Origin of the sequence: Streptomyces sp. LMG1-1-1.1, assembly GCF_040815545.1 — a bacterium.
Lineage (GTDB): Bacteria > Actinomycetota > Actinomycetes > Streptomycetales > Streptomycetaceae > Streptomyces.
The window spans coordinates 25,467-83,137 of the sequence record NZ_JBFPNH010000029.1; the positions used below are offsets into that span (position 1 = coordinate 25,467).

Annotated in this window: 45 protein-coding genes, 1 other RNA gene and 1 pseudogene (1 of these 47 only partly in view); 7 read left to right on the forward strand and 40 right to left on the reverse strand. The window is 72.7% G+C overall.

Going from position 1 to position 57,671, the window contains the following annotated elements:
* Positions 1 to 166: 166 nt before the first annotated feature.
* The 10 genes from MRBLMG1_RS17000 to MRBLMG1_RS17050 all read right to left on the reverse strand — a co-directional run bounded on the left by MRBLMG1_RS17000 (position 167) and on the right by MRBLMG1_RS17050 (position 12,340).
* Entirely contained in the window at positions 167 to 778 is a 612-nt protein-coding gene (locus MRBLMG1_RS17000; RefSeq protein ID WP_367824861.1) for a hypothetical protein, read from the reverse strand.
* Positions 779 to 834: 56 nt separating this feature from the next.
* Entirely contained in the window at positions 835 to 2,085 is a 1,251-nt protein-coding gene (gene mycP / locus MRBLMG1_RS17005; protein ID WP_367824862.1) for a type VII secretion-associated serine protease mycosin, read from the reverse strand.
* Positions 2,086 to 2,102: 17 nt separating this feature from the next.
* Complete coding sequence (locus MRBLMG1_RS17010; RefSeq protein WP_367824863.1) at positions 2,103 to 3,611, reverse strand: hypothetical protein; 1,509 nt, start codon at positions 3,609 to 3,611, stop codon at positions 2,103 to 2,105.
* A gap of 41 nt (positions 3,612 to 3,652) precedes the next feature.
* Positions 3,653 to 4,132 carry a hypothetical protein gene (locus tag MRBLMG1_RS17015; RefSeq protein ID WP_367824864.1) on the reverse strand — a complete coding sequence of 160 codons (480 nt, stop codon included), beginning with the start codon at positions 4,130 to 4,132 and terminating at the stop codon, positions 3,653 to 3,655.
* 120 nt (positions 4,133 to 4,252) lie between these two features.
* Positions 4,253 to 6,580, reverse strand: coding sequence for a xanthine dehydrogenase family protein molybdopterin-binding subunit (locus tag MRBLMG1_RS17020; protein ID WP_414721595.1), 2,328 nt, complete (start codon positions 6,578 to 6,580; stop codon positions 4,253 to 4,255).
* Positions 6,577 to 8,241 carry a (2Fe-2S)-binding protein gene (locus MRBLMG1_RS17025; RefSeq protein ID WP_367824865.1) on the reverse strand — a complete coding sequence of 555 codons (1,665 nt, stop codon included), beginning with the start codon at positions 8,239 to 8,241 and terminating at the stop codon, positions 6,577 to 6,579. The genes MRBLMG1_RS17020 and MRBLMG1_RS17025 overlap by 4 nt, the downstream gene beginning before the upstream one ends.
* Positions 8,238 to 9,113: an FAD binding domain-containing protein gene (locus tag MRBLMG1_RS17030; protein WP_367824866.1), complete on the reverse strand. Its 876-nt coding sequence runs from the start codon at positions 9,111 to 9,113 to the stop codon at positions 8,238 to 8,240. Before MRBLMG1_RS17030 ends, MRBLMG1_RS17025 begins: the two co-directional genes overlap by 4 nt.
* A gap of 294 nt (positions 9,114 to 9,407) precedes the next feature.
* The gene (locus MRBLMG1_RS17035; RefSeq protein WP_367824867.1) at positions 9,408 to 11,081 is read right to left on the reverse strand and encodes a beta-N-acetylhexosaminidase; all 1,674 of its coding nucleotides are present in this window, start codon (positions 11,079 to 11,081) and stop codon (positions 9,408 to 9,410) included.
* Positions 11,082 to 11,462: 381 nt separating this feature from the next.
* Entirely contained in the window at positions 11,463 to 11,750 is a 288-nt protein-coding gene (locus tag MRBLMG1_RS17045; protein WP_367824868.1) for a DUF3039 domain-containing protein, read from the reverse strand.
* A 29-nt stretch (positions 11,751 to 11,779) separates the two neighbouring features.
* Entirely contained in the window at positions 11,780 to 12,340 is a 561-nt protein-coding gene (locus tag MRBLMG1_RS17050) for a YqgE/AlgH family protein (RefSeq protein WP_367824869.1), read from the reverse strand.
* 290 nt (positions 12,341 to 12,630) lie between these two features.
* Here MRBLMG1_RS17050 and murA point away from each other — a divergent pair, with 290 nt between their 5' ends.
* Positions 12,631 to 13,971: a UDP-N-acetylglucosamine 1-carboxyvinyltransferase gene (gene murA, locus MRBLMG1_RS17055; RefSeq protein ID WP_367824870.1), complete on the forward strand. Its 1,341-nt coding sequence runs from the start codon at positions 12,631 to 12,633 to the stop codon at positions 13,969 to 13,971.
* A gap of 94 nt (positions 13,972 to 14,065) precedes the next feature.
* On the opposite strand, the gene MRBLMG1_RS17060 is transcribed toward murA, so the two are convergent.
* From MRBLMG1_RS17060 to MRBLMG1_RS17075, 4 genes are all read right to left on the reverse strand, one after another.
* Positions 14,066 to 14,347: an HU family DNA-binding protein gene (locus tag MRBLMG1_RS17060; RefSeq protein ID WP_017237029.1), complete on the reverse strand. Its 282-nt coding sequence runs from the start codon at positions 14,345 to 14,347 to the stop codon at positions 14,066 to 14,068.
* Positions 14,348 to 14,669: 322 nt separating this feature from the next.
* Entirely contained in the window at positions 14,670 to 16,100 is a 1,431-nt protein-coding gene (locus MRBLMG1_RS17065; RefSeq protein WP_367824871.1) for an NAD-dependent malic enzyme, read from the reverse strand.
* A gap of 404 nt (positions 16,101 to 16,504) precedes the next feature.
* Complete coding sequence (locus MRBLMG1_RS17070) at positions 16,505 to 18,835, reverse strand: HelD family protein (RefSeq protein ID WP_367824872.1); 2,331 nt, start codon at positions 18,833 to 18,835, stop codon at positions 16,505 to 16,507.
* 63 nt (positions 18,836 to 18,898) lie between these two features.
* Positions 18,899 to 19,456, reverse strand: coding sequence for a GNAT family N-acetyltransferase (locus tag MRBLMG1_RS17075; protein ID WP_367824873.1), 558 nt, complete (start codon positions 19,454 to 19,456; stop codon positions 18,899 to 18,901).
* Positions 19,457 to 19,627: 171 nt separating this feature from the next.
* On the opposite strand from MRBLMG1_RS17075, the gene MRBLMG1_RS17080 reads away from it, so the two are divergent.
* A complete protein-coding gene (locus tag MRBLMG1_RS17080; RefSeq protein WP_367824874.1) occupies positions 19,628 to 20,962 on the forward strand; it encodes a Rieske 2Fe-2S domain-containing protein in 1,335 nt (444 codons plus the stop codon).
* A gap of 159 nt (positions 20,963 to 21,121) precedes the next feature.
* Here MRBLMG1_RS17080 and MRBLMG1_RS17085 read toward each other — a convergent pair.
* From MRBLMG1_RS17085 to MRBLMG1_RS17150, 14 genes and pseudogenes are all read right to left on the reverse strand, one after another.
* A pseudogene (locus MRBLMG1_RS17085) lies at positions 21,122 to 22,411 on the reverse strand (BTAD domain-containing putative transcriptional regulator); the annotation flags it as partial.
* Positions 22,412 to 22,541: 130 nt separating this feature from the next.
* Positions 22,542 to 23,792 carry a cation:proton antiporter gene (locus MRBLMG1_RS17090; protein ID WP_367824875.1) on the reverse strand — a complete coding sequence of 417 codons (1,251 nt, stop codon included), beginning with the start codon at positions 23,790 to 23,792 and terminating at the stop codon, positions 22,542 to 22,544.
* Between the two features lie 81 nt (positions 23,793 to 23,873).
* Positions 23,874 to 24,650, reverse strand: coding sequence for a HalD/BesD family halogenase (locus MRBLMG1_RS17095; protein WP_367824876.1), 777 nt, complete (start codon positions 24,648 to 24,650; stop codon positions 23,874 to 23,876).
* A gap of 14 nt (positions 24,651 to 24,664) precedes the next feature.
* Positions 24,665 to 25,918: an MFS transporter gene (locus MRBLMG1_RS17100; protein ID WP_367824877.1), complete on the reverse strand. Its 1,254-nt coding sequence runs from the start codon at positions 25,916 to 25,918 to the stop codon at positions 24,665 to 24,667.
* Positions 25,905 to 27,155, reverse strand: a complete 1,251-nt coding sequence (locus MRBLMG1_RS17105) for an ATP-grasp domain-containing protein (RefSeq protein WP_367824878.1) — start codon at positions 27,153 to 27,155, stop codon at positions 25,905 to 25,907. Before MRBLMG1_RS17105 ends, MRBLMG1_RS17100 begins: the two co-directional genes overlap by 14 nt.
* Before the next feature lie 50 nt (positions 27,156 to 27,205).
* Positions 27,206 to 28,213 (reverse strand): isopenicillin N synthase family dioxygenase, encoded by a 1,008-nt coding sequence (locus tag MRBLMG1_RS17110; RefSeq protein WP_367824879.1) that lies wholly within the window; start codon positions 28,211 to 28,213, stop codon positions 27,206 to 27,208.
* A gap of 61 nt (positions 28,214 to 28,274) precedes the next feature.
* On the reverse strand, positions 28,275 to 29,582 hold the full coding sequence (locus MRBLMG1_RS17115; RefSeq protein WP_367824880.1) for a methylaspartate mutase: 1,308 nt from the start codon (positions 29,580 to 29,582) through the stop codon (positions 28,275 to 28,277).
* A complete protein-coding gene (locus tag MRBLMG1_RS17120; protein WP_367824881.1) occupies positions 29,579 to 30,052 on the reverse strand; it encodes a cobalamin B12-binding domain-containing protein in 474 nt (157 codons plus the stop codon). Before MRBLMG1_RS17120 ends, MRBLMG1_RS17115 begins: the two co-directional genes overlap by 4 nt.
* A gap of 61 nt (positions 30,053 to 30,113) precedes the next feature.
* Entirely contained in the window at positions 30,114 to 30,713 is a 600-nt protein-coding gene (folE, locus tag MRBLMG1_RS17125) for a GTP cyclohydrolase I (RefSeq protein WP_367824882.1), read from the reverse strand.
* A 1-nt stretch (position 30,714) separates the two neighbouring features.
* A complete protein-coding gene (locus MRBLMG1_RS17130) occupies positions 30,715 to 31,344 on the reverse strand; it encodes a 7-carboxy-7-deazaguanine synthase QueE (protein ID WP_367824925.1) in 630 nt (209 codons plus the stop codon).
* A 146-nt stretch (positions 31,345 to 31,490) separates the two neighbouring features.
* A complete protein-coding gene (locus MRBLMG1_RS17135; protein WP_367824883.1) occupies positions 31,491 to 31,853 on the reverse strand; it encodes a 6-pyruvoyl trahydropterin synthase family protein in 363 nt (120 codons plus the stop codon).
* Positions 31,850 to 32,530, reverse strand: a complete 681-nt coding sequence (locus MRBLMG1_RS17140) for a 7-cyano-7-deazaguanine synthase (RefSeq protein ID WP_367824884.1) — start codon at positions 32,528 to 32,530, stop codon at positions 31,850 to 31,852. Before MRBLMG1_RS17140 ends, MRBLMG1_RS17135 begins: the two co-directional genes overlap by 4 nt.
* A 79-nt stretch (positions 32,531 to 32,609) precedes the next feature.
* A complete protein-coding gene (locus tag MRBLMG1_RS17145) occupies positions 32,610 to 33,857 on the reverse strand; it encodes an ATP-grasp domain-containing protein (RefSeq protein ID WP_367824885.1) in 1,248 nt (415 codons plus the stop codon).
* Between the two features lie 63 nt (positions 33,858 to 33,920).
* Positions 33,921 to 35,153, reverse strand: coding sequence for an ATP-grasp domain-containing protein (locus MRBLMG1_RS17150; RefSeq protein WP_367824886.1), 1,233 nt, complete (start codon positions 35,151 to 35,153; stop codon positions 33,921 to 33,923).
* A 418-nt stretch (positions 35,154 to 35,571) separates the two neighbouring features.
* Here MRBLMG1_RS17150 and MRBLMG1_RS17155 point away from each other — a divergent pair, with 418 nt between their 5' ends.
* Entirely contained in the window at positions 35,572 to 36,924 is a 1,353-nt protein-coding gene (locus MRBLMG1_RS17155) for a helix-turn-helix domain-containing protein (protein ID WP_367824887.1), read from the forward strand.
* Positions 36,925 to 37,422: 498 nt separating this feature from the next.
* Here the strand turns inward: MRBLMG1_RS17155 and MRBLMG1_RS17160 are convergent, their stop codons facing one another.
* From MRBLMG1_RS17160 to MRBLMG1_RS17170, 3 genes are all read right to left on the reverse strand, one after another.
* Entirely contained in the window at positions 37,423 to 38,559 is a 1,137-nt protein-coding gene (locus MRBLMG1_RS17160) for a uroporphyrinogen-III synthase (RefSeq protein ID WP_367824888.1), read from the reverse strand.
* 84 nt (positions 38,560 to 38,643) lie between these two features.
* Complete coding sequence (locus tag MRBLMG1_RS17165; RefSeq protein ID WP_367824889.1) at positions 38,644 to 39,999, reverse strand: nitrate/nitrite transporter; 1,356 nt, start codon at positions 39,997 to 39,999, stop codon at positions 38,644 to 38,646.
* Positions 40,000 to 40,217: 218 nt separating this feature from the next.
* A complete protein-coding gene (locus tag MRBLMG1_RS17170) occupies positions 40,218 to 41,213 on the reverse strand; it encodes a LysR family transcriptional regulator (protein WP_367824890.1) in 996 nt (331 codons plus the stop codon).
* An 83-nt stretch (positions 41,214 to 41,296) separates the two neighbouring features.
* Here MRBLMG1_RS17170 and MRBLMG1_RS17175 point away from each other — a divergent pair, with 83 nt between their 5' ends.
* Entirely contained in the window at positions 41,297 to 42,544 is a 1,248-nt protein-coding gene (locus MRBLMG1_RS17175) for an MFS transporter (RefSeq protein ID WP_367824891.1), read from the forward strand.
* A gap of 83 nt (positions 42,545 to 42,627) precedes the next feature.
* Here MRBLMG1_RS17175 and ssrA read toward each other — a convergent pair.
* The 5 genes from ssrA to ftsE form a co-directional block, all read right to left on the reverse strand.
* Positions 42,628 to 43,022: a transfer-messenger RNA gene (ssrA, locus tag MRBLMG1_RS17180) on the reverse strand.
* Positions 43,023 to 43,111: 89 nt separating this feature from the next.
* Positions 43,112 to 43,651, reverse strand: a complete 540-nt coding sequence (gene smpB / locus MRBLMG1_RS17185; protein WP_367824892.1) for an SsrA-binding protein SmpB — start codon at positions 43,649 to 43,651, stop codon at positions 43,112 to 43,114.
* An 18-nt stretch (positions 43,652 to 43,669) separates the two neighbouring features.
* On the reverse strand, positions 43,670 to 44,863 hold the full coding sequence (locus tag MRBLMG1_RS17190; RefSeq protein ID WP_367824893.1) for a S41 family peptidase: 1,194 nt from the start codon (positions 44,861 to 44,863) through the stop codon (positions 43,670 to 43,672).
* Positions 44,864 to 44,943: 80 nt separating this feature from the next.
* The gene (gene ftsX, locus MRBLMG1_RS17195) at positions 44,944 to 45,861 is read right to left on the reverse strand and encodes a permease-like cell division protein FtsX (RefSeq protein ID WP_367824894.1); all 918 of its coding nucleotides are present in this window, start codon (positions 45,859 to 45,861) and stop codon (positions 44,944 to 44,946) included.
* 29 nt (positions 45,862 to 45,890) lie between these two features.
* On the reverse strand, positions 45,891 to 46,580 hold the full coding sequence (ftsE, locus tag MRBLMG1_RS17200; protein WP_030692056.1) for a cell division ATP-binding protein FtsE: 690 nt from the start codon (positions 46,578 to 46,580) through the stop codon (positions 45,891 to 45,893).
* 233 nt (positions 46,581 to 46,813) lie between these two features.
* Here ftsE and MRBLMG1_RS17205 point away from each other — a divergent pair, with 233 nt between their 5' ends.
* Positions 46,814 to 46,996 carry a hypothetical protein gene (locus tag MRBLMG1_RS17205; RefSeq protein WP_366304856.1) on the forward strand — a complete coding sequence of 61 codons (183 nt, stop codon included), beginning with the start codon at positions 46,814 to 46,816 and terminating at the stop codon, positions 46,994 to 46,996.
* A 94-nt stretch (positions 46,997 to 47,090) separates the two neighbouring features.
* On the opposite strand, the gene MRBLMG1_RS17210 is transcribed toward MRBLMG1_RS17205, so the two are convergent.
* From MRBLMG1_RS17210 to MRBLMG1_RS17225, 4 genes are all read right to left on the reverse strand, one after another.
* Positions 47,091 to 47,783 carry an LPXTG cell wall anchor domain-containing protein gene (locus MRBLMG1_RS17210; RefSeq protein ID WP_367824895.1) on the reverse strand — a complete coding sequence of 231 codons (693 nt, stop codon included), beginning with the start codon at positions 47,781 to 47,783 and terminating at the stop codon, positions 47,091 to 47,093.
* Between the two features lie 385 nt (positions 47,784 to 48,168).
* Positions 48,169 to 49,272: a peptide chain release factor 2 gene (gene prfB / locus MRBLMG1_RS17215; RefSeq protein ID WP_056558169.1), complete on the reverse strand. Its 1,104-nt coding sequence runs from the start codon at positions 49,270 to 49,272 to the stop codon at positions 48,169 to 48,171.
* Between the two features lie 36 nt (positions 49,273 to 49,308).
* Positions 49,309 to 50,547 (reverse strand): serine/threonine-protein kinase, encoded by a 1,239-nt coding sequence (locus tag MRBLMG1_RS17220; RefSeq protein ID WP_367824896.1) that lies wholly within the window; start codon positions 50,545 to 50,547, stop codon positions 49,309 to 49,311.
* Positions 50,548 to 50,653: 106 nt separating this feature from the next.
* Entirely contained in the window at positions 50,654 to 52,387 is a 1,734-nt protein-coding gene (locus MRBLMG1_RS17225; RefSeq protein ID WP_367824897.1) for a serine/threonine-protein kinase, read from the reverse strand.
* 498 nt (positions 52,388 to 52,885) lie between these two features.
* On the opposite strand from MRBLMG1_RS17225, the gene MRBLMG1_RS17230 reads away from it, so the two are divergent.
* Both MRBLMG1_RS17230 and MRBLMG1_RS17235 read left to right on the forward strand, forming a co-directional pair.
* The gene (locus MRBLMG1_RS17230) at positions 52,886 to 56,728 is read left to right on the forward strand and encodes an FHA domain-containing protein (protein WP_367824898.1); all 3,843 of its coding nucleotides are present in this window, start codon (positions 52,886 to 52,888) and stop codon (positions 56,726 to 56,728) included.
* Positions 56,729 to 56,851: 123 nt separating this feature from the next.
* On the forward strand, positions 56,852 to 57,671 hold the 5' portion of the coding sequence (locus tag MRBLMG1_RS17235; RefSeq protein WP_367824899.1) for an ABC transporter substrate-binding protein. It continues 545 nt past the right edge of the window; 820 of the gene's 1,365 nt are visible here — the first part of the coding sequence; it begins with the start codon at positions 56,852 to 56,854; its stop codon lies beyond the right edge, outside the window.

Here is a 57,671-nt window from a genome sequence, read left to right on the forward strand (position 1 = left end):
GCGATGCCCGTCGACGGGGTGCAGGTCACCGGCGATGCCCGTCGACGGGGTGCAGGTCACCGGCGATGCCCGTCGACGGGGTGCAGGTCACCGGCGATGCCCGTCGACGGGGTGCAGGTCACCGGCGATGCCCGTCGACGGGGTGCAGGTCACCGGCGCGGTCGCCTCACGGCCGCGCCTTCCCCGGCACACCGTCGACCAGCCCCGTGTCCGCACACCCCAGCCGCGCGGCGACATGCCGCGCCGCCGCGTTCGCCAGGGTGATCTGCTCGTCCCTGATCCCCGCGTGATCCGCCTCGTTCTCGTCCGCCCGCTCCAACTCGGCGTCGAGGACGATCTCGTGGGCCGGCGCCGCCAGTCGGCACCTGAAGTAGATCGACGCGAAGAGGTCGGACGAGGACGCCCGCCGGCCGGTGGAGTAGAACGTCGCGAGTTCCTTCACGCCCTCGTTCCCGGGGACGGCGAGGGCCTCCCGGACCGTGATGCTCAGGACGTTCCTCTCGTTCCCCGCCGTCTCCAGCACGCAGAACGGGACGCCCTTCATCCGCTGCTTCCCGCTCTGCGGCGTCCGCGCGGCCTTCCTCAGCTCGCTCACGACCCTGTCGGGCTCGGACCCGCCACTCGTCAGCCGGGCGTCCTTCCCCGCGATCGCGCCGAGCGCCGAAGCCTCGACGGGCTCCGCCGCGAATCCACCGCAGACCTCGGAGACCGACTGCCCGTGGGCCGCCTCCTCGTCACTCCCGGAGGAACACGCCGTCACGGTCAGGCCGAGCGCCACAAGCCCAGCCCAGACGCCCCGTGCGCGGATCGCCGCCCCGTGGCCATTCCGTCCGCTCATCCCCGCCGCGACCGCAGTACGGGCACCGCGACAGCGGCACCGATCAGTACGGCCGCACCGATACCGAGGCCGATCCACAGGCCGGTGTTCCCGCCTTCCTCACTCGCGACGGGGCCGGGCGCCGGCGCCGCGGACGACTCCGCCGGAGCCGGGTCCGCAGAAGGCAGGTCGCCGATCTCGGACGGCGTCGCCGTCGCGCTCGGCGCCGCCTCGGTCAGGTCGTCGATGGGCCGCACGTCGGCCGGGCCGGGGTCTCCGGGCGTCTTCAGCGTCCGGAGGGGGCGCAGCGCGCCGAAACCGACGTAGTCGCTGCGCTTCTCGCCGCCGGTGGGCGCGGCGATGGTGTTCAGCATGACCTTCAGGACCTGGTTGTTGGTCCACTCCGGGTGCTTCGACCAGAGCAGCGCGGCGGAGGCGGAGGCGAGTGCGGTGGCGTCACTGGTACCGCTGGACTTGCAGAGGCCGGTTCCGCCGCCGCAGGCGTGCACGGTGTCCTTGCCCGGGGCGACGACGTCCACCTGGTCGCCGTACTGGGACATGGGGATGCGCTTGCCCTTGTTGTCGACGGCGCCGACACCGACAGCGCCGGGGGTCGCGCCCGGGTACGCGGTCAGATTGCTCTTCTCGCCGCTGTTCCCGACGGCGGCGAAGACGAGAGAGCCCTTGCCCAGCGCGTACTTCACCGCGTCGGTGAGTGCCTGCGAGCCCGTGGTGGCTCCCAGGGAGAGGTTGATGACCTGAGCACCGGAGTCGGCCGCGTACCTGATCGCCTGGGGGACGACGCGGTTGAACTGCTCGTCGCTCTCCGCCATGTTGCCGTTGTCGTCGTCCCGGAGTCCGGGAACACGTACCGGAAGGATCTTGGCGCCCGGCGCCAGACCATAGGCGCCGTTCCCGCCGTCTCGCGCCCCGGTACCGGCGATCAGGCCGGCCATCCCCGTGCCGTGACCGTCGTAGTCGGTGAACTGGTCGCCCGAGACCTCCGGCGCGAAGTCCTTGCCCTGGAGCACCTGGCCCCGAAGGTCCGGATTGCTCTTCTCCACCCCGGTGTCGATGACCGCGACGGTGACACCCTTGCCCGTGCTGAGCTGCCAGATCTCCTCGGCACCGAAGGCGTCCAGGTGCCACTGCCGGTCCCGGATGCCCTCCGCGTGGGCGGGAACGGAAGCGATGCCCACCAGCAGCATCCCCAAGGCGGCCGAGGCGGTGACTCGGGCACGGCTCCGACGAATACTGCTGGTACGCATCTGCTTCCTCGCGCTGATCAGTCGATGACGGGCGGGGCCACGCGGCGGTTGCCCTGCTGCCAGGTCTCCTCGTCCTCGACCAGGTAGTCGGGACGTTCTCCGTTCTGCTCCTCGCGGTCGCCGGTCTGCGGGGTGGCGCCCCGCACGAGGCCGGAGCCGCCCTGGGTGAAGGGACGGGCGCCACCGGCACCACCGGCACGCTGTGCCTTGCCGCCGACGACGCCGCCGGTCTCGCCGGCGAGGCGGCGGCCGCCGCTGATGCCGTTCTGGCCGGCCGCGCCGCCCATGGGGCCGCCCATGCCGTGGCCGCCGCCCATGGGGCCGCGGCCCATGCCGGTTCCGTTGCGCCCGCCGGGCTCGTTGCCGATCACGGTGCCGCGCGGGATGCCGGTCGCCGGGCGGCCCGTGGTGTGGGGGACCTGACGGCCACCGCTGATGCCCTCGCGGGGCATGCCGAGGCCGGAGCGGAGGCCGCCGGTCGCCGGGTTGCGGGGGTTGCCGGTGCCTCCGGTGATGGGCGAGGTGGGACCCAACGGTCCGGGGCCGCCCCTCGGGGTGAGCGGAGGGATGCCCGTGGTCGTGACGAACGGCGGCGTGACCGCGTCCGGCTTGGCGATCGGCGGCTGACCGACCGGGTTCGGCGTCTGCGGTCCGGTCGTGGTCGGCGTCGGCAGGGTCTCCACGCTGTCGATGCCGAGGTCCACCGGGACGTCGGGGCGCACCTCCGGCCGGATGACATGCGTCGGCCCGGTCGAATCCCCGGTGGGCGTGACGACGTTCGAGTCGGGCGTGGTGCGCGTGTCCGGCTGCGACCGGGTGTTCTGCGTCGTGCCCGAGTCCGAGCCCGTGGAGCGGCTGTCGCTCTGGGGGTAGGAGCCGATGTACTCGGAATCGCCCCCGTAGCGGTTCTTGGCGTCCGGAACGAACGCCCCCGGCGGCGGCGGGAACGTCGGCGGCTGCATGCCGGACATCTGCGTGCTGGACCACTGGTACGTGGCGGAGAGGCGCTCCATCTCGGCCGCGGCGGCCTGCTGGTTGGCGCGCTGCTTGCCCTCGATGGTCGCGAGTTCCTCGCTGGCCGTCCTCGCCTCGCGGGCGATCGTCTGCGAGTCCGGATCGTTGTGGTACTTGATCGCGGCTTCCAGGTTGGCCTTGGCGCTCTCGTACGAGACGTACCGGGGGATGGCGCTGGCGGCGGCGGCGATGGCCGCGGCGTTGCCTTCCATCCAGTACGCGCCGTCGGTGCTGTACGTGCCGAGGTCGGAGGTGGACGTGGCCACCGAGAGGGTCCACTCGGAGAACGCCTTCTCCGCCTCACCCTCCCAGTCCATCTCCTTCATGCGCGTGACGAGTCGATCGGCGATCTCGGTGAGCCGCGTGCCGGTCGAGCGCAGCACGCCGGCCGCGTCGCCGACGTAGAAGGTGCTGGCCTCGTTCAGCCACTCCAGCATCTGCTGGTGGCTCATGTCGCGGAAATTGGTTCCGCCGACGCCTCCGCCGCCGTCACCGCCGTCTGCCGGAATCATCTTTCGCCTCTTCCCCGTGTCCCCGATGTGTCGGCCGCGCCTTACTGGAAGGTGCCGCCGCCTGACGTGCCCTCGCTGCCGTCGGCCGGCGGGTTGCCCTGGTTCGTCTTCTGCTGCTCGGACTTGTCGTGCGCGTCCTTGGTGCGGTCGTAGATGCCGCGCATCTTCAGCTTGATGTCCTCGTCCATCGTCTCGATGCCGTCCTGGGAGGCGACGACCGCGATGCCGAGCCCTTCCAGACAGTCCTTGAGGAGCTTGGACAGGTCCACGAGGCTCTGGCGCACCTTGGAGTACGAGGCGTAGGCGCTCTGCGCCTCGGCCCAGGCGGCGCCGCCACCACCGAACTTGCTCCGGTCGACCGCGGACACGGTGCCGTTCGGATCGGCCGTCACCTTCATCGTGTCGTCGAGCGAGTCGATGAGCTTGTCGACATCGATCTTGAACTCGTTGATCGAATCGGCGCTGTACTTGACGGCCTGCGTCCGCATCCCGGCCGCCAGACCATCCATCGGAGCTTGCATGCCCGCGTCCCTCCCCCGTGTGAACACCTGTGCCGTTACTGCCGAGTCTAGAAGTTCACTGTAGCCAGGAACGACGACAGTGCGCATCTCCCGGTTGCACAAGCAACGGATATCGGACGGTCACGAATTGGGCACGGCGACGGCGGCCTGGGGGCGGATGGGGAGGCGGTTGACGGGGCGGCCGGTTGCGGCGCGTACGGCTGAGGCGACTGCGGCGGGTGAGGTGACGACGGGGATGGCGCTGGCGGCTTTGGCGCCGAAGGGGGCGACGACGTCGCGTTCTTCGACGAGTTTCACGATGCGAATGTCCGGGGCGTCCAGGGATGTCGGGAGTGCGTAGCCGGTGAAGTCGGGGTGGCGGACGATGCCGCGGGCGGTGCGGAGGTTCTCGGTGAGGGCCGCGCCGACGCCCTGGGTGACGCCGGCTTCGATGCGTACGGCGAGCTGGGCGGGGTTGAGGATGCGGCCGACGTCCTGGGCGACGGCCATCTCCACGACGCGTACGGCGCCGAGTTCGATGTCGACGTCGACGACGGCGCGGATCGCGCAGAAGGCGAGGCCGACGAAGGCGTCGCCCTGGCCGGCGTCGTCGAGGGGCTCGGTGGGGTGGGGGCGGCACTGGGCGGTGGCCCAGAGTTCCTTGCCGTCCAGGGCCTCGGTGACGGTCGTCGAGAGGACGCCGTCGTAGGAGGTGATCTTGCCGTCGGTGATCTGGAGGAGCTCGGTCGACATGCCGAACTTGTGGGCCAGCGGCTGGAGGAGCTGGGTGCGGACCATCTTGGCGGCCCGCTCCACGGCGCCGCCGGAGACCCAGGTGTGGCGGCCGTGGGCGGCGGGGCCGGCCGGCGGCTGGTCGGTGTCGACAGGGGCGACGTGGACCTCGTCGATGCCGAGGGTCTCCTGGACGATCTGGCGGGCGAGGGTGGAGAAGCCCGAACCCGTGTCGACGGCCGAGCAGATGACGGTGGCGACCCCGTCCATGACGCGCACGGTCGCGGTGGAGACCTCGTCGGTGCCCTCCGCGCCCAGCATGTGCACCATGCCGAGGGCGTAGCCCACGCCCCGTCGCACCGCGCCGGGTTCACCCGCGCCCTCGGGGCCGCCGGGCAGCAGCCAGTCGCCCTCGGGGGTGTCCTTGGGCAGCGCGGGGAGCGGGAAGTCGCGTACGGCGGCGAGGAGTTCGGCCACGGGGGCCGGGCAGGTGACGGTCTGACCGGTGGGCAGGATGTCGCCGGTCGCGATGACGTTCCGCATGCGCAGCTCGGCCGGGTCCACGCCCAGTTTGGCCGCGAGTTTGTCCATCTGGGCCTCGTAGGCGGCGCACACCTGCATCGCGCCCTCGCCGCGGACGTGGCCGGACGGCGGGTTGTTGGTGCGGACCGCCCAGCCCTCGACGAAGGCGTGCGGGACGACGTACGGGCCGCAGGCGAAGGCGACGGCCGCCGCGAGCGACTCGGACGACGAGTCGGCGTACGCGCCCGCGTCGAGCAGGATCTGCGCCTCCACCTTCACCAGGCGTCCCTCGGCGTCCGCGTGGTGCCGGTAGCGCAGCAGGGTGGGGTGGCGGTGGGCGTGGCCGAGGAAGGACTCCTCGCGCGTGGCGGTGAGTTTGACCGGGCAGCCGGTTCGCAGGGCGAGCAGGCCCAGCGGGATCTGGAAGCCCGGGTCCTCGCGGTCGCCGGTGGCGCCGGGGACGCCGGTGACGACCAGCTTGACCTGCTCGGGCGGCAGCCCGAAGCAGGCGGCGGCCAGGTCGCGGTCGGTGTGCGGGTCGGTCGAGGCGGTGTAGAGCTCGACGCCTCCGTCGGGGCGGGGCACGGCGAGGCCGGCCTCGGCGCCGATCGGTGCCGGGTCCTGGCGTCCGATCCGGTACAGGCCCTCGACGACGACCTCGCCGGTGGCGTCGGGGTCGCCGAAGCGCAGCGGGATGTGCCGGATGAGGTTCCCGTCGGGGTGCAGCGCGTCCGCCGCGAACGCCTTCTCGGGGTCGGTCACCGGGTCGAGGACCTCGTACTCGACGCTGATCGCGGCGGCCGCGAGCCGGGCCGTGTCGGGGTGGTCGGCGGCGACGGCGGCGATGGCCTCGCCGTGGTGCCGGACGAGGTCGGAGGCGAAGACGGGCCGGTCGGCGACCCGCCGGCCGTAGGTCGCCGCGCCGGGCACGTCGGCGGCCGTGACGACGGCCCGTACGCCCGGCATGGCGGCGGCGGCCGTGGTGTCGACGGAGACGATCCGCGCGTGCGGGTGCGGGGACCGCAGGATCGCCGCCCAGAGCAGGCCTTCGGCCCACAGGTCGGAGGCGTACGGGAAGGTGCCCTCGGTCTTCGCGCGTGCCTCGGCCTGCGGGAGCGAGGTGCCGAGGCCGTGCGCGGCCGGCTCCTGGGCCGGGGCCCCGGGAGCGTCCAGGACCGGGAGCGTGGGGATCGCGGTGGTCCCGTCGCTGCTCACGCCATGCCTCCGTCGTGCGGGTGGGGGATCTGGTGCGGGACGCGGATCTCGTCCGAGGTGTCGGCCGCGGTGGCCGCGGCGCTCGCCTCGCGCTCGGCGACGACGTCCCGTACGGCTTCGAGCACGCCCCGGTAGCCGGAGCAGCGGCACAGGTTGCCGGCGAGGGCCTGGCGCGTCTCCAGCTCCGTGGGGGCGTGGTTGCCCTCCAGGAGGTCATGCACGGTCATGCACATGCCGGGGATGCAGAAGCCGCACTGGACCGTGCCGCACCGGGACATCGCGCGCTGCACGTCGGACGGCTCGCCGTCGACCGCGAGGCCTTCGACGGTCCGCACCTCGCTCCCGGCGGCGGTCGCCGCGGGCACCAGGCACGAGGCGACCAGCCGGCCGTCGACCTGCACGTTGCACGCGCCGCACTCGCCCTGCGAGCAGCCGTCCTTCGCCCCGGCCAGGCCGAGCCGCTCGCGCAGCACGTAGAGGAGGGACTCGCCGATCCACGACCCGGTGACGGGCCGGTCGGCGCCGTTGACCCGGAGGGTGTACGAGGTGTGGGGGTGCTCGTCGCTGTCCGTGGACGCGTAGGCGCTCGGAACGGGGACGGAAACGGGAGCGGGAGCGGAGGCCGGGGTGAATGCCGCGGCCGGGCCGCCACCGTGCTCGTCGGAGGCGGCGGACGCGCCGGATGCGCCGGATGCGTCAAGTGCGGCGGCCTCGTCGGGTACGTCGGCCCCGTCGGGTCCGGCCGTGCCGCCGGCCCCGTCCGGAGCGTCCGGGATACCCGGGGTGCCCGGGGCGTCGGAATCGCCGGCCTGAGCCTCGTCGCGGGCCTCGTCCTGAGGCGCCGACTCCGCGGCGGCCGTGCCCTCCGCGTCCTCGGTGCCGTCCTCGACCTCGGCCTCGGGCTCGTCGGCAGCGGTCGCCGCCGCCGGCTGCTCCGGAAGCGCCCAGGGCGCCGGGGCGCCGCCGGGAAGGGTCGCCGGTGCCTCGGCGTACGAAGCGGCCGAGGCGGCCCCGGTGTGCTCGGCCGCCGCAGCCGCCTCCGGCACGACGGGGATCTCCCACTGGCCCGTGGAGCCGGAGTCGGCGGCGGGCGCGCCGACCTCGCCGAAGCGCCACTCGGCCGTCGCGTGCGGGTCCTGGTCGGCGTACTCGGCGTACTCGGCGTGACCGATCTGCCCGCCGTGCCCGCCGTGCTCGCCCTGGCCGTCGTACCGGCCCTGGCCGCCGAACTCGCCCTGCCCGCCGTACTCGCCCTGGCCGCCGTACTCGGGCCGTCCGTCGTACTCGACCGACGCGGGGTACTCGACCGGCCCGGCGTACTGGTCGGGGCCCGCGTACTCCGGCTGCCCGTCGTAGCCCGGCCGTCCCGGGTACTCGGGCCGGTCGAAGTACTGGGTCTGCTCGGCCTCGGTCGGGAGGTGCACGTTCCAGGTGCCGGTGGCGGCCGGGTCGGTGGCGGCCGGGGTGAGCGGCTGGAGCGGGGTGATCATCGGCGGTACGTAGCCGTGGCCGGGCGCTTCCAGGGGGACGCCGTCGAGCATGAAGTCGGGGGGCAGTTGGACGAACGCGGTGGCGTCGCCGTCGTACCCCTCGCTCTGCGGGATCGGCTCCCAGCCGCCCGGGTAGCCGCCCTGGCCCGTGGTGTGGTCGTCGGTGCTCACGACAGTGCCCTCCCCAGAGCGCGTCGGGCCAGCGCGGCGACGGTGCGCCGCAGGTGCAGTACGCCGGGGGCCGGCTGTTCGTCGCCCGGCGGGTCAGGGATGCAGGCGGCGGCGACGTACTCGCCGAAGGCCGCCAGTGCCTCGGGGGCGAGGCCCCGGTCGTTGTCCCAGTCGACGAGGGAGGCGATCCAGCGTTCGGCCTCCAGCGGGCGCAGCGGCATCGGGGCGACGGCGCCGACCGCGCAGCGCACGCCGCGCCGGGCCGGGTCGAGGACGACGGCGACGGAGGCGGTGGCGCGGGCCGGGCCGGTGCGGCCGGTGGCCTTGACGAAGACCTGGGGTGCGTGGAGCAGGGGGACGCGGACGAAGGCGACGAGTTCGCCGGGGGCGAGGAGGTCGCGGCCCGCGAGCAGGTGGGAGACGGGGATCTCGCGGCTGCCGAGCGGCCCGAGGACGACGAGGTCGGCCTCCAGGGCGGCGAGGACGGGCAGCGAGTCGCCGGTGGGCGCGGCGGTGACGACGTTGCCGCCGAGGGTGCCCGCGTTGCGGATCTGGGGCGGTCCGGCGGCGCGGGAGGCGGCGGCGAGGGCCGGGATGAGGGCGGCGAAGTCGGGGCGGCCCATCCGGGCGTGGGTGAGGCCGGCGCCGAGGAGGGCGTGGCCGTCCTGGTACTGCCAGCCGCGGATCTCGTTGATGCGGCCGAGGCCGACGAGGCCGGCGGGGCGGAGCTGCCCCCGGTTCACGGCGGCCATCAGGTCGGTGCCACCGGCGACGGGCACGGCGGCCGGCATGGCCGTGAGCGCTGCCACGGCCTCGTCGAGCGAGGCGGGCAGCGTCACGGACTGCGCCGTCTGTGGTGCGTGCGTGGTCAACCCGCTGCCCCTTCCCGGTGTCCCGGTGGTCCCCGACTGTGCCCGGCCGTCGCGCCTGCTGTCACGTCTGCTGTCGCGCCTGCGTGTGGGCGTACCGTACGTGCTCACACGCCGGACGTGGCAACTCTGGCACATCTTCCGAGCCGTCCGGCGCGAGGGTCCGCGAAGGACTGTTCCGTCCCGGACGCCCCTGGAGCGACGGTAACTTCCGTTTCGCCGCTCTTGGGTGACGGGGGGACGTCGCGTCTCTCACACGTTCGACGTCAGGGCTCCCCGGCGTCGACGGCGGGGCCCTCACACGTTCGGGGGCGCCCCCTCGATCGGGCGGCCGAGGATGCCGGGGCGCTGCTGCCAGGGGCGGGGGCCGGCGGGCGGGCGGTAGTCGACGCCGAGGGCGTCGAGGCGCCGGTAGTGGGTGCTCATGCGGCGCTCGAAGCCGGCGTAGTCGCGTGCGTCCGGCGCGGGGAGCGCGGACCAGGCGACCTCGGCGAAGGCGGCGAGGCGGGGGAAGACCTGGTAGTCGACGCGGGCGCGGTTCTCCATCACCTCGGTCCAGACGTTGGCCTGGGTTCCCAGGATGTGGGCGGCGGCTTCCGGGGGCAGGCCGGGCGGGACGGGCTCGAACCGGTAGACGTCCTCCAGGGTGCGGACGAATCCGATGGGCACCGGTTCGTCCTCGCCGGGTGCCTGCCGGTGGTCGAGGTAGACCTGCTGTTCCGGGCACATGACGACGTCGTGGCCCGCGGTGGCGGCGGCGATGCCGCCGCCGTAGCCGCGCCAGGACGAGACGGCCGCGCCGGGCGCGAGGCCGCCCTCCAGGATCTCGTCCCAGCCGATGAGACGCCGTCCGCGGTCGGCGAGCCAGCGGTCGAAGTGGCGGATGAACCAGGACTGGAGCGCGTCCTCGTCGGCGAGGCCGAGTTCTCTGATGCGGGCCTGGGCGGCCGGGGAGGCCTTCCACTGGTCCTTGGGGCACTCGTCGCCGCCGACGTGGACGAAGGTGGACGGGAAGAGGTCGAGGACCTCCTCGAAGACGCCCTCGTAGAAGCGCAGGACGGTCTCGGTGGGGGCGAGGACGTTCGGGTTGACGCCCCAGGTGTCCCAGACGGTGAGGGCGGCGGTGTCGACGACGTCGGTGTTGCCGAGTTCGGGGTAGGCGGAGATCGCGGCCTGCGAGTGGCCGGGGAGGTCGATCTCGGGGATGACGGTGATGTGGCGTTCGGCGGCGTACGCGACGATCTCGCGTATGTCGTCCTGGGTGTAGAAGCCGCCGTACGGGGTCTCGGTCCACAGGGGTGAGGCCCGGTGTCCCCACTTGGTGCGGGAGCGCCAGGAACCGGCCTCGGTGAGCCGGGGGTGGCGCTTGATCTCGATGCGCCAGCCCTGGTCGTCGGTGAGGTGGAAGTGGAGGACGTTGAGCTTGTGGGCGGCGAGCAGGTCGAGGTGGCGCAGGACGTCGTCCTTGGGCGTGAAGTGCCGGGAGACGTCGAGGAGGAGGCCGCGCCAGCCGAAGCGGGGGGCGTCCTCGATCGTCGTGTACGGCAGCTCCCAGTCGCCGTCCTTCCGTACGGGCGCCTTGCGGTACGCGTCGGGGCCGAGGAGCTGGCGGAGGGTCTGGGCGGCCCAGAAGACGCCGGCGGGGCCGCCTCCCTCGACGAGGACGGCGGAGTCCGCGGTCTCGGTGGAGAGGCGGTAGCCCTCGGGGCCGTACCTCCGCTCCACCTCCTCGCTGATCCGCAGCCGGATCGCGTGCGGGCCGGTGCCGTCGGCGAGCGGCAGTCCGGTGGCGGGGCCCAGTGCGGACCGCAGCCAGCGCGCGGTCGTCCCGGTGCCGGGGCCGGCGTCGAGGGTGGTCCGCTCGTCGAGCGCGAAGTACCCGGGGGCGGTGCCCCGGTGACCGGTCGACAGGGGCGCCGGGATGAGGTCGTGGTCCGGGACGAGGTCGTGGTCGGGGGTGTCCGAGGTCATCGCGTCAGTCCTTCACCGCCCCGCCGGGGCCGGAGACCAGGCGGCGCTGTACGAGTACGAAGAGGACGAGCACCGGGATCGTCGTCACGGCCGCGCCGTGCACCTTCATGACGGCTCCCCTCCGGAAGTGCGTGTTGCAGTATGCGCAATGGGCGTTTCGTGCTGCACAACACGCGTGAGGTTAGGCGCGGCTCCGGCGGGCCGACAAGAGGTCTCGACCACCTCAACCACTCCGTGACCGGCGAAAGCACCCCGCGCAACGGCCGCCCGCCGCCCCGGCCGCAGGGAACCGGGGGAAAGGGAACCGGGGGAAACGGAACGGCCCCCGCTGTACGTACCGAAGTACGTACAGCGGGGGCCGTCCCCGGCGTCAGGACCCGCTTACTTGTCCTTGCCGCCCTTGTCCTTGTCGCCACCAGCGGCGCCCATGGAGTCGTAGATCTCCTTGCACATGGGGCAGACCGGGTACTTCTTGGGGTCGCGCCCCGGTACCCAGACCTTCCCGCACAGCGCGACGACGGGGGTGCCGTCGAGGGCGCTCGCCATGATCTTGTCCTTCTGGACGTAATGGGCGTAGCGCTCGTGGTCGCCGTCACCGTGGGACACCTGCGGCGTCGGCTCGACGAGGGTCCCCGTACCTGCCCCGCGCTCGGGCTCGAGAGTGCTCATAACCGCCAAGGGTACTGAAAGCCGGGGGTTCAGTTGAGGGACGGGTCGTCCGGGTAGGTCGCGATCATCGCGAGTTCGCCGCGCTGGCGGCGCAGCACCTGGCGCCAGAGGCTCTCGGGGTGCGGCGAGGAGACGTCGCCGGGTTCGGACTCGACCACGTACCAGGCTCCGTCGCCGAGCTCGGTCTCCAGCTGGCCGGGGCCCCAGCCCGCGTATCCGGCGAAGATCCGGAGCGAGCCGAGCGCCGGGCCGAGCAGCTCGGGCGGGGTCTCCAGGTCGACCAGGCCGATCGCCCCGTACACCCGCCGCCAGCCGAGGGGGCCCTCGTCGCCGGGGATGACGGCGACGCCGAGGGCGGCGTCGAGGGAGACGGGGCCGCCCTGGAAGACGACGCCGGGTTCGCCGGCGAGCCCCGCCCACGGGGCGAGGATGTCCGAGACGGTGATGGGGGTCGGCCGGTTGAGGACGACGCCGAGCGAGCCCTCGTCGTCGTGATCGAGCAGCAGGACCACCGCGCGGTCGAAGTTCGGGTCCGCCAGCGCGGGGGTGGCCACGAGTAGCCGTCCTGTGAGCGAGGACACCTCGGTCATGCGACACATGATCCCGCATGTTCGGCGTTCGCGGGGGTTGTCGGACGGCATGCGGGGAAGGCGGCGGGGGTCGCGGTCCTGAGCCGCAGGTCGGACGGGAGGGTGCGAGGCCTCCGGACCGCCCCGCCGGGGCAAGCGGACGGTGACAGTCCGCAAGATCACGGGAACAGAGGGTGTTGTGCCGAATTCATTACATCTGACAGACCCCCCGAGGCACCCGAACGGGGTCTCATGGCCCCTTACCCTTTTCTCTGGCCACCCGACCGACCCCACTCCGGAACGCGAGATTCATGACCGGCACAGACGATGTCCTGCTTGTCCACGGCGGAACCCCGCTGGAGGGCGAGATCCGCGTCCGCGGCGCGAAGAACCTCGTGCCCAAGGCGATGGTCGCCGCACTGCTCGGCAGCGGCCCCAGCCGCCTGCGCAATGTGCCCGACATCCGTGACGTCCGCGTCGTCCGCGGGCTGCTCCAGCTGCACGGAGTGACGGTCCGCCCGGGCGAGGAGCCCGGCGAGCTCGTCCTCGATCCGACGCACGTCGAGTCCGCGAACGTCGCCGACATCGACGCCCACGCCGGCTCGTCCCGCATCCCGATCCTCTTCTGCGGCCCGCTGCTGCACCGCCTCGGCCACGCCTTCATCCCGGGCCTCGGCGGCTGCGACATCGGCGGCCGGCCCATCGACTTCCACTTCGACGTGCTGCGCCAGTTCGGCGCCACCATCGAGAAGCGCGAGGGCGGACAGTACCTGGAGGCCCCGCAGCGCCTTCGCGGCTGCAAGATCCGCCTCCCGTACCCGTCGGTCGGCTCGACCGAGCAGGTGCTGCTGACGGCGGTGCTCGCCGAGGGCGTCACCGAGCTGTCGAACGCGGCCGTGGAGCCCGAGATCGAGGACCTGATCTGCGTCCTGCAGAAAATGGGCGCGATCATCTCCATGGACACCGACCGGACCATCCGGATCACCGGTGTCGACCGCCTCGACGGTTACACCCACCGGGCGCTCTCGGACCGCCTCGAGGCGGCCTCCTGGGCGTCGGCGGCGCTGGCGACCGAGGGCAACATCTACGTGCGCGGCGCGCAGCAGCGCTCGATGATGACCTTCCTCAACACGTACCGGAAGGTCGGCGGCGCCTTCGAGATCGACGACGAGGGCATCCGCTTCTGGCACCCGGGCGGCTCGCTCAACGCGATCCACCTGGAGACGGACGTGCACCCCGGCTTCCAGACGGACTGGCAGCAGCCGCTGGTCGTGGCGCTCACCCAGGCCTCCGGCCTGTCCATCGTCCACGAGACGGTGTACGAGTCCCGGCTCGGCTTCACCTCCGCGCTGAACCAGATGGGCGCGCACATCCAGCTGTACCGCGAGTGCCTCGGCGGCTCCGACTGCCGCTTCGGCCAGCGGAACTTCCTGCACTCGGCGGTCGTCTCCGGGCCGACCAGGCTCCAGGGCGCCGACCTGGTCATCCCCGACCTCCGCGGCGGCTTCTCGTACCTGATCGCGGCGCTCGCCGCCCAGGGCACCTCGCGGGTCCACGGCATCGACCTGATCAACCGCGGCTACGAGAACTTCATGGACAAGCTCGTCGAGCTCGGCGCCAAGGTCGAGCTGCCGGGCAGCGCACTGGTGTAAGGCGTCACGGGCCCTCACGGGCCCGTACACGCGCGAACGAAAGGGCGGCCACCCCCTGACAGGGTGGCCGCCCTTTCTGCGCCTACAGGCCGCCTTACTTGCCCTTGGCGGCTTCCTTGAGCTTCGAGCCCGCGGAGACCTTCACGCTGTAGCCGGCCGGGATGTTGATCGGGTCGCCGGTCTGCGGGTTGCGAGCGGTGCGAGCGGCACGGTGGGTGCGCTCGAAGGTCAGGAAGCCAGGGATGGTGACCTTCTCGTCACCCTTGGCGACGACCTCACCGACGGTCTCGGCGAGAGCGGCCAGCACGGCGTCGGCGTCCTTGCGGGTCACCTCGGCGCGGTCGGCCAGGGCGGCCACCAGCTCACTGCGGTTCATGTTGTTACTCCCGTGTTCTTCTTGCCTGTGAGGCGTGCCACGCGGCGGAAGCCGCGCGATTGGGTACAGCGAAGCCGATGCTGCCAGGGCCTTCGGACAGTCCCCGGACCCGGGTCTAATGACAGACCCTCGCGCCCAAACACGCATCCTGCCCCCACCAGCGGCGGGAACGCCAATCCGGCACCCCCTGGGGTCACACGAAAAGCGCCAGAGCCCCGTGGTGGTGACGTTCTGTCGACTCCCGCCGACTCCGCGAAAGCCACGCGGAGCCGAAAAGCCACCCTAAAGGCGGGTTTACGGCTCCGCGAATCGCGACGCGCCGTCAGCGCCCGCTCGGGGCACCGCCCGCGGTCGCCGCCTTGGCCGCGGTGCGCACCGCGCCGGCGACCGCGCCCGCGACCTTGTCGTTGAAGACGGACGGGATGATGTAGTTCGGGTTCAGCTCGTCCTCGGTGACGACGTCGGCGAGGGCCGAGGCGGCCGCCAGCATCATCTCCGTGTTGACGGTACGGGACTGGGCGTCGAGCAGGCCGCGGAAGACGCCGGGGAAGACCAGCACGTTGTTGATCTGGTTCGGGAAGTCCGAGCGGCCGGTGGCGACGACGGCGGCCGTCTGGCGCGCGGCGGCCGGGTCGACCTCCGGGTCGGGGTTCGCGAGCGCGAACACGATGGCGCCCTCCGCCATGGCGGCGACGTCCTCCGCGCCGAGCAGGTTCGGGGCCGAGACGCCGATGAAGACGTCCGCGCCGACGACGGCCTGCTTGAGGGTGCCGGTGACGCCCTCGGGGTTGGTGTTGTCGGCGATCCAGCGCAGCGGCGAGTCCGCAGGGGCGTCCACCAGGTCCGTGCGGTCCGCGTGCACGACGCCGTGGATGTCGGCGACGACGGCGTGCTTGACGCCCGCCGCGATCAGCAGCTTCAGGATGGCCGTACCGGCCGCGCCGGCACCGGACATGACGACCCGTACGTCGCCGATGCCCTTGCCGACCACGCGCAGCGCGTTGGTGAGGGCGGCGAGGACGACGATGGCGGTGCCGTGCTGGTCGTCGTGGAAGACGGGGATGTCGAGGGCCTCGCGCAGCCGGGCCTCGATCTCGAAGCAGCGGGGCGCGGAGATGTCCTCCAGGTTGATGCCCGCGAAGCCGGGGGCGATGGCCTTGACGATCGCGACGATCTCGTCGGTGTCCTGGGTGTCCAGGCAGATCGGCCAGGCGTCGATGCCGGCGAAGCGCTTGAACAGGGCGGCCTTGCCCTCCATGACGGGCAGTGAGGCCATCGGGCCGATGTTGCCGAGGCCGAGGACGGCGGAGCCGTCGGTGACGACCGCGACGGAGTTGCGCTTGATGGTGAGGCGGCGCGCGTCCTCGGGGTTCTCGGCGATGGCCATGCACACGCGGGCGACGCCCGGGGTGTAGATCATGGACAGGTCGTCACGGTTGCGGATGGGGTGCTTCGACGCCATCTCGATCTTGCCGCCGAGGTGCATCAGGAACGTACGGTCGGAGACCTTGCCGAGGACGACGCCCTCGATCGTCCGCAGCTGCTCGACGATCTCGTCGGCGTGCGCCGTGGAGGTCGCGGCGATGGTGACGTCGATGCGGAGCTTCTCGTGGCCGGAGGCGGTCACGTCGAGGCCGGTGACGGATCCGCCGTGGGACTCCACCGCCGTGGTGAGCTGGGAGACCGCGGTTCCGCTCGCGGGAACCTCCAGCCGGACCGTCATCGAGTACGAGACGCTGGGCGCCGTTGCCATGGCCGAGTTCCTCTGCTTTCCCTGAGCTTCGTTGCTACGCCGCCCGGGCTGGTTGCCTGGCGGCGCCCTCCGATGGTCGCACCTACCTGCCGGTAGCAGGTAATGCGGTCATTTTGTTTTCGGAAAGTAGTTTCCACCATACGAGAAGTCCCGGAGAAACAGAAGAGGTCCCCGTCACCAGTGGTGACGGGGACCTCGACTTCGTACGTACGTCTAAGTGGCACCGACCCGCCATGCTCGCCTCGCGGCAAGTGGTCCCTCAAAGGGACGAAGGTTGGGCCCGGGGGCTTGGATCGAGCCGGTGCCACGACAAGGCTAACAAACCACCCTGGTCGGCGATTCCAGCGCCACAGGTTGACCTGAAATCGGCCCCGCGGTCTTGACCGGCCGCGGGGCCGCGCCCCTCAGTCCCGCAGCAGGTCGGGGACCCCCGCGCCGTCCGGCATGTCACGGTCGCCCGACAGGATCGTCAGGGCCTGCGTGGACCGGGTCAGGGCCACGTAGAGCACCCGCAGACCGGCCGGGGACTCGTCCGCGATCTCCGCGGGCGAGACGACCACCGTGGCGTCGTACTCCAGGCCCTTCGCCTCCAGGGAACCGAGGGCCACCACCCGGTCGCCCAGGTCGGCGAGCCAGCCGGCCGCCTCCCTGCGCCGGTTCATGGCGACGACGACGCCGACCGTGCCCTCCACCCGCTCCAGGAGCAGCCGCGCCTCGGACCGAACGGTTTCGGCCAGATCCGCCTTCTCCGGGACCGCGACGAAGCGGGGCTCGACGCCCGTCGAGCGGACCGCGCGCGGCGACTCCTTGCCCGGCATGGCCAGCGCGAGGACCTTGGCGGCGAGCTCGGCGATCTCGGCCGGGTTCCGGTAGTTCACGGTCAGCTCGAAACGGCGCCGCGGCCGGCTGCCGAGCGCCTCGTCCCGGGCCTCCGCGGCCTCGTCCGGGTCCGACCAGGAGGACTGCGCCGGGTCGCCCACCACCGTCCAGGTGGCGTGCCGGCCGCGCCGCCCGACCATCCGCCACTGCATGGGCGTCAGGTCCTGCGCCTCGTCGACGATCACGTGCGCGTACTCGGTGCGCTCCGCCGCCAGCCGCTCGGCCCGCTCGCGCTGCGTCTCCTCGCGCACGGGCATGAGCTCCTCCAGGCCCGACAGCTGGTCCAGCGGGTCGTACTCCCGCTTCTTGCGGGGCCGCGCCGGGGCGCCGACGAGGGTGTACAGCTCGTCGAGGAGGGCCACGTCGTGCACCGAGAGCTCCCGGCGGCGCAGCGAGCGGGCGAGCCGCCGCACCTCGCCGGGGTTCAGGATCCGGCGGGCCCAGCGGCCGAGCCGCCGCTCGTCGGCCATCGCGTCCAGGACCTGGCGCGGGGTGAGCTCCGGCCACCAGGCGTCGAGGAAGGCGAGGAAGGAGTCCTCGGTGGACACGTCCTCGTCGAAGGAGGAGCGCAACTCGGCCGCGAGCTCGGGATCGCTGTGCCGACCCGAGGCGCCCGACCTCGCGTACAGCGCGTCGAGGAGCAGACGGCGGGCGCGCGGGCGCAGCAGGTTGACGGGGGCGGTGCCGCCGAGGACGTTGTGGCGGATCCGCCGCAGGTCGTCGGCCTCCAGCTCGATGCGGCGGCCGAAGGCCACGACACGCAGGCGCGTGGGCGTGCCGGCGGGAGCCTGGGCCTCGTCCTCGCCCAGCTCGGGCTGGTTCCTCGGGGCCGGGGTCTCCAGGGCGCCGCGGGCCGCCTTGCGCAGCACGTGGAGCATGCGGGACGAACCCTTGATCCGGGCCACGGCCGGCTCGTCGTACGCGGTGGCCTCGGCTCCGTCGACGAGCGACCCGACCGCGCGGATCGCGACCTGGCCCTCCTCGCCGAGCGAGGGCAGGACGCCCTCGGTGTACGAGACGAGGAGCGGGGTCGGCGAGACGATCAGGATGCCGCCCGCGTACCGCCGCCGGTCCTGGTAGAGCAGGTACGCGGCCCGGTGCAGCGCGACCGCCGTCTTCCCGGTGCCCGGCCCGCCCTCGACGTACGTGACGGACGCGGCGGGCGCGCGGATGACGAGGTCCTGCTCCGCCTGGATCGAGGAGACGATGTCCCGCATCGTGTGGCTGCGGGCCTGGCCGAGGGCGGCCATCAGGGCGCCGTCGCCGATGACGGGCAGCTCGTTCCCGTCGAGGGTGGCCCGGAGCTCCGGACGCATCAGGTCGTCCTCGACGCCGAGGACCTGGCGGCCCTTGGAGCGGATGACCCGGCGGCGCACGACCCGGCCCGGGTCGACCGGCGTCGACCGGTAGAAGGGCGCCGCGGCGGGCGCGCGCCAGTCGATCACCAGGGGGGCGTAGTCGGAGTCGAGGACGCCGATCCGCCCGATGTGCAGCGTCTCCCCGATGTCGGCGGTGCTGTCGGGGCGTACGGCGTCCTCCGCGGGCTCCACGGAGGTGTAGGCGCCGTCGGGCCCCTTCTTCCCGTCCTTTCCGTACAGCAGGTCGATCCGGCCGAAGAGGAAGTCCTCGAACTCGTTGTTGAGCCGGTTGAGGTGGATGCCTGCGCGGAACACCTGGGCGTCGCGCTCGGCGAGGGCGCCGGGCGTGCCGACCTGGCCCCGCTGGGCGGCGTCGTTCATCAGGAACTCCGCCTCGTGGATCTTCTCCTCGAGGCGGCGGTAGACCTGATCCAGATGTTCCTGCTCGACACCGATCTCACGGTCCCTGACCGTGTCGACGGCTTCCTGCGCGGCCACCTAAGGCCCCCTTCTCACGTGCACTGGGCAGCCGTCGAGCGTACGCCACCGGGGGGTGCCGTGTCAGGCGCGATCACCGTCCGCCGGAAGATCGCCCGGAACGCCCGGCGGCGGGCCGTCGTGCAGCACCCGCTGGAAGAGGTGGTGGTCACGCCAGTCCCCGGCGATGTGCAGATACCGCGGCGCCGTCCCGATCCGCACGAACCCGCCTTTCTCCAGGACCCGTTGCGAGGCGTGGTTGTCCAGCATCGTGCACGCCTCGATCCGGTGCAGCCCCAGCTCCCCGGGGGCCGCCCGGCACACCTCGTCGACGAGTGCCGACGCCACGCCGCGCCCCGTGTACCCCCCGTCCACCCAGTACCCCAGCGACGCGCTGCAGAACGGCCCGCGCACGATCCCCGACAGGATCGCCGCCCCCACGATCCGCTCCCCGTCCACGGCGAACCACCGCGCTCCCCCGTCGGCCAGCCGCTCCGCCTGCGCGTCCGCCGTGTAGTAGCGCTCCTCCCGGTAGGGCTCCCTCGCCCTCATGTGCGCGCGGTTCCTCACCAGCGCCGCCGCCAGCGCCTCCGCGTCCCCCGGTACGGCCGCCGGACGGATCCGAATCCCCTCGACACTCATCCCCGTACGCTAACGCGCCCTCGGCGGACCGCCGGAGGTAGAGCCGATGTAGATCGGGAGTAGAACACGGCTTCGGAGGATGGAGGGGAGAAGGCCGAATCAGGGCGGTCGGACCTGCCCATGGCGGGTGGGTGCCGAGTGGCCGGAGTGGAACGCGAAGGAGACTCCAGGATGCTCTCACCGGAGAAGAACCGGACGCTGACCCAGGTGGGTGCCGGTACGCCCATGGGTGAACTGCTGCGCAGGTACTGGCATCCGATCGCCCCCGCCATGGAACTCCGCGAGCGGCGGGTCAAGCCGGTCAGGCTGCTGGGTGAGGACCTGGTCCTGTTCCGGAAACCGGACGGGGGGCACGGGTTGATCTCCCGTTTCTGTCCGCACCGGAGGACCGATCTCAGCACGGGCTGGGTGGACGGCGACCTGATGCGCTGCGCCTACCACGGGTGGGCGTTCGACTCCGACGGGCGGTGCGTGGAGCAGCCGTTCGAGGAGGCCGGGCCGGCCGGCGGGTTCCACGGGAAGGCCGGGGTGACGTCGTACCCGACCGCGACCCTCGGCGGGCTGGTGTGGGCGTACCTGGGCCCGGGGCCCGCGCCGCTGCTGCCGGACTTCGAGACCTTCAGCTGGGAGCACGGCTTCGTCGAGCTGATCCTCACCGAGCTACCGTGCAACTGGTTCCAGTGTCACGAGAACGGTATGGACCCGGTCCACTTCGAGTGGCTGCACTCGAACGGGAACGCGGTCCGGCTCGACCCCGAGGATCCCGTCTACGCGCCCCGGCACACGGCGATCGACTTCCTCGAGTTCGAGCACGGCTTCGTCAACGGCCGCGAGGTCGAGACCGAGAACGCGCCGGAGGGGGCCTTCGCCCGGTCCAGCAGCACGGCCGACGGCGGGATCCTCTGCCTGTGGCCGTACACCCTGGCCTCGGGCAACACGGTCGAGTTCCGGGTGCCGGTGGACGACCACCGGACCCTCAACATCACCTGGCAGTACTCGGTGCTCCCCGACGACGTCGCCATCGGCGTGCCGGAGTCGGAGGAGGTGCCGTACTGGTACGGCCCGCTCACCGAACCGGGGAGCGATCAGATCATCACCTCGCACACCGGCAACCAGGACTTCGCGGTCTGGATCGGCCAGGGCACGGTCACCGACCGGAGCGCCGAGCACCTGGGGCGCAGCGACAAGGGCATCACCCTGCTGCGGCGCAGGTACCTGGAGGCGATCGAGCAGGTCGCCAAGGGGGAGGACCCGCCGGGCACGGTGCGCGACCCCGCGGCGAACGTGCGGATCCAGCTCCCGCTCCCGAGGAAGTTCATCTACACCGAGGGGGTCCCCCGCGAGGTGTTCGAGGAGAAGCTCGCCGCCCGCAAGAAGAGCGGACTGTTCGGCATCGGCGGCTTCCTGGCGGTCCAGGCCGGACGGCCGGACCACCTCCAGACGATGTATGAGGCGGCCGCCGGGATCGTGGACGGCCCGGCCCCCGGCTCCGGCGGAGCCGACTAGCCGGTGCGGCCGCTCCGACGGCGCCGGACGGGCCGACCGTGACGCGCACCGCTCGGTCCAGGCCACCAGTGACGCCACGCTTCGGGCCGGGTGGCGGGCCAGCCGGGTGGCCGCGGTGCGCAGGGCCAGCGGGAGGTGGCCGCAGGCGGCGGCGAGCGACCGGACCGCGTGCGGCTCGGCGAGGGCCCGGGCGGCTCCGATCACCGAGGTGATCAGCGCGGCGGAGTCGGCGGCGGCCAGCGGTTCGAGCCGGACCGCGGCGGTGACGCCCAGCGCCGGGTGCTCGCGGGCGCCGAGCAGCACCGCGCTGCCGGGCGCGTTGGGCAGCAGCGGGGTGATCTGCCCGGGGTCGCCGACGTCGTCGAGGACGACCAGGACCCGGCGGTCGGCCAGCAGGCTGCGGTAGAGGGCGGCACGTTCGGGCGTGCCGCCCGGCAGCTGTGCGGCGGGCACACCGAGGGCGTCCAGGAAGCCGGCGAGGACCTCGTGGGCGCCCACCGGAGTGTCGGTAGACGCGCCGAGCGAGGCCCACAGCTGGCCGTCGGGGAAGTGCCCGCTGACCGCGCGGGCCACGGCGGCGGCCACCGTGGTCTTTCCGGTGCCGCGTGCCCCGGTCACCAGCCCCACGGCGTGGCTGTGCTCGGTCAGCGCGGCGGAGAGCCGCGCCGTCTCCGCGGTCCGGCCGACGAAGTCCGGTGTGAGCGGCGGGATGTGGCGGGGGACCGGTCGGGGCACGGCTGTCGGGGGCGTGAGCCGGGGGGCCGTGCCGGCGGTTCGTCCGGCGGGCGCCGGGTCCTGGCCGTCGAGGATCGCGTGGTGGACCTCGGACAGGTGGGTGCCCGGTTCGATGCCCAGCTCCTCGACCAGCCTGCGGCGCATGCGCCGGTACACCCGGAGCGCGTCGGCCTGCATGCCGCAGCGGTACAGGGTGGTCATCCAGGCCGCGTGCAGGTCCTCCGCGAACGGGGCCTCCTGGCAGCTCGCCGAGAGCTCGGCCAGCAATGACGCGTGGTTCCCCAGGGCCAGCTCGCACTCGTACCAGGCCAGCAGGGCGGCTTCCCGCTGCTGGGCCAGCGACTCGCGCCGGCCGTGGCACAGCGGCCCGGGGAGCCCGGCGAGGGCGGTGCCGCCGTCCCACAGGCCGAGTGCGGTGGCGAGCCGCTCGGCGTCCGCGCGGTCGTCGCCGGTGGGGCGGGCGGCGGCCAGTTCGGCGAACTCCAGGGCGTCGACCGCCGTCCTCGGGACGTCCAGCGCGTATCCCGCGCCCGAGCGGACGATCAGCCCGGGGCCCAGGGCCTTGCGCAGCCGCAGGACGTAGTTGGCGACCATGGAGACCGCGCTGGGCGGCGGCCGTTCGCCGAACAGCCCGTCGACGAGCTCCGCCGTGCCGACCGGGGTGCCGGCCCGCAGGGCGAGTGCCGCCAGCACCGCCGCCTGCTGGGGCGGCATCCGCGGCAGCCGGGTCTGCGGGGCGCCCTCCCGCAGGACGGCCGGGGCGCCGAGAAGTACGAACCTGAACACTGTGTCCCTCCACGGGTTCCCGGCCGTTCCTGCGGAACGCGGTGGTGCTGCGGCCCCGTCAGGCCTGCTGGAGTTCCGACGTGCGGGGGGCGGCGTCCGAGGCCGGGTCCTCCCGCTTCGGCCGTCCCTGCAGCCGGTTGAGGATCGGGCCGGTCGAGAGCGTGGTCAGGACGGCCATCGCGACCAGGAGGCTGTACGAGGAGTCGTTCAGCAGGCCCGCCTGGCGTCCGGCCGAGAGCACGATCAGCTCGGTGAGGCCGCGGGTGTTCATCAGGGCGCCCAGGACGGCGGCTTCACGCGGCCGCAGGCCGGACAGCCGGGCCGCGATCATGGTGCCGGCCACCTTCCCGACCACCGCGATCGCCATCAGCACCAGCAGCTGCACCAGCTGGGCGGCGCGCAGGACGGAGAGGTCGACCTGCCAGCCGGCCACCACGAAGTAGACCGGCATCAGCAGGCCGAGGCCGAGCCCCTCGGCGCTCTCCCGGACCGGTTTCAGCGCGCGCTCCCCCTCCGGGCCGCGGAGGCCGGACAGGACGATGCCGAAGAGGAAGGCGCCGAGGACGAAGTGCAGGCCCATCCACTCGGTGGCGGCGGCGGACGCCAGGAGGCCGGCCAGGGCGACGACCGGGTTCAGCCGGTCGGCGCGCCGTTGCACCAGGCGGCGCAGCAGCGGCGTGGCGGCGGCCATCACGGCGACGTACGGAAGCAGCCAGACCAGGCGCCACGGCTGGTGGCCGCCGGCGCCGAGGGCCAGCACGACGGCCAGCAGCACCCAGGCGAGCAGGTCGCAGAAGGCCGCTCCGGCCAGGGCGAGCCGGCCCAGCGAGTGGCGGGTCATGCCCCGGTCGTCCAGGATCCGGGCCAGCACCGGGAAGGCCGTGACCGAGAGGGCCAGCCCCATGAAGAGGCGGGCTCCGAGCGGGGTGGCGTCCGGTGTCGCGGTGTCCCACCAGGTGCCGAGGGACGTCCCGAGGACGAACGGCAGGATGATCGAGCCGAGCCCGATGCCGATGGCGGCCCGCCGGGGCGCGTGGTCGCCGCCGCGGCGGAACTCCAGGCCGGTGACGAACATGAAGAGGATGATCCCCAGGTCCGCGAAGGCGATGAGGAAGCCGCGCACCTCCCCGGGGAAGAGGGTGCTCGCGAGGGATCCGTGCAGCAGGGTGGGACCGAGCAGGATCCCCATCACGACCTCGCCGATGACCGCGGGCTGGCCGAAGCGGCGGGCGAGTGCGCCCGCCGCTCGGGCCAGGACCGCGATCAGGGCCAGGTCGAGCAGGAGGATGACGAGGGTGTCGCCGGCCATGCGTTCCGACCTTCCACGTACGCGTCGGCGGCCGTGCCCCCGGCGCGCGGGGAGCACCAGGGGCACGGCCGGGGAAAGGGGTCAGGCGTTGTCGACGGCGCGGGCCGCCTCGACCTCCGGGTTGTCCCACCAGCGGTCGTTGCCCACCAGGTCCTTCTCCAGGTCGCGCTTGGCCGCCCAGGTCATGTTCAGGATGGTGCGGGTCGAGTCCTCGCTCAGCGGCACGGTGCGGTGCAGGGTGGTGTCGGTGCGCAGCAGGTACAGGTCACCGGACTCCAGCCCGTGGGTGTTGATCTCGCGCTCGCAGAGCGTCTGGTTGATGCGCGGGTTGGTCTTGTCCCAGTGGGTGTGCGGCACCGCCTGGAGCATCCCGCCGTGCTCGATGGGAGGCATCCGCAGCGCCCAGATCAGCGCGAAGCTGTAGTCGCCCCAGTGCCAGCCGTGGGTGTCGGACTTGTACTCCTGGTGGGTGATCAGGTAGCGCTCGTCGTCGGAGACCTGCGGGAAGATCTCCTCCCGGGTGATGCCGGCCAGGAAGCCGAGCAGCACGTCGGAGCGGGACAGCGTGCTGATGAGCTCGCTCTTCTCGATCTCCTCGCTCTTGACCACGCTCATCCGGCGGGGCGTGTTGCCGGTGGTGCTGAGCAGCAGGTTGCGGCGCTCCTTGTGCTGCTCGATCAGGAGGTCGGTCTCCTCGCGGATCGCGGTCTGCAGCTCGTCCGGCACGAGCCGGTGGGCGGCGTCGAACTTGATGAAGCCGAAGCGGTGGAAGCGGTCGGCGAGATCGGCCACCGCCTCAGGGGTGTAGCGCTCGGCCAGGAACTTGGCCAGGACCTCGTCGATCTGCTGAATATTCATGCGAGTGCTCTCCTTCAGGTGGTGGTGGTGGGGGCGGGCAGGTCCCGGTCGGACCGAGGGCCCCGGATGTTCCAGGTGAGGACCGCGGACAGGACCGCGATCACGGGGATGACGTAGAGCGCCGTCAGGCCGCCGGCCTCGGCCGCGGCCCAGGCGCCGATGGCCGCGCCGGCCTGGGTGAGGCTGCCCATCCAGGCCTGGGTCTCGGCGGCGTTCCCCTCGGGGGCGAGGTCGCCGCCCGCGGTGAACAGCGCGCCGAAGGTCGAGCCGTAGGCCAGGCCGGTGAGCGGACAGGCCAGCGTCATGGCCAGCGGGGACAGCTGCGAGGTGGCCGCGAGGAGGACGACGCCCGCGGCGAAGACTCCGATCAGGGCCGAGAGCTTCGGCCCCCGGGCCAGCAGGCCGGGGAAGGCTCCCAGCGCGAGGCTGCCGACGATGCTCCCGACCGAGAGCGCGCCGATCTGGATGCCGATGTACCCGGTGGTGCCCTGCTCGACGTTGAGCAGGGATATCACCACGTCGATCGCGGTGATCATCCCGCTGAACGCGGCGTGGGTGACGAGCAGCCGACGCAGCGCGGCCGAGCGCAGCGGGCCCGCCCAGTGCCCGCTGCCGGCGCGGCGGGTGGGCAGCGGGGCGTTCGGGAGGCTGAGTACCAGCAGCACCGCGACCACCGTCAGCGCCCCGTAGACCGAGAACGCCACCTCGCCCGACAGGCTCAGGCAGAGCCAGGCGGCCAGGGCCGGGCTGGTGATGTGCACGACGTCGCTGGTCGCGGCGTCCAGGGCCATCGCGGTGACCAACTGCCGTTCGCCGACCAGCACCCGCCACAGCGTGCGCATGATGATGCCCACCGGGGGTGAGGTGACGCCGCTGACCGCGGCCAGGACCAGCACCAGGGGGGCCGGCCCGCGGGCCGAGGCCACCGCGGTCAGGGCGCCGAGCGCGACCAGGTAGAGCACCAGGCAGCCGACCAGGATCGGCCGGTACGGGTACCGGTCCATCAGCCGGCCGCGGACGGGCGCGGACAGCCCCTGGCCGACGGCCATGCAGCTCATCGCCAGGCCGCCCGTCGCGTAGGAGTAGCGCGGCCCGAGGTAGAGCAGCAGGCTCAGCGTGATCATGGCGAGCGGCAGCTTCGACACCAGGCTGGCGACGAGCATCCGGCCGACCCCGGGGACCGCGAGCAGGTCGCGGTAGCCGGCGGACAGCAGCCGCAGCCGTGCGCGCCGCCCCGGCTTGGCCGGTGGGGTCTCAGTCGGTGCCATCGAACGCGATCTCCAGCGAGACCAGCGTCCGGATCTCGGCCAGCGCCCGGACCACCGCGTCCTGGTCCGGGCCGGAGACCCAGGCCCCGACCGGGATGGTCTTGGTGTCCCGGGTGACCGGTACGTGGTCGCCCGGCTGGTAGGAGACCAGGACCTTGTCGACGCTCGGGTGGCCCTCCAGCTCCGCCAGCCCGTGGACCGCGACCAGGGTGCCGGGCGCCTCGTCGTTGCGGATGGCGATCGCGCCGAACATCGCCCGGACGTCCAGGTCCTGGTCCATGATCGCCGGACGCCGGCCGAGGTAGCAGGTGAGCGCGTCGTGGAAGGGCCGGATCGCGGTGTGGTCGGCCCACTGGTCGGTGGCCGGGCCTCCCGGAAGCCGGGCGCCGATCTCCATCAGGTACACCCCGTCGGGTGTGCACTTGACCTCGGTGTGGCTGGGGCCGCGGTGCACGCCGAACGCGGTGAGCACCTCGTGGACGTACGCCTCGACCCGGGCCCAGTCGCGGTCGTCGCGGGTGGCCTGGACGTTGTTCCACAGCGGGAAGTCGTAGTCCCGGTCGTCCGGCTGCCGGTACTCCCACATGTCCATCACCCGGTGGTCGCCGTCGCTGCTGAAGCAGTTGACGGCGAACTCGCGGCCGCGGACGTACTGCTCGACCAGCCACTCCTCGACCGGCCAGCCGAAGAGGTCGTTCTCCTCGGTGATCCGCAGGTTCTTGGCCTCCTCGGCGTCGCGGACGAGGGTGACGCCGTGCGCGCCGGCGCCCATGGTGGGCTTGACGATGACCGGGAAGCCGATCGCCTCGGCCGCGGCCGGCACCTCGGCCAGGTCGTGCACCAGCCGGAACGCCGGGATCCGCACCCCGGCCTGCTCGGCGTGCGCCCGCATGGCCGCCTTGTTGCGCCGGGCCCAGGCCAGCTCGACGTCGTTGCCGGCCAGCCCGAGTTCGTGGGCCAGTACGTCGGTCAGGTGGACGGCGGACTCCATGGCCGGCACGACCGCCTTCACCTCGAAGTCGGTGTCCGCGAGGGCGGCGAGCACGTCGGGGGCCTTGGAGGCGTAGAGCGACGCGTCGTCGTCGCGGGTGTGGTCGGGCCACCGGGAGTTCAGCTCGGTGGGTTCCACCGTGTAGAGGGAGACCACGTGGAGCCCGACGTCACGGGCTGCCTTCTTGTAGCCTTCGCCGGTCTTGACCGGGTCTATGAGGAGTACGGCGGGCTTTCGGCTGCTCAAGGGATCGTTCCTTCTCGGACGGAGTGGGTGCCGGGGTCGGTCGGCCGCCGTCAGGCGGTGGGCAGCAGTTCGGGGTGGTGGCGCTCGATGACCTGCGGGAAGGCCCGCAGCATCCCCTTCATGACGTTCTCCCCGTAGCCGGCGAAGAGCGGGTTGGCGGGGTCGGGCACGACGCCTTCGGCCGACTCGACGTACGGGCCGGGAAGCGGCTGCATCGAGCCGTCCAGGCGCGGGTTGTAGAAGAACGGGGCGGAGTAGCGGTCCACCCCCGGGGCCGGTCGCACCACCCGGTGGGTGGTGGCGCGCAGGTAGCCGCGCGTGGCGACCTCCAGCAGCTCGCCCAGGTTCACCACGAACGCCCCCGGTACCACCGGCACGTCGGCGAACACGCCGTCCTCGACCGCGACCTGAAGCCCGCCCTTGTCGTCCTGGAGGAGCAGGGTGAGGATGCCGTAGTCCTTGTGGACGCCCACGCCCTGGTTCTCGCCGTCGGCCTCGCTGTGCTCCGGGCCGGGGTAGTGCAGCAGTTTGAAGTGGACGTGCGGGTCCGGTGCCACCACGTCGTCCAGGAAGTCCGCCGGGACCTCGAGCGATTCGAGGATCAGTCCGAGCAGCCGGTGCGCGACACCGGTCAGTTCGCCGGTCCAGCGGTGGACCGCGTCGGCGAGTCCGGGCATGGTGGCCGGCCACTGGTTGGGGCCGGCCAGCCACCGGTAGGAGGGCTCGTCGGGGCCCGGCGTGGTGGCGGGGTGCTCCGGACCGATGTCCAGCTGGCGCCGCTGGTCCGGGATGCCCTGGGTCAGCTCCCGGCCGATCTCCGAGTAGCCGCGGAAATGCGGGGAGTTGAGGATGCTCAGGGCGGCCCGCTCCGACTCGGGCAGCGCGAAGAACCTGCGGGCCTGGTCGAGCAGGTCGTCGCCGCCGGTGACGCCGTGACCCACCAGCTGGAAGAAGCCGATGTCGTGGACCGCGGAGCGCAGCCGGTCGAGGAACTCGGCACGAGCCTGCGGCCCGCGCTCGGCGTCGCGGAGGTCGATGACAGGGAACAGCTCGGACAAGGGAGGTCCTCCATCGGGAATCAGGGCGGGAAGGAAGGGAGGGGGCCGGCGTGGGAGCGCCTCAGCCCGCCGCGTTCAGCGCATGCCGGGTCGGGCCGGGCAGCACGCCGTCGTAGCGTCGTTCGATGTAGCCGAGTCTGTTCAGCAGCTCGAAGGCGGGTGACCCGGTGGCGGTCCGCACCGAGGAGGCCGCGATCGGCATCCGGCCGGTGTGCTGCCACCGCAGCCGCCCGGTGCCGTCGATCAGGCTCCGGGCCTGGTTGGCGTTGTCCGGGTGCAGGCAGTACGGGACGTCCAGCAGGCCCTGCCGAACGGCTCGCACCAGTGCCTCGCCGACGTCCCGGTGGAGGGCGAGCGTCGCCTCGACGAGAGTGCGGGCTTCGAGGTGGACGGCCGCTTCCTCTTCGGCGCTCGCCGCCAGTCCGGCGGAGTCCGGTTGACCGGCCACCTCGCCGGCCAACTCCAGCGCCTCGATGTTCTCCTCGACGGTGGGGATCCGCTGTGCCTCGGCCGCGGTCTTGGTCACCAGTCGCTCGGCTCCGGAGGCCCGGGCCAGCCGGACGCTGTCCGCCAGCAGCCGGAGCGCTCCCGCCTCGGTCCGCGGGAAGACCCCCATGTAGGTGTAGAGGACGACGTGCCAGCGCACCGTGCCGAGGTACTCGGCGGCCAGCCGCCGCATGGCCCGTACCGCGGCGAGGTCCTGGGTCGGGTTGGTCTGCTGCGCGTAGCTGAGCGAGACGCTGCCGATCCCGTGCTGGACGAAGAACAGGCACTCCAGCACGCTGAGCGCCACCAGCAGCCCAGGGGGGCAGAGCTGGCCCAGCATGCAGCCGCCGAAGCTCTCCAGGTGGACCGGTCGCCCGGCCGGGGCGCGGTGGGCCAGCAGCTCGCAGCTGTCGGCCCAGGCCCGGGTGGCCTCGGCCAGCGGGGTCCGGCTGTAGGGCAGGCAGTACGACACCGGCCCGCCCTCGGTCGCGGTCAGGCCCGAGGCCAGCATGGCCTCGAACAGCCGCTGCGGCAGGGCCGAGCCGTGCCGGAGCTGGACCGGGAAGTCCGGTCCGGCCAGGCCGGCCAGCAGCCGGCGGTTGACCTCGGGGCCGTGCTCGACCAGCGGGTACCCGTTGAGGGGTGTCCCGGTGCGCAGCGCCTCCCGGGCCGAGCCGTGGTCCCCCACCCGGGTGTAGCTGTCCACGGTGATGGTGCCGACGGTGGTGGCCCGGGCCGCGCGCACGGCCTCCAGGCCGGCTCGCATCCGCTCGGGAGCGGAGAACCCCATCCGGGGCTGGACCACCAACTCACCTGCCCGGGAGCGCTCGTGGACGAAGTCGCAGAAGTCGTTCCCGCCGGGCCGCAGCAGGGTGCCGCTCATGCGCTGCCTCCCGGAGCCGGCCCGGCGAGGGCGGCCCGTGGCGCCGACGCCGCGCCGAGGTAGGCGAGGAACTCGGATACGTCGGGGCCGGAGCCGGCCTCGAACACCGCGTCGAATCCCGCGGCGATCAGCTCGGCCTGCGAGGCCGCGTCGGCGGTCCCCTGCAGGCCGAGCTTCCCGCCGATCATCATCGGGACCCGGGCGAGCGCCCGCTCCGCGCGCAGCCTGCGGGCCAGCCGGATGCCGTCCAGCCTGCCGTGGCCGTTGACCGTGCTGATCACCACCGCGTCCGGGATCCTGGCCAGGCAGACCTCCAGCAGGAGGTCGTCGGGGACGCAGGCGCCCAGGTTCTCCACCTGGTAGCCGTGCTCCTCCAGCAGCAGCTGGAGGAAGACCAGGTTCCAGGTGTGCGAGTCGGAGGAGACGCTGGACAGCACGCATCGCCTGCGGCGCGCGGGCGAGCTGATCACGTGGGACTCCTTCGGGCTCGGCGGGTCGGTAACGGGTGGCGGGTGCGCCGGTGACGCGGTGTCAGCGGGCGGTCTGCAGGTGGGTGAACAGCTCGGACCTGAGCAGGCCCTCCTCGGCGAACGCTCCGCCCAGCGAGCTGGAGGTCATCCGGGCGCTGGTCTTGATGCCCCGCATGGTCATGCACAGGTGCTCACCGGTGCCGATCACGGCCACGTCCTCGGTGCCCGCGATCCGCACCACGTCGGCGGCGATGTCGGCCACCAGGCGCTCCTGCACCTGCAGCCGGTGCGCCTGGTGGTGGGCGATCCGGGCGAACTTCGACAGGCCGAGCAGCCGGTCGGCGGCGCGGTAGGCGATGGTCAGCGAGCAGTTGAAGGGGAGCAGGTGGTGTTCGCAGAGGGACCAGACCTCGATGCCGGAGACCATCACCAGCTGGCCGGTGGAGGTGGTCTCGAAGACCGTGTCGATGGTGCCGGGGTCGTACTCGGTGAACTCGCGCCACCAGCGGGCGTAGCGGGCGGGGGTGTCCCGGAGACCGTCCCGCGAGGGGTCCTCGCCGATCTCCTTCAGGAGCAGGCGTGCCAGGTCCTCCAGGGGGTCCTCACCGAGCCCGTCCATCATGGAGCTGAGGCCCTTGTCCACGTCCAGGTCGGTACTCATCTCAAACCCCTCTCTTGTGTCCCCAGACCAACGTGTGCAGCCTGGTCGTGATGTTCCAGCCGCGGTCGACGACCTCGTCGGCCAGCTGTCTGATGTGCCGGTCGATGTCCGCGCTGTTCTGGCCCTCGGGCATCACCCAGACCGAGGTGATCCCGGCCGCCGCCACCACCCCGGCGACCTCGTCGAGGTCGGCGCTGTCCCGGCAGACGAACTTGAAGGTGCTGGTCGGCATGGCCGCCAGGCGTTCCAGCGCGGCGGGCACGATGCGCTTCGCGGCGGGGTCGCCGGCGTGCGAGAGTTTCGGCGAGACGTTGAAGCGGACGCCGGCCGCGATCAGCCGCGGGTCGGGGACCCTGGTCCCGTTGGTCTCGATCTCGATCTCGACGCCGTGTCCGGTCAGTGCCTCCACGAGCGGGACCAGGCGGTTCTGCTGGTTGAGCGGTTCACCGCCGGAGATCACCACCAGCCCGACCTCGAAGGCGAGCAGGCGCTCCAGCACGGTGGAGACGGGCAGTCGGTGCAGCTCCGTCTTCGGATCGAACGCGATGCCGGTGTCGCTGGATCCTTCCCAGTCCCACGTGTACGGGGTGTCGCACCAGTTGCACGAGAGATTGCAGCCGCCCAGCCTCAGGAAGGCGCAGCGACGGCCGAGTGATCGTCCTTCTCCTTGGAAGGACTCAAGTGGGGCCGAAGATCTCGTTGACGACGAGTTCCGGTTCCACGGGGCACCACCTCCTCAATCAGACGGGTCGGGGTACTCCCCCGCCGTCCTTCGGCTCAGGGGCGGTATTCGGCCCAGGTCTTGGGGGTCTCGGAGATCCTCACGGCGGTCAGCTCCGGGAGCTCGGGGAGCCACTCCTCGTAGATCCAGATCGCGAGGTTCTCCGCGGTCGGGTTCTCCTTGACCACGTCGTTGAGGTGCTGGTGGTCCAGCCACTCGTCGATCCAGCTCTTGAAGCCGGACAGCTCGCCGTAGTCGCGGACGAAGCCGGGGCCGGTCAGGTCCTCACGAGCGGCGCTGAGCTCGATCTCGACGAGGTAGTTGTGGCCGTGCAGGCGGCCGCACTGGTGGTTCTCGGGCAGCCCGGCGAGCCGGTGGCTGGCGGAGAAGGCGAACTGCTTGGAGATGCGCAGCGTCATGACGTGTGCTCCTGATAAGCGGTGGGGTCGTGGACGCCGGCCGCGGTGAACGCCTCCTGGCGCTCCCAGCACGCGGCGCAGCGGGCGCAGTGGTCGTCCTCCCCGCGCAGGCAGGTCCAGGTCTCGGTCCACGGGACACCGAGCTGTTCGCCCAGCGTGACGACGTCCTTCTTGCCCAGGCCGGACAGCGGCGCCAGCAGGGCGAGGTCGGGGTGGGCGTACCCGGCGGTGGCGATCCGCTCCATGGCGATGAAGGACTCCAGGAACTCCGGAGTGCTGTCGGGGACGGAGACGGTGTCGTCCGCCATGATCCCGATGGCGACGGCCTGGGCCTTCTCGGCCACCGCCACCGCGAACGCCACCGACAGCAGCAGCGCGTTGCGGTTGGGGACGATGTTCGGGCTCTCGCCGTACCCGGACCAGGTCTGCTCCGGAACCTCGACCGTCGGGTCGGTGAGCGAGGAGCCGCGCAGCAGGGCGCCCATCGCGCTCAGGTCCGCCACCTGGTGGACGGCGCCGAGCCGTTCGGCCGCGGCGGCCGCGAAGAGGTGCTCCTTGCGGTGGCGCTGCCCGTAGTCGACGGAGAGCAGGTGCAGGTCGTGGCCCTGCTCCTTGAACTGGTGCGCCATCGTGACGGAGTCCATGCCTCCCGAGACGATGGCGACGATCTTCGGCACAGCGTTCCCCCTGTGGTGTCGGTGCTGACTCGTGTGGTGACCGCGGCGGTGGTCGGCCGTCGCGGTGCGGGGCTTCGGTTCAGGCGAGCGGGGTGCCGCGTACGACGACCGCCGCCTCGGCACGGTCCAGGGCCGCTTCGCACTCCTGCTCGGTGGCGGCGACGGCCACCACCAGGGCGTACCGGCAGCGGACGTGGTCGGTCGGCGGCAGCCTGAGCTGCCGGCCCGGCGCGGCCAGGACCTGTACGTCGTGGATCTCGGCGGGCAGCCGGTCCCGGTCGACCTCCACGGACTCCACCGTCAGGTCGTGCTCGGGGTACAGGAAGCGGATGGCCGCCACCTGCCCGCGGGAGGCCGTGGTCCCGGGGACCACGCCGGCCGCCAGGTCGGCGGCGACCAGACCGACCTCGACACCGGTGGCGAGCCCGCCCAGGTAGGGGATCCGGTCGCCGCCGACCCGGGCGTTGATCTCGACCACCCGGGGGCCGGTCGTGGTGAGCCGCAGTTCGGTGTGGGTGACCGTGTCGGTGAGGCCGACGGCGGTGTGGGCGTCCTGGAGGACCCGCAGCAGTTCCGGGTCGGTGAGCAGCGGGTCGTCCGCTCGGACCAGGTGGCCGACCTCCTCGAACCCCGGCGCGAAGCCGATGCGCTTCCGGGCCACGAAGAGCACCGTGACCAGGCCGTCGCGGCAGACCGCGTCCACGCTGATCTCGGGCCCGTCGAGGTACTCCTCGACCAGCACCGGGCGCTCGTAGGTGGGGACCTCGTCGAACCAGATGGCGGTGGCCTCGCGGTAGGCCTCGGCCAGGTCCTGCGGCGCGGTCACCAGCGACACGCCGTTGCTGGCGGACAGCGCCCGCGGCTTGACCACCACGGGGTAGCCGAGGCGGTCGGCGGCCTGCCGGGCCTCCTCGAAGTCGCCGACCGCGATCGACTCGGCCTGCGGCACGCCGGCGGTCTTCAGCGCCTGTCGGCCGGCGAACTTGTCCCGGCAGGCGTGCACCGCCTCGACCGGGCTGGTCCGCATCCCGAGCGCGGTGGCCACCGCGGCGGCCGACTCGACGCGGGTCTCCTCGTACGTCAGGACCCCGGCGTAGTCCTCCGGGCTCTCCTTGGCGATCCCGACCATCGCCTCGGGGTCCAGGGTGTTCACCGCCGAGTGCGCCGTGATGTAGGGCGACTCCCAGGTGGGGGCCGCCGGGGACAGCAGGTGCAGCCGGTACCGGGTGGCCATGGCGCGCAGCATGTACTCGCGCCAGATCTGGCCGCCGCTGCCGATGAGCAGGAGGAGGGGCCTGGGCCCGTCAGCCGGAGGGAGGTTCGTCATGTGGGTCACCGTTCGGTGTGCGGGAGTACGGGTGAGGGCACCGGGCAGCGGGCCCGGTGGGTGTCAGGCCGTTGCGGTGGACGGCGCGACCTCGACCTCGAACAGGCCGACCGCCTGCTGGGCCAGGTGCAGCGCCGTGTCCGGGTCGGGGCCGATCGCGAGTGCGTCGCCCTGGCGGTCCCAGGAGCTGGTCAGCGGCGGGACGAGGTCGCCGACGGCTGCGGTGAGGAAGGCGGACTCCACCCCTTCGGCGGCGCGCGCCTCGTCCTGGCCGCCGACGGCGGTCACCTCGCCCTCCGGAAGGGTGAGGAACCAGATCGCGGCGGCGGCCGCCAGGGGCCGCGGGGTCAGGTCGAGGGGCTTGCCCGCCAGCCAGGTGAAGGTCAGCCCCTGGATGTCGAAGCCGCCGGCGAGCCGGACGAGTTCGACGATCGCGTCGCCGCCGGGCCGGGTGTGCGTCTCGATGACGCGGGGGCCGCGATCGGTCAGGACGATCTCGGTGTGGGCCGGGCCCTCCTGCACGCCGAGCGCGGTCAGCAGCCGCCGCACCTCGGCGGCGATCAGGTCCTGCTGTTCGGCGGTGATCCGGGCCGGCACCAGGTGGCCGATCTCCACGAAGTTCACCGTCTTGAACTTCTCGGTCACGGCCAGCACGTGGTGCTCGCCGGCCGCGCTGAAGGTCTCCACGCTGAATTCCTGGCCGGTGAGGAACTCCTCCGCCAGCCATGGTGCCGAGGTCTGCTGCCCGGGGACGGAGAAGTCCAGCTCCTCGGCCAGTTCCCGCAGCCGTGCCTCGTCGCGCACGGCGTGGATCTGCCGGCTCCCGGTGCCGTGGGTGGGCTTGAGGATCAGCGGGAAGCCCAGGGTGTCGGCCAGTCCGAGGAGGTCCTGCGCGCTGCGCACCTCGGCGGAGGCGACCTCGCCGACCTCGCCGCCGCGCAGCAGCTCGCGCATGAACGCCTTGTCGTTGACCGCCGTGACGGTCTCCAACGGGTTCGCGGTGAGCCCCAGTTCGTGATTGATCCGGGCGACCGACTGCAGGTAGGTGTCGTTCATGGAGACCGCGATGTCGAACGGCTGGACGGCGTGCAGAGCCACCGCCGCCTGCACCATGCGGTCCGGTGACACGTCCGGCAGCAGGAGCACGGTGTCGGCCAGCTCCCGGTGGCGTGCGGACAGAGCCTCCTTGGGGCCCACGTAGCCGATCGCCATTCCCGCGCTGTGCGCTGCTTCCATCGCCTCGATGCGCTTGCCCCCGACGAACAACACGCTGGAGACGGCCGACGCCCTGATCACCTTTGTTCCCCCTGGCTTTCACTGGTTCTGGAGTCGACTCCGCCTGAAGCCGGGCCGGCCCGGTTCTGGTCTCGGCGGGTGACTCGACGATCAAGCTACCCATCCCTGAATGAGCCAGTCAATACTCAGTCATTAGTCAGTCAGGTTTATGACTCGACTTGTCATCGCCCTGCATCCGAAGCGTCGGCGACCGCGCGCGAGGGCTCGCCCCCGGGCCGGACGGGCAGGGTCAAGTTGACCGACCACGATCAAGGAAGGGGGGCGAGGGCCCGCGGGTGACGTGGTAATTTTTGTCGAGATTTAAGATCCGTTGCCCTTACGAGGGAGCCGCGTGATGTGGTGCTCCCGACGGGCCGGTGCCGCAGCTCCGGGGCTACGGCCACTCGATGTCAGCGGAGCCGGCCTTCCGTGCGCAGCGGTGGAGGCCCCCGGGGAACGCGCCGGGGTTCGAGGTGAGCGACTCTCGGCCGGCGGTGGTCTGAAGCATGGCTTCTCCTGTTCGGGAAGAGTGAAGATGAAGGTGATTCAGCCGGACTTCGGCCGACGACTGAAGCGGATTCGGTTGGAACGCGGCCTGAGCCAGGCCGCGTTGGCGCACGGCCCGCTGTCCTCCAGCTACGTCTCGCGGCTGGAGAGCGGGCTGCGGCTGCCGTCCCCCGACATGGTTCGCCACCTGGCCGAACGCCTGGGCGTCAGCGAAGACGACTTGGTGAACGCCGAACCGGAGCAGGGCGAGCGGGCATCAGCCCTCGCCGAAGCGATAACCGCCTTGAGCGACAAGGACTTCGGCACCGTGGTGGCGCTGCTGGATCCGGCGGCACCGGAATGGCCCGACCGGCCGGCGGACGAGTGGCTCTGGCAGGCCCTGTGGTGCCGGGCGCAGGCTCAGGCGGGTCTCGGCGACAGGACGGGGCGGGTCCTCACCCTCCACGCCCTGCGGGATCTCACCCGTGACTCCGCCGTCGACTTTCCGCTGGCTCGGCTTCTGCTCGAACTCGCGTCCGCCGAACGGGCCGTGGCCCGTCTGGACGAGGCGCGCACGGTCGCCGGCGAAGCCGTGGGTCTGCTCTCGGAAGCGCCGGTGGAGCAGCCGGTCCTGCTCGCCAGGGCCATGGTGCTGCTGGCCTCGGTCGAGACCGAATGCGGACTGGTCGCGCTGGCCGGCACCAGGATTCCCCGGCTGCTGGAACTGGCGGAGCGGCTCCCGGACAAGTTGCGGACCGAGGTGCTCTGGGCCTGCTCCACCGTGCGGGTGCGCCAGGGGCTGTCGAACGAGGGCATGACCCTGCTGACCTCGGCGCTCGAGCAGGCCGACCCCAAGGCCGACATCCTGATCTGGGCCCGGCTGCGGCTCGCCGCCGTCTCGCTCCACCTGCGCTCCTTCGGCGTCATGACGGAGGAGTCGCGGACGTGGATGGCAGAGGCGACCGACGCACTCGCGTATGTGGGAAGCGCGTCCCACCAGGCCGAATTGCAGGCAGTCACGGCACGGGTCCATCTCCTGGACGGACGGCCGACCGAAGCGGTCACGATGGCACTGGCAGCAGAAGAGAGCGGGAACCTGTCATTTCAGGACGCCCTTCGAACAAAGCTGCTGCGCGCGAGGGCGACGGCCGAGTCGACGGATTCCGACGCGGGACTGGGCATCATGCGGGAAGTCGCCGCGGAGGCCGAACGGGTCGGATATCTGGATCTCGCCGCCGAGACCTGGAAGGAGATCGCCACCTTCCTGGGCGGTACACAGGAAGGTCCGGCCGCCGTCGCTCCGTGACGGCACCCCCGATGGCTCCTACTGTCGGAGCACGGCGCTATGAAGTGTGAAAACGGCGTCACTTTTCCCCCGGACGAACGCTTCAACAAACTTTTCGATTGATTTTTTTCCCTGTCGCAAAGCCGGTGCGGACCCGCCCCCATGGCTGAGGATCGCTTCTGCCCGTCGTGGTCAGCGACAGGCAAACCGGTGATCGACCTCGTAAATGCTCTGCCTCGGGCGGACCGGAGTCAACCCGAAAAGCCTTTGAGCGGCGGAGTCCGGGTGCCGGAATCTCCGGAATGGGTGGACTTAAGCGTCCGGCAAACCGGTGCATGCCACCCCTTTCCCGCCAGTGTGACCTGCGTCACATTTTGTTTATTTGAGGTTTATTTGAGGTCCCATGCGGTTGGGGGCATCGCTCCCCTCCGTGCCGCCTCGACAGGCGGCGGCTGATCACTCCAGGGCTTCCGCGCAGCCGACCGGTCCCTGTTTTGCGATCGCGCGCGACCCGGGGGGTCAGCTGTCGTACTTCTCGTCCGCGGAGGCGTCGAGGGCGAGCCGGTAGCCGCGCTTCACCACGGTCTGGATGAGCTTGGGCGTACCGAGGGCGGTGCGGAGACGCGCCATCGCGGTCTCGACGGCGTGTTCGTCGCGGCCGGCGCCGGGCAGGGCGCGGAGGAGGTCGGCGCGGGAGACGACCCAGCCGGGCCGGCGGGCCAGGAGGTCGAGGAGGGCCATGCCGGCGGGCGGGACGGGCCGGAGCGCTCCGTCGACGAGGACGGCGTGGCCGCGGACCTCGACGCGGTGCCCGGCGACGGGGAGGACGCGGGAGCGGCCGGGGAGTTCGCGGCAGAGGAGCTGGACGAGGGGGCCGAGCCGGAACCGTTCGGGCTGGTGGGTGTCGATGTCCTCCGCCTGGAGCGGCAGCGCCGTCACGGGGCCGACGCACACGGCGAGCACGTCGTGCCGGAGCGCCTCGACGAGTTCGTCGCGTACGCCCTTCTCCGCGGCCCGGGCGAGCAGCGAGACGGCGGCGGGGGCGCTGGTGAAGGTCACCGCGTCGAGGCCGCGGGCGAGGGTCGCGTCGAGGAGCCGGTCGAGGGGCCCGGTGTCCTCGGGGGCCATCCAGCGGTAGACGGGGACGCCGACGACTTCGGCGCCGCCCGCGGTGAGGGCCTCGACGAAGCCGGGCAGGGGTTCCCCGTGCAGCTGGAGGGCGATGCGGCGGCCCGCCACGCCTTCGGCGAGGAGCCGTTCGAGGACCTCGGCCATGGACTCCGAGGAGGGCGACCAGGACTCGGTGAGTCCGGCCGCCCGTACGGCTCCCTTGACCTTGGGGCCGCGGGCGAGGAGTTCGACGTCCCGCAGGGCGGTGAGGAGGTCCTCGCCGTAGCCCCAGCCTTCGGCGGCCTCGACCCAGCCCCGGAAGCCGATCGCCGTGGTGGCGACGACGACGTCCGGGGTGTGGCCGATGATCTCCTTGGTGGCGGCGAGGAGTTCGGTGTCGTCCGCGAGGGGCACGATCCGCAGTGCGGGGCCGTGGACGACGGCCGCGCCGCGCCGGCGCAGCAGCGCGATGAGTTCGTCCGCGCGCCGCGCCGCGGTGACGCCGACCGTGAAGCCGGCGAGGGGGCCGTGTTCTTGCTCGTCCATGGGTCCAGAGCCTGACGGGGACGCGTGACGGATGAGGTTCGCGCGTATTTCCTGGTCGTTACGGTCCCCGCCGGGCATCGGGGGTCACACCTCGGCGTATCCGGGCCGGTGCTCCGGTTCCGTGATGCCCTCGGCGGTCTCGGGCACGGACGAGGTGGTGCGAAGGTATACCGCCCAGGTGACGGCCATGCAGGCCGCGTAGAAGGCGAGGAAGGCGACGAAGGCCCCGGTGCCGGTGCCGGCGGTCTGGAAGGACTGGCGGAAGGCGAGGTTGATGCCGAGCCCGCCGAGCGCGCCGACGGCGCCGATGAGACCCATGGAGGCGCCGGAGAGCCGCCGTCCGTACGCTTCGGCGGTCTCGCCGACGAGGCCCTTGCGGTGCCCCTGGGCGAGGAAGATCGCCGGGATCATCTTGTACGTGGAGCCGTTGCCGAGGCCGCTGAGGACGAAGAGTCCGATGAAGCCGACGAGGAAGACGGCGAGGGACTCGACGACGGAGGCGTAGACCACCACGCCGGTCGCCGCGGCCATCGCGGCGAACGTCCACAGGGTGATGCGGGCGCCGCCGTGCCGGTCGGCGAGGGAGCCGCCGACGGGCCGGATGAGCGAGCCGAGGAGCGGGCCGATGAAGGTGAGGGAGGCGGCCTGGAGCGGGGTGCGGCCGAACTGGGTCTGGAGCACGAGGCCGAAGGCGAAGCTGTAGCCGATGAACGAGCCGAAGGTGCCGATGTACAGGAAGGCCATGATCCAGGTGTGGCGGGACGTGACGGCTTCCTTGACGGCGCCGGTGTCGTTCTTGACGGGGGCGAGGTTGTCCATGAAGAGCGCGGAGCAGACGGCGGCGACCACGACCAGCGGCAGGTAGGCGCCGAGCACGATCCTGGGGTGCATCGCTCCGGCGGTGCCGATGACGAGGAGCCCGACGAGCTGGACGACGGGGACGCCGATGTTGCCGCCGCCGGCGTTGAGGCCGAGCGCCCAGCCCTTCTTGCGCAGCGGGAAGAAGGCGTTGATGTTGGTCATCGAGGAGGCGAAGTTGCCGCCGCCGACGCCGGTGAGCGCGGCCACCAGGACGAAGGTGGTGTACGAGGTGCCGGGCTCCATCACCGCGAAGGCGAAGCCGATGGGCACCAGGAGCAGCAGGGCGCTGAAGATCGTCCAGTTGCGGCCGCCGAAGCGGGCGACGGCGAAGGTGTACGGGACGCGGATCAGCGCGCCGACGAAGGTCGCGGTGCCGATGAGGAAGAACTTGCCCGCCGGGTCGATGCCGTACTGCGGCCCCATGAAGAGCACCATCACGGACCAGAGGCTCCAGACGGAGAAGCCGATGTGCTCGGAGAAGACGGAGAAGAGCAGGTTCCGCCGTGCGATCTTCTCCCCCTTCTCACGCCAGAAGGTCTCGTCCTCCGGCTCCCACTGTTCGATCCAACGGCCGCCCATGTCGCACCTCCGCGGTGTCGGGTCCAGAGGCGTCCACAGCCCCGGTCCTCCTGTCCTTGACGCTAGGGAGGCCGCGTTTCAGCCCGGTGCCGCGAGGTGACGGGTGCGGAACCTTGCTCTCACCCGGCGCGCGTGTCCCCTGTGAGCGCCCCCCGCATTCTGGGCCCTGCCCGCTCCCGGCCCACTCCCGGCCCGCTCCCGTCCCGCTCCCGGCCCGCTCAAGCGGCACTGGACCCGCCCGGTGCGCCGCTCGGCGCGGGCAGGCCCGGCTCGTCCGCGGGCAGCCAGGAGCCGGGCGGGCGGGTCTGCCAGCCTTCCCGGGCGCCGATCTCGGCGGCGGCGGTCCGCAGGGCGTCGAGGCCGGGATGACGCAGTCCCTTGCGCCACACCAGGCTCACGGGCGACAGGGGTACGGGGTCGACGAGCGGCCGCAGGACGCAGCCCGGCATGTGCGGGAAGTCGACGACGACGAGGACCGGGTGGCGGTGCTTGGCCATGACGCGCCGGAACTCCTCGTGGCCGATGGCGAGCGGCGCGGGCGGGGACACCTCGATGCCGCGCCCGGCGAAGAGCCGGGCGGCGAGGTCGGTCCACTCGGTGGTGCGGTCGTTCCCCGCGCCCGCGTAGATCCGTTCGCCGGCGAGGGCTGCGAGGGGCACCTCGGGCAGGCCGGCGAGCGGGTGGTCGTCGGGGAGCAGGACGGCCATCCGCTCGTACCGGACGAACTGGGCGTCGAGTCGCGTCCTGAGTGCGGCGTCGAGGCCTCCGTACCGGCCGAAGGAGGTGTCGAGGCGGCCGGCGAGGATCTCGCGGACGGCGCCGGTGAGTCCGCTCTCGAAGCGGGCCATCAGCTCCTGTTCGGGGGCGAGTTCGCGGGCGCGGCGCAGGATGCGTTCCTGGACGAGGCCGGCGGTGTTGAGGTCGACGAGCAGGGGCCGGTGCGCGGCCCGGAAGGCGTCGCGGAGTTCGTCGTGGGCGGCCGACACCCGCCGCGCGTACGGGAGGAGGCGTTCGCCCTCGGGCGTGAGCGCGACCTGCCGGGTGGTGCGTACGAACAGCTCGGCGCCCAACTCGCGCTCCAGGCGCCGGATGTCGCGGCTCAGCGCCTGCTGGGCGACGTAGAGCCGGGCGGCGGCGCGGGTGAAGTGCAGTTCCTCGGCGGCCGCGGTGAACGCGCGCAGCAGCCGGGGGTCGATGTCGTACGAGGGGGCCATCGCCGCATTCAACAACACAGGTGCGTGAATGGCCACTGATCTGGTGTTGGACCGCTCCGGCCGGCTCCCGCGAACCTTGGTGCATGCCGCGACCGCACCTCACCCTCACCCCGGCGGGCCCGGCCCTCGCCCCCCGCTACCGCAGCCACCCGACCGAACCGCCCCGCAACCCCTACCTCCGCCTGTTCGCGATCCCCGGGACCCGGGCCTTCACCGCGGGGAACATGGTCGCCCGGCTGCCCATGGGCATGTTCGGCATCAGCGCCGTGATCATGGTCGCGGCCCGGTACGACTCGTACGCCCTGGCCGGTGCGGTCACGGCCACGGCGCTGGGCGCCGGAGCGCTGACCGGCCCCTGGATCGCCCGGTTGATCGACCGGTACGGCCAGGCCCGGGTCGCGGTCCCCGCCGCGGTCCACGCGGTCCTGGGCCGCTTGCTGCTGGTGCTCTGCGTCCACGAGCGGGCGCCCGCCTGGACGCTCTTCGCCGTCACCGCGCTCACCGCCACCCTGCCGAACACGGGCGGGATGTCCCGGGCCCGCTGGGCGCACCTGCTCAGGGGCGACCCGGAGTCCCTGCACACCGCCACCTCCTTCGAGCAGGCCGCCGACGAACTCTGCTTCATGCTCGGCCCGGTGCTCGCCGCGCTCCTCTGCTCGGCGTTCGTCCCGGAGGCGGGCACCCTCGTCGCCGCCGTCCTCTGCCTCGCCGGGGTCCTGCTCTTCACCGCCCAGCGCGCCACCGAACCGCCGGTCGCCCCGCGCACCTCCCACGGGTCGCCGCTGCGCGCCCCCGGCATGGCTCCCCTCCTCGCGGTGTTCCTCGCCACCGGGGCGGTCTTCGGCGCGATGGAGGTGGTGGCCCTCGCGTACGTGGACGGGCCCCTCGCCGGCCCCGTCCTGGCCCTCCAGGCCGCCGGCTCCTGCGCGGCGGGCCTCCTCTACGGCCGCGCCCGGCGCAGCGCCCGCCTCCCCGCCTGCCTGGCCGCGATGACCGCCCTCATGGCGGTGCCGCTGCTCGCCGCCACGACCGGCTCCCTCCCCGCCCTCGCCGCCGCCCTCCTCGTCGCGGGCATGGCCACCGCCCCGACCATGGTCACCGGCATGGGCCTCGTCCAGCGCCTCACCCCGGAGTCCCAGCTCAACGAAGGCATGACCCTCGCCGTCACGGCGCTCCTCGCCGGTGTCTCCGCCGGCTCCGCCGCCGGGGGCTGGTCCGCCGACCACTCCCCCTTCCCCGCTTTCGGCTTCCTCCTCCCTCCGGCCGCGGCCCTCCTCGCCCTGGTCCTGTGCGCGGCGACCGGCACCGGCCGTCGCGCCACCCGGGCATGACAAAGGCCCGGCAGTCGTGACGACTGCCGGGCCTCTGCCCACATGGGATGAGATGTCCGAGCGGGGCTATCCACTCGGACGCTCGGTGGAGATGGCGGGAATCGAACCCGCGTCCAACGGTGCAGAATCAGGGCTTCTCCGTGTGCAGTCTGGTACGAGTTTCTCAGCCCTCCGGATCACCCAGACAAGTCCGGAACGGGCTCAGCCACTGTTTGATTTCCCTCCTACCCCCGTGACCGGGGCAGGAGGTTTAGATCCCTAAATGACGCCAGGATCCGGGTCGGGACCACCCCCGGGCTGACGCTCCTCACAGAGGCTTCTGTTCGTTACCTAAAAATTAGGCAGCGAGGGCGAAGCGGGAGTTATCGCTCTTGGAGTTGGCGATTATTGGTTGCGACATATGGTTTACGAGATCATTGCCGCTTCCTCGACACGCTTCCCACTGCTTCGACATCCGCTGTCGAAACCGATCATCCCCATGTTGTTTTTTCAAAGGTCGCACCCTCTGTGGGGTGCATGGCCCATCGTACGTGACCGACGGGGGCCGTCGCCAGCGGATTACCGGCGCTAGGAGGCCTGGGCCGCCCGCTGCTTCCGCTTCGCCGCCGCGATGGCACGGTTCGTCTCGCGCGTGTCCTGCTTCTCCCGCAGGGTCTGGCGCTTGTCGTACTCCTTCTTGCCCTTGGCGAGCGCGATCTCGCACTTCACCCGGCCGCCCAGGAAGTACAGCGCGAGGGGCACGATCGTGTGACCGGTCTCCTGCGCCTTCGACTCCAGCTTGTCGATCTCGGCGCGGTGCAGCAGCAGCTTGCGCTTCCGCTTCGCCGAGTGGTTGGTCCAGCTGCCCTGCATGTACTCCGGGACGTGGATGTTGTGCAGCCACGCCTCGTGGTCGTCGATCTGGACGAAGCCGTCGACCAGCGAGGCCCGGCCCATCCGCAGCGACTTCACCTCGGTGCCCATGAGCACGACGCCGCACTCGTAGGTGTCGATGATGTGGTAGTCGTGGCGCGCCTTCTTGTTCTGCGCGATCAGCTTGCGCTCGGGCGCCTTGTCCGTCGTCTTCTTCGCAGGTTTGCCCTGCACGTTCACGAGTCCCTTTGCCATAGTGCGGTCATTTTCGCACTACGAGCCCCCTCCGAGGCCACTCAATACCGTCCGGGCCCGTTCCTCCGCCCGCTGCCCCACCGCCAGGTCCGGCGTGATGCCGTTGCCGTCCACGGCGTGACCGGCCGGGGTGCGGTAGTGGCCGACGGTCAGCTCGGCGACCGAGCCGTCCGGCAGGGCGCTCGGCATCTGGACCGAGCCCTTCCCGAAGGTGCGCGAGCCGACCGTCACCGCCCGGCCCCGGTCCTGGAGGGCACCCGTGAGGAGCTCGGCCGCGCTCATCGTGCCGCCGTCGATCAGCGCGACCAGCGGTCGACCCGTGTCGCCGCCGCCCTCCGCGTACACGGCCCGCTGCTCGCCCCGCACGTCGTACGTGGCGACCAGCCCGCCGTCGAGGAAGGCGGAGGCCGCGACGGCCGCCTCGGCGACCAGGCCGCCCGCGTTGCCCCGCAGGTCCAGGAGGACCCCGGCGCCCGCCGGAGCGGCCCGTACCGCGTCGCGCACGCGCGTGCCCGCGCCCTTGGTGAAGGCGGCGACCCGGATCAGCAGGGTCCCGTCGTCGAGACGGCGGACGCTGACCGGGTCGGTCACGAGCCGTGCCCGGCGCAGGGTCAGCGTCCAGGCGGCGCGGCCCCGCTCCACCCGGAGGACGACGGCCGACCCCGGCACCCCGTCCCCGCGGAGCAGGGACACGACCTCGGAGACGGACAGCCCGTCGACGGCGCGCCCGTCGACGGCGACCAGCCGGTCGCCGACCCGCAGCCCGGCCCGCCCCGCGGGACCGCCGTCCTGCACCCGGGTCACCCGCACCCCGGTCGCGCCCGCCCGGCCCGCGGAGAGCCCGACACCGGTGTACGCCCCGTCGAGACCCCGCTCGAACTCGGCGTACTCCCTCTTGTCGTACACCGCTCCCCAGCGGTCGCCGCTCCGGCTGACGAACTCCTCCGCCGCCTGCTTCCCCGACTTCCCGTCCGCCATGGCCGCCGCCGCGGCCCTGCTGAGGGCCGCACCGTCGACGGGCGGCCGGTCGCCGGCCGCGCGGTCGGGCAGCTCGCCGCGGGACGCGCCGGTCGTCCTCACCTCGGACTCCTGCCGGGGCAGCGCGCCGGTGGCGGCGGCGGTCGCGAGGACGCCGGCGAAGACCAACGTCAGAACGGCCCCACGGAGCACTCCGCGGGGCCGGATACAGAGAAGGTCGGTGCCGGCCGGCATGTCGCCCACTCTAGGACAAGACGATGGCGCCGCACGGGCTTTGGCCGTGCAGCGCCATCCGTCTCGTCAGCGGTGTCTTCTCACACCTTCAGGTACTTGCGCAGCGCGACGAAGGCCGCCACGGCGGGCATGAGGAGCCCGATGGCGATCACGAGCGGGAGCTTGGCGAGGACGGCGTCCCAGCCGATGAAGTTGACCAGCTGCATCTTGTCGGCGAGCGCGATGCCGTGGTCGATGAGGAAGTACCGGCCCACGAGCAGCAGGACGCAGGCGACGGCGCCGCCGAGGAGTCCGGCGAAGGCGGCCTCCATGATGAACGGCATCTGGATGTAGAAGCTGGACGCGCCGACGAGCCGCATGATGCCGGTCTCGCGGCGCCGGCTGAAGGCCGAGACGCGGACGGTGTTGACGATCAGCATCAGCGCGATGATCAGCATCAGGCCCATGACGCCGAGTGCGGCGATGTTCATGCCGTTCATCAGGTCGAACAGGTTCTGCAGGATGTTCCGCTGGTCCTGCACCGACTCGACGCCGTCGCGACCGGCGAAGGCCGTGGCGACCACCTTGTACTTCTCCGGGTCCTTGAGCTTGACCCGGAACGACTCCTGCATCTGGTCCGGCGTGATGACGGAGGCGATGGCGGTGTCGCTGTACTGCTCCTTGTAGTGCTTGAACGCCTCGTCGGCCGACTCGTGGTGGACGTCCTCCACGATGTCCATCTTCTTCAGATCGGCCTCGATCTGCTCCTTCTGCTGACCGGTGACCGCGCCCTTGGAGCACTTGGGCGCGGAGGCCGCGTCGGTCTTGTTGCAGAGGAAGATAGAGACGTTGACCTTGTCGTACCAGTAGTCCTTCATCGTGCTGACCTGCTCGCGCATGAGCAGCGCGCCGCCGAAGAGGGCGAGCGAGAGGGCCACGGAGACGATGACCGCGAAGGTCATCGTGAGGTTGCGCCGGAGACCGACGCCGATCTCGGAAAGCACGAACTGAGCGCGCATGGGTCTGCTTTCTCCTACTCGCTACAGGCTCAGTGCTGGTATCCGTAGACGCCGCGCGCCTGGTCGCGGACGAGGCGGCCCTTTTCGAGCTCGATGACGCGCTTGCGCATCTGGTCGACGATGTTCTGGTCGTGGGTCGCCATGACGACGGTGGTCCCTGTCCTGTTGATCCGGTCGAGCAGCTTCATGATGCCGACGGAGGTCTGCGGGTCGAGGTTGCCGGTGGGCTCGTCGGCGATCAGCAGCATCGGGCGGTTGACGAAGGCCCGTGCGATGGCCACGCGCTGCTGCTCACCGCCCGAGAGCTCGCCCGGCATGCGGTCCTCCTTGCCGCCGAGCCCGACCAGGTCGAGCACCTGCGGCACGGCCTTGCGGATCTCGCCGCGCGGCTTGCCGATGACCTCCTGGGCGAAGGCCACGTTCTCGGCGACGGTCTTGTTGGGCAGCAGGCGGAAGTCCTGGAAGACGGTGCCCAGCTGGCGCCGCATCTGCGGCACCTTCCAGTTGGAGAGCCGCGCGAGGTCCTTGCCGAGGACGTGCACCTGGCCCTGACTGGCGCGCTCCTCACGCAGGAGGAGTCGCAGGAAAGTCGACTTTCCGGAGCCGGAGGAACCGACGAGGAAGACGAACTCCCCCTTCTCGATCTCCAGGGAGACGTCCCGGAGCGCGGGGCGGCTCTGCTTCGGATAGGACTTGGAGACGTTGTCGAATCGGATCACGGATGCACCACGGTCGGCCGGGAGTAGGTGTGCGTGACCTTACGCGAACGGGGAAGGCCCGCGCAGTCGCGGTCCTGGCTTGCGTGCTTTATCCTTTTCGCCCTTCCGGCCGAACGGGGACGATCCGGCGGGGCGCGCCGAAACGCCGCGGAGCTGGCACAGTGGTAGGGGGAACGTCCGGGTCCCACCGGACGTTGTCCTGTTGTCACCCCAGTGCGGGAGGAGGAGAGCGCATGACCTACGACCGACTGGTGTGCGCCAACTGCGCGGCCCCGGTCGCCGAGGGTCGCTGCCCCGTCTGCCGCGCGAACCGGGAGCGTCTGACCCCCCAGGGTCCGTCACCCGCGATGCTGCTGACGCTGGCGATCGCCCTGTTGGCGGCCATCGCACTGCTCGCCGCCGTCCGGACGGTCTGACCGGAGGGCGCGCGGAGCCCATACGAGCCGGAACCACGCGCAAGGGCCGGGGAGCGAACTCCCCGGCCCTTCGTCATGCCCTCACGCGGGTACGTCAGACAGCGGTGCGACCGCCGCCGACGAGACGCGGCAGCATGCGGAAGCCGATGCCGCCGGCGATCATGGTCGCGGCGCCGATGACCAGGAACGAGGTCTCGGCCGCGCCCGTCTCGGCGAGCTCCTCCTTCGCCTGGCCCTGCTGCACGGGCTGCGAGCCGGCGTTGTTGGTGTCGGTGTTGTTGCCGCTGTCCACGCACTCGGCGCCGTCGAGGTCGACGGTGCAGGTGCCGGTGTCCGAGTCGGTGGGGTCACCGTCGCCCGGCGTGGTGGGCGCGGTGGTCTCGCCCGGACCCGGGGCCGTGGTCTGGCCGCCACCGGGGTGGGTGGTCGGCGGGGTGGTCGCCGGAGGGGTGGTCGCCGGAGGCGTGGTGGCCGGCGGGGTCGTGGCCGGCGGCGTGGTGGCCGGCGGGGTCGTGGCCGGCGGCGTGGTGGCCGGCGGGGTGGTCTCCGGCGGCGTGGTGGCCGGCGGAGTGGTCTCCGGCGGGGTGGTCGCCGGAGGCGTGGTGACCGGCGGCTCCTCCGTCTCGCACACGCCGATGGGCCCACAGGTCGGGGCCGGCGGGGTCACGTCGTTCGTGCCGAAGGCGCCCACGGCCTGTGCGGCACCCGCGGCGGTGAGGGACGCACCGGCGGCGATCACCGCACCGGCGGCGACGCGCGCCATCCGGATTCGCATCTGCTTGGTCATCTGACTGCTACCCCCAGTAGCTCATCTCGTCATGGGGCAGCGCTCGGGCCCGCGCAGCGGGAGCGGCAACACAACCGACTGGACCGGCCCCCGTTCACACGCGTCCCAGGAAAGCGCATGCCAGTACGTCACCCTTCCGATTTTCCGATGAAGCGTCAAGGTCGTTGCGCGCGCAATGCCCGAAAGATCATCAAGTGACCTGGATGTGACGATGCAACTGTGACGTAAACCCTGAACTACGGGCCCCTCGGCAGCAGTTCCCTTGTCGACAAAGCGTCAGCTGGGGCCCCGTTCCGCTTGCGTCAGCGAACACGCACCCCTCCACGCGGAACGCGTTCGGCCCCGCACCGGAGGGTGCGGGGCCGAACGGGAAGGACCGGGGGACCTACTTGTCCTGCTGCTTGCGCCAGCGGATGCCGGCCTCGAGGAAGCCGTCGATCTCGCCGTCGAGGACGGCCTGCGGGTTGCCGACCTCGAACTCGGTGCGGAGGTCCTTGACCATCTGGTACGGGTGCAGGACGTAGGAACGCATCTGGTTGCCCCAGGAGCTGCCGCTGTCCTTGAGGGCGTCCATCCTGGCCCGCTCCTCCTGGCGCTGGCGCTCCAGGAGCTTGGCCTGGAGGACGTTCATGGCGCTCGCCTTGTTCTGGATCTGCGAGCGCTCGTTCTGGCAGGAGACGACGATGCCGGTCGGGAGGTGCGTGATGCGCACGGCCGAGTCGGTCGTGTTGACGCCCTGGCCACCGGGGCCGGAGGCGCGGTAGACGTCCACGCGGAGCTCGGACTCGTCGATCTCGACGTGGTCGGAGGACTCGACGACGGGAAGGATCTCGACGCCCGCGAAGGAGGTCTGGCGGCGGCCCTGGTTGTCGAAGGGCGAGATGCGGACCAGACGGTGGGTGCCCTGCTCGACGGAGAGCGTGCCGTAGGCGTACGGGGCCTTCACGACGAAGGTGGTCGACTTGATGCCGGCCTCTTCCGCGTACGAGGTCTCGTAGATCTCCGTGGAGTAGCCGTGGCGCTCCGCCCAGCGCAGGTACATGCGCTGGAGCCGCTCGGCGAAGTCGGAGGCGTCGACGCCTCCGGCCTCGGCCCGGATGTTGACCAGGGCCTCGCGCTCGTCGTACTCGCCGGAGAGGAGCGTGCGGACCTCCATCTCGTCGAGGGCCTTGCGGACGGAGACGAGCTCCGTCTCGGCCTCGGCGAGGGTGTCCGGGTCGTCCATCTCCTCGGCCAGCTCGAAGAGCACCGCGAGGTCGTCGATCCGCCCGCGCAGCGTCTCGGCCTTGCGGACCTCGGCCTGGAGGTGCGAAAGCTTGCTCGTGATCTTCTGCGCCGCCTCCGGGTCGTCCCACAGGGACGGGGCCGCGGCCTGCTCTTCGAGCACGGCGATGTCGGCCCTCAGCTTCTCGAGGTCCAGGACGGCCTCGATCGACCCCATGGTCGAGGAGAGGGACTTCAGCTCTTCGGATACATCGACGACTGCCACGCGTCCAGCGTAACGGCTCCGGGCCTGGAGCCGAACCTACGGCTGGGAGGACTGCTTGGAGTCCTGGGGCGGGGCGTCCCCCTCGCCGGAGGCCGCGAGGTAGCCGCCGGCGCCGAGCGCGCCCGCGACCACGACCGCCGCGACGGCGAGGGTGAGGCGTCTCTTGCGGACGGCGCCCGCCTTGTGCCGGGCCGATCCGGGGCGGGGGGCGCCCGCCGGGCGCGGGGCGCGGGCGGTGCCGAGGGGGCCGCCGGAGAGCTCGTCGGGGGCGGGCACCCGCATGGAGGTGTGGGTGTCGCGGTTGGAGTCCGCGGAGGCGCCGGGGACGAGCGGGACGGCGGCGCGGCGCGGCGCGGGTTCGCCGCTGCCCGATCCGGTGGCGTACGCGTCCTCCTCGTACGGCTCCGGGGCGGGCTCCGCGTCCGGCTCGTCCACGTCGAGCGGCGGGATGCCCTTGAGCAGCGGCAGGACGTCCTTGAGGCGGGCGGCGAGCTCGGAGGCGCGCAGCCGGGAGGCCGGGGCCTTCGCGAGGCACTGCACGATCAGCTGCCACAGCTCCTCGGGGATGCCGGGGAGCGGGACGACGGTCTCGGTGACGTGGCGGCGCAGCACGGCGCCGGGGTGGCCGCCGCCGAACGGGGTGAAGCCCGCGAGCAGCTCGTACAGGACGGTCGCGAGGGCGTAGATGTCGACGGCGGCGCGGGGCGGGAGGCCCTCGACGATCTCGGGGGCGAGGTAGTCGGGGGTGCCGATGATCCGGGTGGCCTTGGTGCGGCCGGGGGTGTCGATCAGCTTGGCGACGCCGAAGTCGGTGAGGAGGGCGGGGTGGGCGCCGCCGGGCCCGAGCGGGCCCTCCATGTCGAGGAGGATGTTCTCGGGCTTGACGTCCCGGTGGACGACCCCGGCGGCGTGCGCGGCGGCGAGGGCCTCGGCGACGTCGGTGATGATCGCGACGGCCGCCTCGGGGGCGAGGCGCCGCTCGCGGTCGAGGCGGGTGCGCAGGTCGGTGCCGCGGACCAGGTCCATGACGAGGGCGAGGTCGTTGCCGTCGACGACGAGGTCGCGGACCTTGACCACCCGGGGGTGGTCGAGACCGAGGAGCGCGGTCCGCTCCTGGACGAAGCGGCCGACGAGCTCCTGGTCGGAGGCCAGGTCCTCGCGCAGCAGTTTGACGGCGACGGGCCCTTCGGGCCCCTCGCCGAGCCACACCGTTCCGGCGCTGCCCCGCCCGAGGATCTGGTGGGTGGTGTAGCGGCTGCCGATGTTCCGTGCCAAGACTGCTCCCTCAGCGGCTGCGGTTGTGCCCAAGCTACTTGTCCGCGGCCGCCGGTCGTCACCTCCGAGGGGAAATCACCCCTCGGAAGTCGATAAATCGGCAGTATTACTGCCCCGTACCGCCGGTAGCACCGGAGGAACCGCCGCTGTCGAGCAGGCTGGAGAACCAGTCGGACACCGACGAGATGCCGTCGCCGATCGCCTCCCAGTAGCCCTTGCCCTCGGCGATCCAGCCCTGGAGCGGGGTGAGCTCCCAGACGAGCCAGCCGGCCACGAAGAAGAGGACGATCATGACCAGGCAGCCCTTGAGGCAGCCGAGGCCCGGGATCCGCACCGGGTTGGCGCTGCGCTGGCGCGGCGGTCGCGGTTCGCGCGGCGCCGGGGCCTGGGGCGGCGGCTGCGGCGGCTGGTACTGCTGCTGCGGCGGCGCGGCGTACTGCTGCGGCGGCGGCGCGTACTGCTGCGGCTGACGCTGGGGCTGGTGCTGCGGGGGGTACGGCTGGGGCGCCGGCCGCTGCGGGGCCGGGCGCTGCTGACCGTACTGCTGCTGGTGCTGCTGGCCGTACGGGCCGGGGTGCCGGTCCTGCGGCTGCTGCTGCTGCGGCTGCGGGCGCTGCGGGCGCCGGCGCAGCGGGTCCTCGCTCGGGTCCAGGTACTGCACCTGGGTCTGCTCGTTGCGGTCGCGGACCTGGCGCATCTGGCTCTGCCAGGGGTGCGGCTCCTCGGGCTGCGCGCCCTGCGGCGGCTGCGGCGGCACGGGGGGCATGACGGCCGTCGGGTCGGCGGCGCCCGGGCCGCCGGTCGGCAGCACGCTGGTCGCGCCGGCGGGGTCGTACTGCGGCGGCATCCCGGCGCCGGTCGGCAGCACCTGGGTGGGGTCGGCCGCGCCCGGGGCCTGCCCGCCCGGGGTCTCCGGGACCGGCGCGGGGGCCGGGTCGGGGGCGAGGAGCGCGCCGACGCCTTCCGCGGCCTCGATCTGGGCCGGGGTGGCGTGCACGCCGATGCCGGCGGCGACGGCGCGCAGGCCGCGGGCCAGGTTCTCGGCGCTCGGCCGGCGGTCCGGGTCCTTGCTGAGGCAGCGCTCGATGACCGTCCACAGGGGGTCGGGCACCGTCGAGGGGCGGCGCGGCTCCTCGCTGAGGTGCCGGTGGAGGACCTCCAGGGCGGTGCCGCCCGCGAACGGGGGCCGGCCGGTGACCAGCTCGTAGAGCAGGATGCCCGCGCCGTAGATGTCGACGGCGGAGGTCTGCGGACGGCCCTCGGCGGACTCGGGCGCCACGTACGCGGGCGTGCCGACGAACTCGTGGGTGCGGGTGAGGCCCGGGGAGTCCGCGAGGCGCGCGATGCCGAAGTCGGTGAGCATCGGGTGCATCTGGCCGCCCTGCTCGGCGAGCAGCACGTTGGCCGGCTTGAGGTCGCGGTGGACGACGCCGTCGGCGTGGCTGGCGGCGAGCGCGTCGGCGATCTGGGCCGTCAGGAGGGAGGCGGCGACCGGGGTGAGCGGGCCGTTCTCCCTGATGTACCGGTGCAGGTCGGGGCCCTCGACGAGGTCCATGACGAGGGCGAGGACATCGCCCTCGACGACCAGGTCGCGGGTGCGCACGATGTTCGGGTGGGTGAGCCGGAGCAGGACGGACCGCTCGCGCAGGAAGCGCATCACGATGTCCGCGTCGTTGGCCAGCTCCTCCTTGAGGACCTTGATCGCCACGGTCTCGCCGGGCTGGCCGGCGACGGCCGCCTCGGCGCCCGCCGCCTCCCGCTGGCGGGCTCGCCAGACGGTGCCCGTGGCGCCGCGGCCGAGCGGCTCCTCGAGCAGGTACTTGCTGCCGATAGGCCGCACGTCACGTGCTCCCTGCTGATCGTGGTCCTGGGGTGGTCCCGTGATGTCCCCGGGGCCCCTGTCTCAGTTGTGACCCGTCCGGGTGTCCGACCCACTTTAGTGCCGCCGAACGGGTCACAGGCCGGTCGTCCACAGCCGGATTCCGATGCCGTGTCCGACGGCGTGTCCGCGCTCCGCCGGGGGCCTCGCGAGCTCCCGGACCGAGCGGAACTTGTCCGGAAGAAGACGCTCCACGGAGCGCGACGGTTGCCGCGCATGCCCCGAAGGCATGCCCAACCAGGCGATTTCGCGTCCGCGGCCGATCATTCAAGATCACTTATGACCGACCCGGGGGTGTGTTGTCGGTGGCAGGTGCGAGGATGCCTCCAGCACGTCGCATCGGGGTCGGGAGCCCCGCGCCGTGCCGACCTGTACCGGACGACGCGTCCGTGCCAGGTGGGGGGACTCACAGGGCGGTTCCCCTGCCGGCATCTCGCGCAGAAGGGACCGCTGACGGCGATGCAGATCCGGCTGACCGTCCTCGCGCCGTACGCCGGCCACGGCGCCGGGCGCGCCTGCGACGTGCTCGTCACGGCCCCCGCGGGGACGGCGCTCGCCGCCGTCGCCTCCGGCCTGGCAGCGGCCGTCACGGGCCCCGACACCTCGGCCTCGGGCACCACCGTGCTCTACGCGGGCGCGGAGCGGCTCGACACCCGCCGCTGCGTCCTCGGCGAGCCGCCCCTGGTCGACGGCGCCGTCCTCTCCCTCCAGCTCCCCGGCCCGGACGACCGGCTCGGCGAGGCCGCCTCCGCCCGGCTCCACGTGGTCGCGGGACCGGACGCGGGCGGGGTGCACCTGCTGCACGGCGGAGCGATCAGGATCGGTCGTTCCGCCGACGCCGACGTGCCCCTGGACGACCCCGACGTCTCCCGCGCGCACTGCACCGTGACCGTCGGGGACAACGGCCGGGTCACCGTCTCCGACCTGGGCTCGACCAACGGCACGACCCTCGACGGCGCCCCCGTCGGCGACCGCCCCGTCCGGCTCCGCCCGGGCTCCCTGCTGCGGCTCGGCGAGTCCGCCCTCCGGCTGACCGGCCCCGGCGACGCCCTCGACGGCACGGACAGGGTGGCGACGGCCCCGGACGGCGAGGGCCACCTGCGCGTGGCGCACGGCGCGGAGGGACCGGCCGCCGCCGGTACGGGACCTGCCGCCGGCACCGGCACCGTCCCCGGCCGCCCCGCGGACGCCACCACCCGCGACACGACCCACGGCGGCGCGCGCGGCATCGCGTTCGGCGACGCCGTCGACGCCCTCGGCGAGCCGTACCCGTACGACGACCGGTACGCGAACCCCGCCGACCGGTACCCCGAGCCGTACGGCACCGACCGCTCCCCCGGCCACGCCCGCGCGGGAGAGCCCGCCGACGGCGGCGAGGCGCACGGCAGGACCCGGCAGACCCGCGGAGAGACCTCTCAGTCCGGCTCCGGCCGGGCGGCCGGCAAGCGCGGGCTCGGCGCCTGGGCCCGGCGCCTGACGGGCGGGCGCGAGGAGCTCCCGGCCGCCGAGGCCGCCCCCGGCCCCGTCCCCGACACGCACGCCGGCACCCGGTCCGCCGCCCCGCGCGAGGGCGCCCCCGGTCCCGTGCCGCTGGCCGACACCTGGCCCGACCCCGCGACCGTCCTGCTCACCGCCCTCGGCCCCGGCCCCCGGCTCTGGGAGCGGGAGGCCGACCACCCGGAGGCCCTGGTGGTCCGGCTCGGCACGACGGACCGGGCCGAGCTGTCCGGCGTGCCCGTCACCGTCGGGCTGCGCGAGGCCGGTTCGCTCGGCCTCGCGGGGCCCGCCGACCGGCTCGCCGGCCTCGCCCGCTCGGTCGTCGCCCAGCTCGCCGCCCTGCACTCGCCCTCCGACCTGGAGATCGTGCTGATCAGCGCCGACCGGAACCGCTCCCTGGAGGAGCGGCGCCGGGCCTGGGGCTGGCTCGGCTGGCTTCCGCACGTCCGCCCGGCCCACGGCCAGGACTGCCGGCTGCTCCTGGCGTACGACCGCGAGCAGGCCCAGGCCCGTACGGCGGAGCTGACCCGGCGGCTGGACGACGGCCCGCTCGGCCCCGGCTGGCCGAGCGCCGACCGGGCGTCCGTCGCCGAGGCCGCCGCCCGCCACGAGGGCCCGGCGACGGTCGTGATCGTGGACGGCGACCCCGGTTCGGCGGCGCTGCGCGAGACGGTGGCGCGGCTCGCGGGCGCGGGCGCGGCGGCCGGCATCCACCTCCTGTGCCTCGCCGAGGCTCCGTCGGCCACCCCGGACTCGCCGGTGGCCGCCACGTACGAGGCCGCGTGCGCCGCGTCCCTCGCCTTCCGCGAGTGCGGGGCGGCGGCGCTGCTGAGCGGTGACGTGGCGACGGCGCTGCGGCTGCTGCGCACCGCCGGCGGCCGGGTCGCGGGCCACGGCACCGTGGGCGTGGTCGACGCGGTGTCCGTCGCCTGGGCCGACCGGTTCGGGCGGGCCCTCGCCCCGCTGCGCACGGAGACGGCCGCGGCGCCGTACGGCCGTGCGGCCGCGCTGCCCCCGTCGGCCCGCCTCCTCGACGAGCTCGGACTCGCCCGGGCCACCCCCGCCTCCCTGATGGCCCGCTGGGCCTCCGCCGGCGACGGGACGGCCGTCCTGGGCGCCGGGCCGCGCGGCCCGCTGGCCGTGGACCTCACCCAGGAGGGCCCGCACCTCCTGATCGAGGGCCCCGCGGGCAGCGGGCGCACGGAGCTGCTCCGCTCGATCGCCGCGTCCCTCGCGGCGGGCGGCCGCCCCGACCGGCTCGGCCTGCTCCTCGTGGACGGGGCGGGCGGCGAGCGCGGCGAGGGCCTCGCCGCCTGTACGGAGCTGCCGCACGTCACCGAGCACCTGGTCGCCTCGGACCCGGTCCGGATGCGGGAGTTCGCGCAGGCGCTCGGCGCCGAGCTGAAGCGCCGGGCGGAGCTCCTGGGCGACGTCCACTTCGCCGACCGCCGCGGCGGGCGCGCCGCGGCGACCGCCGACCGCCTGATCGGCCAGCGCTCCCCCAGCGCGGCCGAGTCGCTGCCCCGGCAAGGCGCCCGCGCGACCGTCCGCGTCCCCGACACGGGCGATCTGACGGACCGCCCGAGCGGGCGCACCCTGCGCACCGGGGACGGCACGATCGGCGCCCTGCCCACCGGCCGCGGCCCGCGACCGCACGACGGGGCCCTGACCGACCACCCGAGCGGCCGCTCCCCGTACCCGGGCGCGGACGACCTCGGCCACCGCCCCCGCGGCCGCACCCTGCGCACCGGCGACGGGGAGGCGTTCCTCGCCGACACGCCCAGCGGGCGGCTGCCCCGGCGCGACGGCGGCCCCTCCCTCGACGACCGCCCCAGCAGCCGCACCCTCCGCACGGGCGACGGCGACCTGACCGACCACGACAGCGGACGCGTCTCCCGCACCGGCGGCGCGGGCGACCTCACCGGCCGGAGCAGTGGCCGCGTCCCGTACCCGGGCGCGGACGACGTGACCGGAAGGGCGAGCGGGCGCGTCCCGTATCCCGGCGCGGACGACGTGACCGGAAGGGCGAGCGGCCGCGTCCCGTATCCCGGCGCCGGCGACGTCTCCGGCCGGGCGAGCGGGCGCGTCCCGCATCCGGGTGCCGAGGACGTGACGGGCAGGGCCGGTGGCCGGGTCCCGTACCCCGGTGCGGACGACCTGGCCGGCCGGGCGAGCGGCCGGTCGCCGTATCCGGGGGCCGAGGAGGCCGCGGGGCGCATTCCGCGGCCGGCGGCGGGCGAGCAGGCTCCGGCGCGAGCGGCGGGCGCCGGGTATCTGCCGCGCCTGGTGGTGCTGGTCGACGACTTCGACGCGCTGGTGGCCCCGGCGCTCGGCGCTCCGGGCAGACCGGCGGCGGGGTCCGTCGTGCGGGCCCTGGAGGCGGTCGCGCGGAGCGGGGAGCGGCTGGGGGTCCACCTCGTGGCGACCTCGGCGCGCCCGGACCGTACGGCCGACACGGAGCTGGCCCACGGGGCCCGGCTGCGGATCGTGCTCGACGCGCCGCCGGTGGCCCCGGGTCCGGACGTCCCGGCGGCCGGACGGGGCCGTCTCGGCCATCCGGACGGCCGGGTGACCCCGTTCCAGGCGGGCCGCGTCACCGGTCGGATCCCCCGGACGGCGACGCTCCGCCCGACGGTCGTGCCGCTGGAGTGGGAGCGGATGGGCGACCCGCCGACCCGTCGCCCGGTCCGTGAGCTGGGCAACGGCCCGACGGACCTGGCCCTGCTCGCGAGTGCCCTCGACCGGGCGGCCCGGTCGGTCGAGGCGACTCCCGTATCGCCGCTGACCCCCGCGACCCACGGCTGACGTCACGTCACGAGGCGGCAACGATCGCCCACTTGACACGGAAGGCGGTATTGCGGGGCTCCGTCGCCCGGCGTAGACCTGTCGGCACGGGACAGTGACGCGCACGGGAGAGACGGGGCAGCGATGCGTACAACTCTTCGTCCACGCAAGGCCGCAGTGACCATGACGGCGTTCACGGCGCTCACCGCGCTGGCCCTCGCGGCCTGCGGCGGGGGCGGTGACGCCGACAAGAAGAAGCCGGGGCCGACGGCCGGCGGCGAACTGCCGCTCAAGGGCGAGCGGATCGAGGTCGCGGCGGTCTGGACGGGACCCGAGCAGGAGAACTTCACCAAGGTCTTAAGGGAGTTCGAGAAGCGCACGGGCGCGAAGGTCACGTTCGTGCCCGCCCAGGACCCGATCGTGAACTTCCTCGGCACGAAGATCGCCGGTGGCTCGCCGCCCGACGTGGCGATGCTCCCGCAGGTGGGCGCCATCCAGCAGGCCGCGGCCCAGAAGTGGCTCAAGCCGGTCGGCCCCGAGACCGAGGCCGCCCTGGCCGCGAACTACTCGCGCGGCTGGCAGGAGCTCGGCGCCGTGGACGGCACCCAGTACGGGGTGTACTTCAAGGCCGCCAACAAGTCCCTGGTCTGGTACAACACCGCCGTCTTCGAGAACGCCGGCGCGGCCGAGCCGAAGACCTGGAAGGACTTCCTCGCCACCGCCGAGACGATCTCGGCCTCCGGCGTCACCCCGGTCTCGGTCGGCGGCGCGGACGGCTGGACCCTCACCGACTGGTTCGAGAACATCTACCTCTCCCAGGCGGGCCCGGCCAAGTACGACCAGTTGGCGAAGCACACCCTCAAGTGGACGGACCCGTCCGTCGCCGCGGCCCTGACCACGCTCGGGGAGCTGTTCGGCAAGCCGGCGCTGATCGCCGGCGGGACGAACGGCGCGCTCCAGACGG

Coding starts and splice junctions, on each gene's coding strand:
- ftsX (WP_367824894.1), bottom strand. CDS start 45,861: ATGCGCGCTCAGTTCGTGCTTTCCGAGATCGGCGTCGGTCTCCGGCGC.
- MRBLMG1_RS17010 (WP_367824863.1), bottom strand. CDS start 3,611: ATGATTCCGGCAGACGGCGGTGACGGCGGCGGAGGCGTCGGCGGAACC.
- MRBLMG1_RS17090 (WP_367824875.1), bottom strand. CDS start 23,792: ATGGCCGGCGACACCCTCGTCATCCTCCTGCTCGACCTGGCCCTGATC.
- MRBLMG1_RS17050 (WP_367824869.1), bottom strand. CDS start 12,340: ATGACCGAGGTGTCCTCGCTCACAGGACGGCTACTCGTGGCCACCCCC.
- MRBLMG1_RS17210 (WP_367824895.1), bottom strand. CDS start 47,783: ATGACCAAGCAGATGCGAATCCGGATGGCGCGCGTCGCCGCCGGTGCG.
- MRBLMG1_RS17135 (WP_367824883.1), bottom strand. CDS start 31,853: ATGACGCTGCGCATCTCCAAGCAGTTCGCCTTCTCCGCCAGCCACCGG.
- MRBLMG1_RS17100 (WP_367824877.1), bottom strand. CDS start 25,918: ATGGCACCGACTGAGACCCCACCGGCCAAGCCGGGGCGGCGCGCACGG.
- folE (WP_367824882.1), bottom strand. CDS start 30,713: ATGAGTACCGACCTGGACGTGGACAAGGGCCTCAGCTCCATGATGGAC.
- murA (WP_367824870.1), top strand. CDS start 12,631: ATGACCGGCACAGACGATGTCCTGCTTGTCCACGGCGGAACCCCGCTG.
- MRBLMG1_RS17205 (WP_366304856.1), top strand. CDS start 46,814: ATGACCTACGACCGACTGGTGTGCGCCAACTGCGCGGCCCCGGTCGCC.
- MRBLMG1_RS17115 (WP_367824880.1), bottom strand. CDS start 29,582: ATGAGCGGCACCCTGCTGCGGCCCGGCGGGAACGACTTCTGCGACTTC.
- MRBLMG1_RS17175 (WP_367824891.1), top strand. CDS start 41,297: ATGCCGCGACCGCACCTCACCCTCACCCCGGCGGGCCCGGCCCTCGCC.
- MRBLMG1_RS17145 (WP_367824885.1), bottom strand. CDS start 33,857: ATGACGAACCTCCCTCCGGCTGACGGGCCCAGGCCCCTCCTCCTGCTC.
- MRBLMG1_RS17160 (WP_367824888.1), bottom strand. CDS start 38,559: ATGGACGAGCAAGAACACGGCCCCCTCGCCGGCTTCACGGTCGGCGTC.
- MRBLMG1_RS17075 (WP_367824873.1), bottom strand. CDS start 19,456: ATGAGTGTCGAGGGGATTCGGATCCGTCCGGCGGCCGTACCGGGGGAC.
- smpB (WP_367824892.1), bottom strand. CDS start 43,651: ATGGCAAAGGGACTCGTGAACGTGCAGGGCAAACCTGCGAAGAAGACG.
- MRBLMG1_RS17045 (WP_367824868.1), bottom strand. CDS start 11,750: ATGAGCACTCTCGAGCCCGAGCGCGGGGCAGGTACGGGGACCCTCGTC.
- MRBLMG1_RS17170 (WP_367824890.1), bottom strand. CDS start 41,213: ATGGCCCCCTCGTACGACATCGACCCCCGGCTGCTGCGCGCGTTCACC.
- MRBLMG1_RS17190 (WP_367824893.1), bottom strand. CDS start 44,863: ATGCCGGCCGGCACCGACCTTCTCTGTATCCGGCCCCGCGGAGTGCTC.
- MRBLMG1_RS17080 (WP_367824874.1), top strand. CDS start 19,628: ATGCTCTCACCGGAGAAGAACCGGACGCTGACCCAGGTGGGTGCCGGT.
- mycP (WP_367824862.1), bottom strand. CDS start 2,085: ATGCGTACCAGCAGTATTCGTCGGAGCCGTGCCCGAGTCACCGCCTCG.
- MRBLMG1_RS17035 (WP_367824867.1), bottom strand. CDS start 11,081: ATGACCTCGGACACCCCCGACCACGACCTCGTCCCGGACCACGACCTC.
- MRBLMG1_RS17060 (WP_017237029.1), bottom strand. CDS start 14,347: ATGAACCGCAGTGAGCTGGTGGCCGCCCTGGCCGACCGCGCCGAGGTG.
- MRBLMG1_RS17015 (WP_367824864.1), bottom strand. CDS start 4,132: ATGCAAGCTCCGATGGATGGTCTGGCGGCCGGGATGCGGACGCAGGCC.
- MRBLMG1_RS17230 (WP_367824898.1), top strand. CDS start 52,886: ATGCAGATCCGGCTGACCGTCCTCGCGCCGTACGCCGGCCACGGCGCC.
- MRBLMG1_RS17165 (WP_367824889.1), bottom strand. CDS start 39,999: ATGGGCGGCCGTTGGATCGAACAGTGGGAGCCGGAGGACGAGACCTTC.
- MRBLMG1_RS17095 (WP_367824876.1), bottom strand. CDS start 24,650: ATGAATATTCAGCAGATCGACGAGGTCCTGGCCAAGTTCCTGGCCGAG.
- MRBLMG1_RS17065 (WP_367824871.1), bottom strand. CDS start 16,100: ATGGCAACGGCGCCCAGCGTCTCGTACTCGATGACGGTCCGGCTGGAG.